This is a genomic window from Streptomyces tibetensis, from assembly GCF_040647715.1.
GTDB lineage: Bacteria > Actinomycetota > Actinomycetes > Streptomycetales > Streptomycetaceae > Streptomyces > Streptomyces tibetensis_A.
Window position 1 is genome coordinate 1 of sequence record NZ_JBEZCR010000007.1, and the last position, 55,638, is coordinate 55,638.

A 55,638-nucleotide genomic window follows, 5' to 3' on the forward strand; every position below is an offset into this window, starting at 1 on the left:
CCCGGGTGTTACACCCGGGGGGGACACCCCCACCCCACGACCCTGGGGGGCCCTGCCGACGCGCGTCGGCAGGGCCCCACTGCCATGTCGCCACGCAACCGGGCGCCACAGGATGCCTGCACTCACCGAACTCCAAAATCTGTCTTTGTCAGGGTAGACATTGCTCCTCGTCGCGGTTAACCTTCTTCTCGTAGACATGGTCAGACAGAACCGAGGAAGGACGGAGGAGCAGACGCCATCAGGATCGCCCGGCCGGGACTCCCGGTCCGGGTACCGCAAGACCCCGGATTGGATGGTGGTCCCCGGTCACGCAGCCGCGATCCCCGCACCCCTCCCGCAGCCGGGCCGGGTAGCGGAAACAGAAGGTCGGCACCGCATAAGGGCCGACAGATGGTGTTGAATTTCCTTCGGGGCCCTGGTGCCGTACGGCACCAGGGCCCCTCGACGCGTTGTACTACGAGGTGACATGGCAGCAGATACCCCGCTCAGCGACCGGCTGGACGACGACGACTACCCCGCCTACACCATGGGCCGGGCCGCCGAGATGCTCGGCACCACCCCGGGTTTCCTCCGGGCCATCGGTGAGGCCCGTCTCATCACTCCGCTGCGCTCGGAGGGCGGGCACCGCCGCTACTCCCGCTATCAGCTGCGGATCGCCGCGCGCGCCCGTGAGCTCGTCGACCGGGGTACGCCGATCGAGGCCGCCTGCCGCATCGTCATCCTCGAGGACCAGCTCGAGGAGGCCCAGCGCATCAACGCCGAGTACCGCCGTGCGGCACAGCAGGCGTCCGGCGGTTCCGAAGCCGGCCCGAGCTGATCACCCGGAGTCCCTGGCGGGACCCTCAGCCGTTCCTTGCACCCCAGGTCGACGACCTGGGGTTTGTTGTGGCACCGCCCGCTGCCGGAGCCCGTACGGGCCGGGATCGCGCCCGCGGTGCGCCCGTTCCCCTCATCAGGTCAACCGTCCCGGACCCTTGACTCGCCACGCGGGAGTGGCGATTCTCGTCGCACACTTTGCGAGGTCATGACAAGAGGGCCTCGCTGATCCGCCGACCGAGGGACGTGGGCTGTGACCGGTTCCGGACGCCCGTACCGCCGACGCAAGAACGTCACCGTGGTGTCGCTCCTCCTGCTCGTGCTGTCGATCGCGATCGGCCCCACCCCGAGTGCGGCGGCCGGCAACGACTGGTGGGAGCCGACCGCACGGCCCGCCCCGGACTCCCGGATCAACGTCACGGGAGAGCCCTTCACCGGCACGAACGCCAAGGGCGAGGTGCGCGGGTTCGTCGACGCGCACGACCACATCCTCGCCAACGAGGCCTTCGGCGGCCGTCTGATCTGCGGCAAGGCCTTCTCCGAGCAGGGCGTGGCCGACGCGCTCAAGGACTGTCCCGAGCACTACCCCGACGGCTCGCTCGCGATCTTCGACTTCATCACCAACGGCGGCGACGGCAAGCACGACCCGAACGGCTGGCCCACCTTCAAGGACTGGCCGCGGCACGACTCGCTGACCCACCAGCAGAACTACTACGCCTGGGTCGAGCGGGCCTGGCGCGGCGGCCAGCGGGTGCTGGTCAACGACCTCGTCACCAACGGCGTGATCTGCTCGGTGTACTTCTTCAAGGACCGCCCCTGCGACGAGATGACCTCCATCCGGCTGCAGGCCAGACTCACCTATGACATGCAGGCCTTCGTCGACCGGATGTACGGCGGGCCCGGCAAGGGCTGGTTCCGGGTCGTCACCGACAGTGCGCAGGCCCGCAAGGTCATCGAGCAGGGCAAACTCGCGGTCGTCATGGGCGTCGAGACCTCCGAGCCCTTCGGCTGCAAGCAGGTCCTGGACATCGCGCAGTGCAGCAGGGCGGACATCGACAAGGGACTCGACGAGCTCCATTCGCTCGGCGTGCGCAGCATGTTCCTGTGCCACAAGTTCGACAACGCCCTGTGCGGCGTGCGGTTCGACTCGGGCTCGCTCGGAACGGCCATCAACGTCGGGCAGTTCCTGTCGACGGGCACCTACTGGAAGACCGAGACGTGCAGGGGCCCGCAGCACGACAACCCCATCGGCAACGCGGCGGCGCCCGCGGCCGAGAAGGAACTCCCGGCGGGCGAGGAGGTCCCCACCTACAGTGCCGACGCGCAGTGCAACGTACGCGGGCTCACCGACCTCGGCGAATACGCCGTGCGCGGCATGATGAAGCGCGGCATGATGCTGGAGATCGACCACATGAGCGTCAAGGCCACCGGCCGAGTGCTCGACATCTTCGAGTCCGAGTCCTACCCCGGCGTGCTCTCCTCGCACAGCTGGATGGACATGGACTGGACCGAGCGGGTCTACGGCCTGGGCGGCTTCATCGCCCAGTACATGCACGGCTCCGAGGGCTTCGTCGCGGAGGCCAGGCGCACGGAGGCCCTGCGCGACAAGTACGGCGTGGGCTACGGCTACGGCACCGACATGAACGGCGTCGGCGGCTGGCCGGGACCGCGCGGGGCGGACGCGCCGAACAAGGTCACCTACCCGTTCAAGAGCGTCGACGGCGGTTCGGTCATCGACCGGCAGACCACCGGCGAGCGCACCTGGGACCTGAACACCGACGGCGCCGCCCACTACGGCCTCGTACCGGACTGGATCGAGGACATCCGGCGGGTCGGCGGCCAGGACACGGTCGACGACCTGTTCCGGGGCGCGGAGTCCTACCTCGGCACCTGGGCGGCCGCCGAGAAGCACGAACCAGGCGCCAACCTCGCGTCGGGTGCGGCCACTTCGGCCAGTTCCTCGGAGTGGAGCCTGTTCACGAGCTACCAGCCGCACCGGGCCGTCGACGGCGACCGCGGCACCCGGTGGGCGAGCGACTGGAGCGACGACCAGTGGTACCAGGTCGACCTCGGCTCCCCGCGGACCGTCGGGCGGGTCACCCTCGACTGGGAGCGCGCGTACGCGAAGTCGTACCGGATCGAGCTGTCGACCGACGGGGTGACCTGGCGGACCGCCTGGTCCACGACCGCCGGTGACGGCGGCCTGGACACCGCGCGGTTCGACGGCACCCCGGCCCGCTACGTCCGCGTCCACGGCCTGCAGCGCGGCACCGGCTGGGGCTACTCCCTCCGCGAGGTCGGCGTACACAGCGACTGACGGCCACGAGAGGGGCTCCATGGCACGGTTGCCGTCCGCCGAGCGGCGGCGACAGCTCACCGAAGCGGCGATCAGGGCGATGGCCCGGGACGGCGTCCCCAGGACGACGACCCGGTCCATCGCCGCCGAGGCGGGCGTCTCGCTGAGCGTCTTCCACTATTGCTTCGACTCCAAGCAGCAGCTGATCGAGTCCGTCATCACCACCATCACCGGGCACTACGTGACGGTGGTGAAGGAGGCCATCCGGCCCAGGGCCACCCTGGAGGAGACCGTCCGGGCCGGATTCCAGGCGTACTTCGACCACGTCCGCGCCCATCCCGACGAGCACATGCTCACCTACGAGCTCACGCAGTACGCCCTGCGCCAGCCCGGTTTCGAACACCTGGCACGCCGTCAGTACGAGCTGTACGCCGAGGCGTACACCGAACTCATCGACCAGGTGCGCGCGTCCATGGGGCTGCGCCTGCGGGTGCCCGGGCCCGTTCTGGCCCGCTACCTGGCCGCCATGACCGACGGCCTGACGCTCAACTTCCTTGTCCTGGGCGACGACTCGGCCTGGACGGGCATCCTCGACACGGTCACCGCGCACGTCGCCGGGCTGGCGTACGGGAACTGACGGGAGTCTCTCCCGTAATTGGTTGTCATGGAAGCGCCACAGAGGGGCATTCGAACAAAACAAGTCGAAACAGTGAGGAGAGTGCGGCCCGTTCGGTCCGCGCCATCGACAACTGGGAGTTTTCCATGGCGAGTTATGGCGGTTCCTCTGCCGCGTCCTCCGGTTCGCGTACCAACGGCCTGGCGATCGCGAGCCTGTGCTGCGGCATCATCGGCCTGTTCTTCCTGAACATCATCCTCGGCCCGCTGGCCATCGTCTTCGGTGCCGTCGCCCGTCGGCAGGCGTCGGTCAAGAACGGTGCCGGCATGGCGAAGGCCGGCATCATCCTCGGCGTCGTCGACGTGGTCCTGTGGCTCATTCTGCTGGCCGTGGCCAGCAGCAACGGCGGCTTCAGCTGGTACGTGGGCGGCTGACGGCCGTCCGGACCGACGCGGGGCGTGCGGCCCACTGACCCGGCGGCCGAGGGCCGCCGGGTCAGTGGGCCGCGGTGGCCTTCTTGCGGGCGCGGTACGCCGCTGCCTTGATCTTGTTGCCGCAGGAGTCCATACCGCACCACTGCCGTCGCATGCCCCGCGAGCGGTCGATGTAGGTCCGCGTGCACTCCGGATTTCCGCACTCCTTGAGCAGGGGCACGTCCGGGCCGCTCAGAAGCTCGACCGCGTGCCGCGCCACCAGGGAGAGGGCCTCGTCCGGTGTCCCCTGCGTCCAGCGTCCCGACGGGGTGAGCTGGGGCACGGCGGGCGGCGTACGGGCCGCGTTGTTCACGACGGTCAGCGCCGCCCCGTCGTACTCCTCCCCGAGCCGGCGGGCGGTGACCAGCCGGTACACCGCTTCCCGTACGGCCCTGGCCCGCTCGACGTCGGCCTCCCGGCCGGGCGAGACCGCGTCGACCAGGCCGGATTCCACGTACCACGCGGTCAGGCGGTCCGGCGTCACGAGCATCTCGAAGCGCGCCGAACGGCGCGCTCGGAGTGTGGCGGCGAAGTCGAGTGCCGGGTTCCCGCAGAGGAAGACGTGGCCGAGATTCACGTCACCATACTGACCGGTGACCCATGGTGCGGCAAGCCTCGGAGGCGGGTACCTCCTGAGGCACCTTGTGGCCGATCCGGGCGGCGTGCGGTGCTCGTGAGGGCCGCCGTGAACCCGTCGCACCGCTTGGAACGGTGACCGACCGGAGAGCGGTCATGCCCCCGGCTCAGCGCGCGTCGGTCAGCGGCCGGTCCCACTCCAGCTGCCGGATCAGGTCCTCGTCGCCGGGGCGGGGCACCGGTGCGGGCGGGCGGGTGTGGGTGCCACGGGAGATGTGGCCGCTGACGGTGATGTTGTGTTCCACACGGGGGCGGCGGAGGGTCTCGTAGGTGGTGAGGGCGGTGTCGCGGTCCGGCGCGTCGCGCAGGCACTTGGCCAGGACGACGGCGTCCTCCAGGGCCATGGAGGCCCCTTGGCCGGTGGCCGGGGACGCCGCGTGGGCGGCGTCGCCGATGAGCAGGCAGCGGGCGGAGCGCCAGCGCATCCCCCCGGGCAGCTCCGTGGCGTTGGTGACCAGCAGGTCCCCGGCCGTGGCCGCGACGATCCCGGCGGCCGGGGAGGCGTCCTCGCGCAGCAGCGTCAGAAGGAGGTCGCGGTGGCGGGCCGGTGTGCCGGTCGCGAACTCCTCGGGGGACAGCGGGTCGCCGGCGACGCGGGCGAACCAGAACGTCTCGCCCGCGGGCGAGGCCGTGTGGCCGAAGGCGACGTTCCTGCCGCGGACGAAGCTGATGAGGCCGTCCGCCGCGAGGCGGGGCGCGTCGGTGGTGCGGCCGTAGAAGACCTGTTCCCCCGCGTACCGGGGACGGGCGGTGGGCGCGATCGCGCGCCGCACGGTGGAGTTCAGGCCGTCGGCGCCGATGAGCAGGTCGCCGGTGGCGGCGGTGCCGTCGGCGAAGTGCGCGGTGACGGAGTCCGGGCCTTCGTGGACGGAGACGAGGCGGGCGCCGTGCCGGACCGGGATGCCTCTGCGGGCCGCCTCGGTCTGCAGCGCGACGTTGAGGTCGCCGCGCCGCAGGCACCGGTACCGCAGGAGCGGGTCCTCCGCTTCGCCGAGTGGTCTTGCCGCCCGCTCGGTGCCCGAGGCGTCGAGCATCCGCATCCCGGTCAGCGGGAAGCCGAGCGCGGTGACCGCCGCCGCGGCGTCGATCTGCGCGAGGGCGCGCATGCCGTTGCTCGCCAGGGTGAGGAACGCGCCGATGTCCTCGGCCGCGTCGGGATGCGCCTCGAACACCATGACCTCGAACCCGGCCTTGTGCAGCGCGAGCGCCGCCGCGGTACCGGCCGCCCCACCGCCGATGACGAGTAAGCGCCCCACGTCCGATCCCCCCTCGGTTGCCGGATCCGGCGTCAGGAATCGTACGGTCCGTCGCCCGCCGCCGGGTCGGAACGGGCGCGGCCGGGAACCAGGCGGCGGTAGGCGGCGCGGGCGTGGAGGAGACGGGCCAGACCCGTGCCGATGAGGGCGGCGGTCAACAGACAGGCCAGCCAGGTGGTGTCACGGTGGCCCGCCCAGGTGAGGACGCCCGCGGGCGGTATGGCGAAGCCGTTGAGGAACAGCCAGCACAGCACGGCCGTGCCGGGAGCGGCGGTGAAGCGTGCGCACAGGCCGAGCAGGGCGGCCAGCACGGACAGTGCGGGCAGGGCCAGTTCGGGCCGGTCCGGACCCACCGCGGTGTTGAGGAGCGCCACCAGCACCAGGGCGCCGCCCCCGGCCCCGGCCCAGACCAGCGGTGTGTCCACGGGCTGGGGTACGGGCCGGGCTCCGGTGCCCAGGGGCTTCCACTCGATCATGCCGGCGCTTCCTTCCGGTCCTCCTGGACGGAATTATCCCCCGGCAGCCGCACCCGGCCCCCGGGGTGCTCGTCAGGGTGGGCGACAAGGCCTGCTGGGGAGAACAGCAAATCCGGACAGCCGCTGCCGGCTCCAGGGCGGGTCGCCGCAGCCGGCTTGAGCGTCCGGACACCTGCTCCCGGGCTCAAGGGCGGGCGGCCGCCGTCGCCTTGGGCGTCTCTGCGACCGGTTCGGCGGTCGGTGTCCGGTGGGCCGGGCGGCGGGTGACGCGCCGGGCGAGGGGCTCGGTCCAGCGGGCGGCGAGCGGGCCGAGGACGACCAGGATCAGGACGTAGGCGGTGGCCAGGGGGCCGATGCGGGGTTCGGCGCCGACGGCGAGTCCGGCGATGACGATGGAGAACTCGCCGCGGGCGACCAGCGTCCCGCCCGCGCGCCAGCGGCCCCGGGGCGAGATCCCGGCGCGGCGGGCGGCCCACCAGCCGGTGGCGATCTTCGTCAGGGTGGTGACGGCGGCCAGGGCGAGCGCGGGCAGCAGCACGGGCGGGATGGCGGCGGGGTCGGTGTGCAGCCCGAAGAAGACGAAGAACACCGCGGCGAACAGGTCCCGCAAGGGGGTGAGGAGGTTGCTGGCGCCCTCGGCGACCTCGCCGGACAGGGCGATGCCCACCAGGAACGCGCCGACGGCGGCGGAGACGTGCAGCTGCTGGGCGAGCCCGGCGACGAGGAGCGTCAGACCGAGGACGGCCAGCAGCAGCATCTCGGCGCTGTCCGAGGACACGGCCCGGCTGACCAGGCGGCCGTGGCGCAGTGCCACGTAGAGGACGGCGCCCACCGTGCCCAGCGAGATCAGCAGCGTGACCGCGCCGCCCGCGAGGCCCACCCCGGCCAGCAGGGCGGTGAGGATCGGCAGATAGACCGCCATGGCCAGGTCCTCCAGGACCAGCACACCGAGGACGACCGGTGTCTCGCGGTTGCCGAGCCGGCGCAGGTCGCCCAGTACCTTGGCGATGACGCCGGACGAGGAGATCCAGGTGACACCGGCCAGGGCGACGGCGGCCACCGGCCCCCAGCCGAGCAGGAACGCCATCACGGCCCCGGGCACGGCGTTGAGGACGAAGTCGACGGCCCCGGAGGGGTATTGGGTCTTCAGCGTGGTGACGAGCTCGGAGGCGCTGTACTCCAGGCCCAGCAGGAGCAGCAGGAGTATGACGCCTATCTCGGCGCCGGTGGCGACGAACTCCTCGCTGGCCCGCAGCGGCAGGATGCCGCCCTGGCCGAAGGCGAGCCCGGCCAGCAGGTACAGGGGTATCGGCGAGAAGCCCACCCGTCCGGCGAGGCGTCCCAGGAGCCCCAGGGCGAGGATGATCGCCCCGAGTTCGATGAGCATGGCGGTGGTGTCGTGCACGGGCGTCTGACCTCCGTTGATCGGGTCTGCGGCGTCTGTGCCAGGGCGTGAGCGCCCGGGGGTACGGCTCGGTGGGCGGGGAGGGAGAGCGTGACCTCGCGCCGGACGACAGGGCCCGGGCCAGGCGGTGTGCGGTGCCGGCGGTCCGCTCCCCTTCGGCCGTCAGCGGCCGGGGGTACGTGTGCCGTGCCATGTCACGCCGCGAGGTCGGGCGTCGGAGTCAGGCACCACGCGCGGACGTCACGCGTGGACGTCACGCATCACGCGAAGGGAAAAACCGCTATGCGGCGCGGGCGGTATCAGGGACGCCGTCACGGGCGGCGTTGTGGACGCGGACGGGCACCACTCGTCCCATGTCACGCCCCCCCTCACGCCGGCCCGGAGACCGGGCGGCCACTGTGTCGTCGTACCGAGCCGGCCGGACGGCTGTGCGCGGCCACGCTCAACCGAGCGTAATGACTCGGTAAAGAATCCTAGCGCACGCCAACGCCACGTGATCGCGCAGCAGTTCTGGAGGTGACGACCGGCAATCCGATGACGGGGTCGCCGCCCCTCAGGCCCCGCCGCCCCTCAGGCCCCGCGCCCCTCACGCCCGCGGGCCCTCACGCCCCGCGGCCCGCCGCACGGCCCGGGGTGACGCGCCGAGTTCCTTGCGGCAGGTCTTGTTGAAGGCCTGGAGGTCGGGGATGCCGACCGTCGCCGCGACGGCCGGGATCGCCAGCGTCGACGAGACGAGCAGGTGACGGGCGCGCTCCATGCGGCGGCGCCGCACGTAACCGACCACCGTGTGTCCGGTGTCCTCGCGGAACAGCCGGGTCAGGTGCGTGTGCGACACCCCCGCGGCCCGGGCGATCCCGGGGACGCTCAGTGGCTCGGCCAGGTGCTCCTCGATATGGGCCATGGCCGCCCGCAGCGCCGGGTGCCGGGCCTCGAAGGGCGATGCGGTGGCCTCGGCCAGACCCGTCGCACGCCACAGCACCGTCCACAGCTCGGCGGAGGCCCGGGCCGGGGACTGGGCGCTCGCCGCGATCGTCTGGCGCAGCAGTGCGCGCAGCACCGCCGCTTCCGCGCCGGCGTCCTGCATCGCCGGAAGCCTGCGCCGCTCCGCCTCGCCCGGCAGCCGGAAGTGGGCGTACAGGTGCTCGCAGCGCGGGGCGTCGTAGTGGAAGTGCACCTCCGTGCCGGGCGGTACGAGGCTGAGGTGGCCGGGGCGGATCGGGTGCCGGGCGTCGTGGAACTCCAGGGTGCCGGAGTAGCCGTAGAGGTGGAGCTGCCACAGGTGCGGGAGGCGGAAGACCTCGTGCGGGCCGGCCGATCCGTGCACGCCCACGCCCGCGTGCACGACGTCGGGCGGCAGGTCGAGGGGCAGTTCCACGAAGGTCGGCATGGTGGAAAATTACCAGTGGTTGTCGATTACGCCCCACGACGGCAGGTGCTCGCGCTTCTACGGTTGCGTCATGTCAACCACCAAACAGCTGCTGAGCTCCGTCGAGGTGGCGCGGTTCACGGCCCACGGTTTCCTGCGCCTCGACGGCGTCGTGCCCCAGGCGATGAACGAGGAGGCGCTCGGGCTCTTCGCCTCCTGGACGCTGCCCGCCGTGCCGTACGGCACTCCGGTGCCGGCGGCGTTTCCCGAGGGTTCCTTCACCCGCCGGCTCCTCTCACTGCCGGCGGTGGCAGGTGCGCTGGAAAGCCTGGTCGGGCCGGATCCGGAGATCGACCACCACTTCGTCCACACGCGCATGCCCCGGGAGGGCAGTGCCCAGGCGCTGCACGCCGACGCCCTCATCGACGTGCGGCCCGACGCGTTCGACGTGCAACTCATGTACTACCCGCAGGAGGTGACCGCGGCCATGGGCGGCACGCTCGTCGTCCCGGGCAGCCATCTGCGCCGCATCAACGAGTCCGACACCGGCCGCTACCAGAACCTGCGCGGCCAGACCCGGCTGACCTGCCCGGCCGGAACCGTGCTCCTGCTGCACCACGGCATCTGGCACGGCGGGCGGCGCAACGACAGTGACACCGTCCGTCACATGTACAAGATCCGCTTCAACCCGACGGTGCCGCAGGTGCGGCTGTGGGACACGCGGGACCTGGACTCCCCGGGCGTGCGCGAGGAGTTGGGGCGTTTCTTCCCCTGGTACGAGCAGGCCACCGGGCGGCTGGAGATCCACAACAGGGTCCTGCTGTGGCGCTCCCTGTCCGCCGACCCCGGCTTCGACATCGAGCACTGGGCCACCCGCATTGCCAACCGGCCCGGCGCGACCGCCGCACCCACCGCGACCGCCGAGCCCGCCGCACCCGCCGCACCCGCCGCACAGAGGAGCACCGCATGACCACCACCCGGCAGCAGGTCCTCGTCCTCTACCTCGACAACTCCGCCCTGGACTCCCGGGTCGTCGGCTGGGCCCGCTACGACGGCACGGGCTCGACCCGCCCGACGACCGGCGACAGTGACGAACCCCCGTACGAGACGGGGGTCGGCGCGCTGGAGGACGGCTGGCGGCTGTTCCAGGCGTCCCCGCTCCTGCCGCCGTACCCGGGTGCGGAGCACGCCACCTCGTTCCTCAAGCACGAGTTCTTCTTCGAGAAGCTCGTGTCTCGGTGAGGCCGGCCGCCGGAGCGTGCTTCGGCGGTGGCCTTCAAAGGGGAGTGATCCGAGCGCGGCGGGCGGTGTCGTCGAGGGGGCGGGTGCAGTTACCGCTTCTGTGCCCGGTAGCGCTTCAACAGCGCGGTGATCCGCGTCTGGTCCGCCCGGCCGTTCAGCTCGGTCAGGAGGTCGTCCGGGCACAGCTCGTAGAGGTCGCCCCACCAGCGGCGCCCGCGGTTGTCCCAGATGCGGTAGCCGCCGGGTACGCCCCTGGCCACGTAGCGTCTCCTGCTCATCGCATTGACCGTACGCGGCCCCGGGCCGGGCGGGCCAGGCTGTTTCGCGGCCGGGCATGACGAAACCCCGGGTGCGGACCCGGGGTCGGTTCGTCCCTGAGTGCGGGTGCTCAGACGAAGGCGCTCTGGCCCGTGATCGACTTGCCGACGATCAGGGTGTTCATCTCGCGGGTGCCCTCGAAGGAGTAGATCGCCTCGGCGTCGGCGAAGAACCGGGCGATGTCGTGCTCCAGCAGGATGCCGTTGCCGCCGAAGATCTCCCGGCTCCAGGCCACGACCTCGCGCATCCGGGAGGTGACGAACGCCTTGGCCAGGGAGGAGTGTTCGTCGCGGAAGATGCCCGCGTCCTGCAGCCGGGCGAGCTGCACCATCATGCCCCAGGAGGCGGTGATGTTGCCGAGGCTCTTGACCAGCAGGTCCTGCACCAGCTGGAAACCGCCGATCGGGCGGCCGAACTGCTTGCGTTCCCGGGCGTAGTCCAGGGCCAGTTCGTAGGCGCCGATCATGACACCGAGCCCCTGCCAGGCCACCCCGGCCCGGGTCGCGCGCAGGATCTCGGCGACGTCCCGGAAGGAGTTGATGTTCTGGAGGCGGTTGGCCTCCGGGACGCGGACGTCGGTCAGGGTGATCTCGGCGTTCTCCACGATCCGGAAGGCGATCTTGCCCTCGATCTTCACGGGGTCGAAGCCGGGCGTGCCCTTCTCGACGACGAAGCCCTTGACGTGGTTGTCGTCGAGGTCGCGCGCCCACACCACCACGTAGTCGGCGAAGGTGGCGTTGCCGATCCACTTCTTGGCGCCGTTCAGGACCCAGGTGTCGCCCTCGCGCCGGGCGGTGGTGCGCATGCCGCCCGCGACGTCGGACCCGCCGAGCGGCTCGGTCATGGCGAACGCGCCGATCTTGTCCATCGCGGCCATCGCCGGGAGCCAGCGGTCGCGCTGCTCCTGGTCGCCGCCGGAGTAGATCGAGTACATCGCCAGGCCGTTGTGGACCCCGAAGAAGGTGGAGACCGAGGCGTCGGTGCGGGCCATCTCCATGGCCATCGTGCCGCTGAGCAGGTTGCTGACGGCGGGACGGTGCTCGCCGTAGCCCTCGTAGGGGAGGCCGGAGAGGCCGCTGTTCCGGAACAGGCCGATGAGCTCCGTCGGGAACCGATCCCTGCCCCAGTTCTCGTTCACCAGCGGCTTGACCTCGTCGCGCATGAGGGCGCGGGTCTTGAGGAGCAGCTTGCGCTCGTCGTCCGGCAGCAGGGACTCGTAGTGGTAGAAGTCGGCGGTCAGCTGCTCCTCGAGCGGTTCCATGGTGGTGGTCATCTCAGTTCTCCTCCTTGTCCGCGCTGTCCAGGGCTGCCAGGACAGCGAGTTGCCTGCGGTCGCGCGTCTCGGCGAGTTCCGAGTACGTGGAGGAGCCGTAGGCCTTTTCGACGGCTTCGATGAGCCGTTCCCGTGCTTCCTCTTGGTCCTTGTTCTGTTCCGCGTTCTGTTCCTCGGTCCTCGGCGGGGTGCCGAGTTCCGCTCCCGTCCGCGGCATCGACTTGCCGATGTGCTCGACCAGGTGCCGGTAGCCGCCGGGTCCGCCGCCCAGGTGCGCGCCGAGGAACGGGCCGACCGTGGCCCAGCGCAGGCCCAGCGAGTTGATCACGACCGTGTCGAGGTCCTCGGGCGTCACGACACCCTCCTGGACGAGGTACGCGGCCTCGCGGCTGAGGGCGTTCTGCAGGCGGTTGCCGACGAAGCCGGGGATCTCCTTGCGCTCGACGACCGGGGTGCGGCCGACCGAGGTGTAGAAGTCCACCGCGTCCTGCACGGCGTCCTCGCCGGTGCGTATCCCGGGGACGACCTCGACGAGCGGGACCAGGTGCGGCGGGTTGAAGGGGTGGCCGATCAGGACCCGTGCGGCGTCCTCGTCGGACAGCTCCCCGGTGAAGGCGGTCGACGGGATCGCCGAGGAGGAGCTGAGCAGCAGGGCGTGCGCGGGTGCCTCACGGGCGAGGGTCGCGAACAGGTCCTTCTTGAACTCGGCCCGCTCGGGGCCGTTCTCCTGGACGACGTCCGCGTCCCGGACGGCCTCGGTGACGTCGGCGACGAGGTGCACGCGGTCGGCGACGCCGGTGACGTCCAGGCCGCGGGCGGCCAGATGCGGGGCGTACGAGGCCAGGGCCTCGTCCACGGCCTCGGCGAGGTCGGGGCGCGGGTCGGTCACCCGGACGGTCAGGCCGTGCGCGGCGAACAGTGTCGCCCAGGACAGTCCGATGGTTCCGGCGCCGATCACCGCGGCGGTGCGGAAGGCGCGGGTCATGACGCGGCTCCCTTCAGGTAGTCGTGGACCGGCTCGACGCCGTTCAGCGTCAGGTCGGTGAGGATGTGGCTCGCGGAGACGACCTCGAGGACCGGCAGGTCGGCCAGCGGGGCGAGCACGTGCTGGAACAGCTGCAGCCGGGCCGGGCCGGTCCAGGCGCCCTTGACGGTGACGTCGGTGATGCGGGTGCGGACGAGTTCCTGCACGCGCGGCAGCCCGTCGTAGCCGGGGACCGTCTTGAGCATGAAGGTCGGCACGGTGATCTGTGCCTCGGCCTCGGCCAGGTCCAGTTCGTGGTGCTTGTAGCCCATGGTCGCGGTGGCGACCCGCAGGCTGCCGTGGTCGAGGGTGCCGACGAGCGCGCCGGAGTCGACGAAGAGCGCCGGGGAGCCGATCACCTTGGGGTAGGCGGCGACCTCGCGGCCGGAGGCGGTCGCCGGGAAATTGTCGAGGTGCATCGTGTGCAGGTACTCGCCCTGCTCGCCCTCGAAGCTGACGGGGATCGCCTGGCCGGCCTCGGTGTAGGGGCCGTATCCGCTGACGTCGCCCATCTTCATGACCTCGAACCGGACCAGCGGCTCGTCGATCCGCAGGGGTTCGGGGACGACGGCCCGCAGGGCGTCGGGGTCGGTGCGGTAGACGACGTTGAGGTACTCGCGGTCGGTGAACCGCGGCACCATCGGCGCGTACGCCGGGCCGGCGAGGGGGGTGGTGACGTGCTGTCGTACGTCTGCGGCCTTCATGTCGGGCTCACCGCCCGGTCCACTGCGCGGGGCGGCGCTCGGCGAAGGCGGTCATGCCTTCGCGCACGTCGTCCGAGGCCATCAGGGTCTTCATCTGGGTGCGCTGGAAGGCGAAGGCCTCCTCGTCGGACGCTCCGTCGGCGGCGCGCACGACGCGCTTGACGGCCCTGAGGGCGAGCGGGGCGTTCTCCGCGACCTGTTCGGCCAGTCGGAGTGCCTCGGCGACGGCCTGCCCCTTCGCGGTGACCCGGTTGGCCAGGCCCAGTTCGCCGGCCCGGCGGCCGTCGACGGGCTCGCCGGTCAGCAGGAACTCCATCGCGAGGTGGTGCGGGATGCGCTGGGGCAGCCGGATCACGCCGCCGCCCGCGGCGATCAGGCCGCGCTTGACCTCGGGCAGGCCGAACCGGGCGTCCTCGGCGGCGACGATCAGGTCGCAGGCCAGGGCCAGTTCGAAGCCGCCGCCCATGGCGAAGCCCTCCACGGCGGCGATGAGGGGCTTGTCCGGCCGGGATTCGGTCAGGCCGCCGAATCCGCGGCCCTCGATCTCGGGCGACTCGCCGCGCAGGGCGGCCTTGAGGTCCATGCCGGCGCTGAACGTGCCGCCCTCGCCGGTCAGGACGCCGACCCGCAGGGCGGGGTCGGCCTCCAGCTCGTCGAGTGCGGCGGCCAGCGCGGTGGCGGTCGCCGCGTTCACGGCGTTGCGGGCCTCGGGACGGTCGAGGGTGATCAGCAGGGTGGAGCCGATGCGTTCGGTGCGCACGACGGGAGGTGTGGGGGTGCTCATGACTGTCCTCCTGTGGTGATCAGCGGGTGGTGGCGTCGAGTTCGGCGAGGACGTCCTCGGTGTCCTGGCCCGCGACCGGTGCCAGGCGGCGGATCGAGCCGGGGGTGGCGGAGAAGCGCAGCGGGATGCCGATGGTGCGGACCGTGCCCTCGGTCGGGTGCTCTACGGTGTCGAGCAGGTGGCCGTCACGGACGTAGGGGTCGTCGTGGGCGCAGTCGAGCTCCAGGACCGGGGCCATCGGGATGCTGTGCTTGGCGCACACCTCCGCCCACTCCTCGGTGGTGAGCGCCGGGGCGCAGGTCTGCAGGAGCGCGGCCAGGTCCTCGTGGTCGGCGCTGTCGATGGCCTCGCCGTTCACGCGCGGGTCCTCGGCGAGGTCCGGGCGCCCGGCGGCGGTGAAGAAGTCCCGGTAGTTGTGCGGGTTGTACGGCATGACGCAGGCCAGGCCGTCCTTGGTGCGCACGGCCTTGTGGCCCTTCAGCATCGACAGGGCGAAGCCGGTGGGGCCGGACTCGGGCACGTGGGTGTGGCCCGCGAGGTGCTCGACCATGTTGAACGCGATCAGGGTGTCGGTCATCGGGATCTCGATGAGCTGGCCCTGGCCGGTGTTGTTCCGGTGCAGCAGGGCGGCCAGCACGCTGTAGGCGATGGTCAGCGAGGAGACCTTGTCGCCTATGATGGTCGGCAGGTAGACGGGCTCGCCGAGCGCCCGGTCGGCGATGTCGACGAGGCCGGAGGCGGCCTGGACGGTCTCGTCGTAGGCGGCGTTTCCGGCGCGGTCCGAGTCACTGCGGAAGCCCTGGGCGTGCGCGTAGACGAGGCCGGGGTTGCGGGCGGCGATGTCCTCGTAGGACAGGCCCAGCCGGTGCAGGGCGCCCGGGCGCATGTTGGTGATCAGTACGTCCGCGGTGTCGATCAGCCGCAGTGCGCGCTCGCGGTCGGTGTCGTCCTTGAGGTTGAGGGCGACGCTGCGCTTGTTGCGGTTGACGTTGAGGTTCAGCGGGGTCATGCCCGGGGTCGTGCGGTAGTGACCGTTGCGGACGGTGTCGGACGGCGACTCGATCTTGATCACGTCGGCGCCCAGGTCGCCGAGGATCTGAGCGGCGTAGGGGCCCATCACCACGGTCGAGAGGTCGATCACGCGGACGCCCTGCAGCGGGCCGGAGACGGTGTCGGTGATGTCCGTCATCGCTTTTCCTTCACTCCTCTGTTCGCCATGTGTGTGTATCTGACAACTAAGTTAGCGTGAGACAGGCGGAGAAGGGAAATGAATGGAGTGACCGAATAGAGAAAAGCGGTATGACCGCTGTGGTCATACCGCTTTTTGCGGAGCCGTTCGGTGGTTACGAGTGGAGCGGCTCGGCGAACACCTGCTGAGCCGCCGCCACGACTTCCTCCAGGTCACCGCCGTTCGCCCGGTCCTTGCGCCAGATCAGACCGGTCTCCAGACGAGGCTGGAAATCGGTGAAGGGGAGGACGGTGACATTGTCGAGACGGTAATTCTGGACCGGACTTCTGGAATCCAGCATGGAAATGGAGAACGCCAGACCGCTGGAAACTATTTCGGAAACTCCCTCGAATGTGGCGCTGCCCAGTTCGACGCGTTTCCTGATGCCGAGTTCGGCGAGCTGCTGGTCGAGACCTCGGAAGTAGGCGTTGGTCACGGCCGTCGGGGATCCCGCGTAGGCGAGCTCGGCCAGTTCCGCGAGGGCGACGGACTCGCGGCCCGCGAACCGGTCCCGGGGCACGACCGCGCCGAGCCGCTCCGACATCACCGGCAGCTGTTCCAGCGCGGGGTCGGCACCGATCGGGAGCCTGGCCAGGCTCAACGCCAGTCTGCCGTCGCACACCGCCTCGACGAGCCGGTCGGTACCGCCGGGCCAGCGCTTGATCTCGAACCGTTCGCCGACCCGCTCGGCGAAGGCGCCCATCCGTTCCCGCAGGTCGGGATGGATGCCGGTGGGCACGCCGAGCAGCAGGGTGGTGCGCTGCGGCCGGGCCGTCTCGTCCAGCCGCCATTTGATGGAGTCGACCTGTTCCAGCACTGAGCGGGCGATCGGCAGCAGCGCGTTGCCGGCCGCGGTGAGCCGTACGTGATGGGTGTCCCGGTCGAACAGCCGGTGGCCGACCTCGTTCTCGAGGTCCTTGATGCGCCGGCTCAACGGGGAGGCTGCCATGTGCAGTTTGCGGGCGGCGGTGGAGAAGTTGAGTTCTTGGGCGACGGCGAGGAAATAGCGCAGGTGCAGGAGCTCCACGGGATCAAGCCTAGCCGCAGTGTTCCTGCCCTCTCGCTGCGGCCGGAGACGCCAGGCAGCCGGAGACGGCAGGCTTCTTCGATCGTGACGAAGGGGCCGGCACCTGTGCGCCAGGCGCCTCCGTCGGCGGGCCCCGGACGACCACCGTCGTGTGCCGGCGGTACCGGCGTACTTTCGGGCCTGAGACAGAACCGGTGCGAGAAGACCTCCTGAGACTGCCGAGCGAGTGAATACGAGCCTCTCCGCACAGCGATCGCCGGCGCACCGGGAAGGCATGCCGCACACCCGACGAGCGATGGGCGGCGAACAGTCATGCCGAAGTTCCTCATTCAGGCCGGTTACACCACCGAGGGCACCAAGGGCCTGCTCGCAGATGGGGGCAGTGGGCGACGGGCCGCCGTGGAGCAGGTCGTCAGCGGGCTCGGGGGGCGGGTCGAGGCGATGTACTTCGCCTTCGGGGACGACGACGTCGTGATGATCGTCGACTTCCCCGACAGCGTCTCCATGGCCACCGTCAGCCTCACCGTCAAGGCCAGCGGGACCGTCCGCACCCGGGCGACGCCGCTGCTCACCGTCGAAGAGATCGACGAGGCCGTGCACCGGGAGGTCACCTTCCGGCCCGCGGGAGCGTGAGGGGGAGCCAGGTACACGCCCGCGACGAGGCCGTCGAGACCCGTCACACCGTCTCGGGCACCCGGCGGTGGCCGGAGAGGACGACGAGCCCGCCGACGACGGCCAGGCCCATCAGGGCGGTGCCGAAGAGGGTCGCGCCGGTCGGCAGCCCCACCACGTCCATGAGGTACCCCGTGGACACCGGAAGCAGCCCGGCCGGGACGTAACCACCCACGTTCAGTGCGGCGTTGGCCTCGGCGAGGCGCTGCGCCGGAACGGTGGAGTTGAGCAGGGACAGACCGCCGAGCTGGCCCATGCCCTGGCCGGCCCCGGCGAGCAGGGCGGAGGCGGCGAGCAGCACGACCGAGGAGGCCTGCACGGCGGCGATCAGCGCGGCCATGCTGAGGGTGGTGCTGATCGCACCGGCGGTCAGGATGGTGCGCCGGGGCAGCTTCTGTACGGCGAACTGGACGCCGGTCGCGGCGAGGAACATGGCGAACGCCATGGCTCCGGCGACGATCCGGCTGGTGGTGCCGAGCAGTTCGGTCAGCAGGGTGGGGCCCAGCGACAGCACGAAGGACGTGGCGGTGATGCCGGGGGCGAACACCGCGATGCCGAGGGCGAGGTGGATGCCGTTGCCGTTCGGGACGCCGGGCACGCGCACCCAGGCGCCCTTGCCGCGGGCGGCGGGACGGCGTACCGGCATGCGCAGCACCGCGAGGACGGCCGTGATCAGCAGGACCGCCTCGACGACGAAGACGGTGGCGGTGGGGGCCGGCAGCGTCTCGGACAGCAGGCCGGCGAGCAGCGGGCCGAGGCCGGCGCCGAAGACCATCGCGCAGGAGGCGAGCAGCGCGGCCAGCCGCTTGCGCTCCGGGCCCGCCACGTCCGTCACGGCGGCCATGCCGGCGGAGACGACCGCGCCGACGGCGATGCCGGTGAACAGCCGGGCGACGATCAGTGCGGCGACCGTCGTGGCGGTCGCGAAGATCGCGCAGGCGGCCAGGGCGAGCGCGAGGGCGGGCAGCAGCACGGACTTGCGTCCCAGCCGGTCGGAGACGACGCCCGACACGAGCAGCGAGCCGAGCAGTCCGACGATGTAGAACGCGAAGACGACGGTCAGGGTGCCCTTGGAGAACCCGATGTCGCGCTGCCACAGCACGTACAGCGGGGTCGCCGCGTTGGACAGCACGAAGACGGCGGTGACCGGCCAGGCCGCGAGCCACACCCACCAGGTGGGCGTGCGGGCCGTGGGCGGCTCCGGTGGTGCGTGCGTGGGCGGCTCCGGTGGTGCGGCCTGCTGTTCGTCCACCGTCTGTTCCGTCACCGCAATTTCCTCGACCGCCAGTTCCTCAACCGTCCGTTCGTCCACCGTCTCGGCGGACAGGTTCCGGCTCTGCGACATGGGTGCTCCTCCGGCGAGCTAAGTACGAGTCCATTCGAACTTAGCATGCAGTACGATTGAACTCGTACATAGGATTTCGGTGACAGGGAGCTGCCCATGTCCGCGACGGTTCGACAGGCGCCGGTCGTCAAGGTGGTGCCGGAGCCGGAGAACCTGCCGGAACCGCTGCCCGAGCCGGCGGTCGGGGAGCTGCGGCTGGAGACCGTGCTGGGCGCGTTGAGCGACCCGCTGCGACTGCGGATCGTGCGCAAACTCCTGCTCGAGTCGGAGGCGTTCGACCACTCCTGCGGCTGGTTCGGCCTCGACCGCCCCAAGTCCTCCCTCACGCACCACTTCAAGGCACTGCGCGAGGCCGGCGTCACCCGCCAGCGCCAGTACGGCCTGGAACGCCGCAGCCACGTCCGGGTGGAGGACCTGAACGCCCGTTTCCCGGGACTCGTGGACCTGGTCGCCGCGTGGACGCCGCCGGACGCACCCTGAACGGGATTCGGCCTTCCGGCGTGTGAGGCCACCGCCCCCGTTACGGTTTCGGGAGTCGGGCCGCACGCGGGGGGAGGCGTACGCCGCCATGGGCATACGGAGGCAATGGCGCGGGTGGTGGGAGCGGGGCAGGGCCCTCGCGACGGCCCATCCGCTGCTGGTCGACATCGGCCTCGCGCTCCTGGTGCAGGCAGCCATGACCATGCCGTTCCTCGTGCCGCGCGCGCCCGGGCTGCCGCCGGCGACCTGGGGCGCCTACGGGCTGAGCACCCTCACCGTCGTCCCCCTGGTCTGGCGGCGGCGCGCTCCCGTCGCCGTGCTGTTCGCGGTGCTGGCCACGAGTGCCCTGTACCGGTTCACCCTGGACGGGCCCGGGCAGCCGCTGCCGTACACCGGACTCGTCGTCGCCTACACGATCGCCGCGCTGTCCTCGGCACGCAGACGGCTCGTCGCCGGGGCCGTGCTGCTGGTCGCCGTGCCGGTGGGGGTGTGGCTCAACACCCGGTCGGCCCGTGAACTGACCTTCTCCCTCTTCGTGTTCGCCGCCGCCTATGTGTTCGGACGGCTGACCGACGCCCGGCAGCGGGCGCACCGCGTCGAGGCCGAACAGGCCGCCGCCCGCGAACGGGCCAGGATCGCCAGGGAGATGCACGACATCCTCTCCCACGCCGTGAGCCTGATGATCGTGCAGGCCGAGGCCGGACCGGTGGCGGTGCGTGCCGCGCCCGAGCGGGCCGTGGCCGCCTTCGACGCCATCTCCGCCACCGGGCGGGACGCCATGGCGCAGTTGCGGAACATGCTGGGCGTGCTGCGGGAAGGCGCCGACGAGCCCGGTGCCGCCGCCCCGCGCGAGCCGCAGCCCGGACTCGCCGCCCTGCCCGGTCTCCTCGACCGGGTGCGCGGGAGCGGGCTCGACGTGACGTACCGGGCCCTCGGGGACGTCCGGCCCGTTCCGGAGGCTGCCGCGGCCACCGTCTTCCGGGTGGTCCAGGAGGCCCTGACCAACACCCTCAAGCATGCGGACGCGCGGACAGTGCAGGTTGAATTGTCGTACGAGGAAGACGAGTTGGGGGTTCTTGTGAGCGATGACGGGAAGGGGCCGCGCGGGGTGTCCCGTCGGGGCGGGCACGGGCTCGCCGGGATGCGGGAGCGGGCGGCGGCGCACGGGGGCAGCGCGGACGCGGGGCCCGGCGCGGACGGGCGGGGGTTCGAGGTGCGGGTGCGGATTCCCGTGCCCCACGCGTCGGGGGCGGGGCGATGACGATCCGTGTCGTCGTCGCCGACGACCAGGAACTCGTGCGCAGCGGCTTCGCGATGATCCTCGACGCGCAGCCGGACATCGAGGTCGTCGCGGAGGCGGGTGACGGGGGTGAGGCCGTCGAGGCGGTGCGTCGGCACGCGCCGGATGTGGTGTTGCTCGACATCAGGATGCCGCGCATGGACGGGATCGAGGCCTGCGGCGCGATCAGTGCCCTGAGCGACTGCCGGACGGTGATGCTGACGACCTTCGACTCCGACGAGTACGTGTACGACGCGCTGCACGCGGGCGCGAGCGGCTTCCTCCTCAAGGACGTCCGCCGCGACGACCTCGTGCACGCCGTGCGGGTCGTCGCCCGGGGCGACTCGCTGCTCGCCCCCTCCGTGGCCCGGCGCCTGGTGGAGCAGTACACCCGGCCCGCCGCCCGGAACCGCCGGCCCGATCCCCGGCTGGACGTCCTGACCGCCCGGGAGCGCGAGACGCTGCTGTTGCTCGCGCGGGGGCTGTCGAACGCCGAGATCGCCGCCGAGCTGGTGGTCAGCGACCACACCGTCAAGACGCACGTCGGCAACGTGCTCGCGAAGCTGGGCCTCAGGGACCGCATCCAGGCCGTGATCTGCGCCTACGAGACCGGCCTCGTCGCCGCCGGGGATCCCCCGCCGGGGGGAGCGGCCCGGGCCGGGTCCTCCCCCGTGCCGGCGAGGAAGTGACGTCCCAGGACCACCGCCGTGGGCGATCCGCGGGACGGCTGCGCTGCGGAACATGAAGGCGTCACACAACGTCCCCCTCTCGCAACGGAGTTCGTCATGAGGACCCGTACCAGTCTGCTGACCGCCGTCGTGCTCGTCGCGGGTATCGCCGCCGGGCCGTCCGTGCTCCCGGCCGCCGCCTCCTCCCCGGCCGCGCGAGCCGCCACGGAGCAGTCACCGAACACCGCCCTCGAAACCGCCATCGCGGGACTGCCCACCGCCGACGCCACGGCCGCCCTCGTGCGGGTCGGGGGCAAGGAGGGTGTGTGGCGGGGAAGTTCGGGTGTGCACGATCTGCGGACCGGACGGCCCGCGGATCCCGCCGCCCGCTTCCGCGCCGGGTCCGTGACCAAGGTCTTCACCGCCGCCGTCGCCCTGCAACTGGCCGAAGAGGGCCGCCTGGACCTGGACCGCAGGGCCCGCTCCTACCTCCCGGAACTGATCCCGGCGTCGTACGCGGGCGTCACCGTCCGGCAGCTGCTGAACCACACGCACGGCATCCCGGCGCCGGACTTCCCCGGCACCACCGTCGAGGAGTGGTACGCGAACCGTTTCCAGGTGCACGCCCCCGAGGACATGGTCCGCTCGGCGACGTCCAAGAAGCCCGAGTTCGGGCCGGGCGAGCGGCAGCACTACCTCAACATCGGGTACACGATCGCCGGTCTGCTCATCGAGCGCGTCACCCACGACTCCTACGAGCACCAGGTCGCCCGGCGGGTGCTCGGGCCGCTGGGACTGCGGGACACGTATGTGCCGGGGACGAACCCGCGCATCACCGGGCCGCACAACCACGGCTACCAGACCATGCGGCTCGACGACGGCACGACCGGGCTCCGGGACGTCTCCGTGTGGGGGTCGACGGACGGCTGGGCGGCCGGGGACATCGTCTCGACCACCGCCGACCTGGAGCGGTTCACGCAAGCCCTGTTCCGGGGGCGGATCGTGCGCGGGCCGCTGCTGGAGGAGATGTTCACCCTGCCGAAGGTGACCGACTTCCGGACCGGGGAGCCGGCCGCCTACGCCGTCGGCCTGTCCATGAAGGTGCTCGGCGGGCGCGAGGTCTGGGGCAAGACCGGCGGGCGCTGGGGGTACAACGCCGCCATCGCCTCCACCCGCGACGGCTCCCGCACCCTCGTCTACAGCGTCAACTCCACCGACGCGAAGGGGCAGGGGGTGGGCCGGACCGCCGAGAAGATCATGGTCGCGGCCTACGGCAGGCCGTAGGCGCGCCCCGGCGAGGCTCACGCTGCCCGTGCGAGGCCCGTCCGGTACGCGAGGCTCACGCCGGTGGCGTCGCCCGCACGAGCCCCGTCTGGTACGCGATGACGACCAGCTGCGCGCGGTCCCTGGCGTGCAGCTTGGTCATCGCCCGGTGGATGTGCGTGCGGACGGTCAGCGGGCTGAGGGTGAGGTCCTCGGCGATCTCCGTGTTGGACCTGCCCTCCGCGGCCAGGGCCATCACCTCGCGTTCGCGGACGGTGAGCTCGGCGAGGCGCTCCGGTGGTGCCAGGTGGGTGCCGGGTGCGGGGGCCATGAGGAAGCGGGTGATGAGGGAGCGGGTGGCGGCGGGCGACAGGAGGGCCTCGCCGGAGGCCACCGTGCGCACGCCGTCCAGCAGGGTGTCGGCGGTGACGTCCTTGCCGAGGAAACCGCTGGCTCCGGCGCGCAGGGCCTGGGCGACGTAGTCCTCGGTCTCGAACGTGGTGAGGATCAGGACACGGGTGGCGGACAGCTCCGGGTCGGCGCACAGCTCGGACGTGGCGGTGAGGCCGTCGGTGCCGGGCATGCGGATGTCCATGAGGACGACGTCGGGATGGAGCCTGCGGGCCAGGCCGACCGCCTCGGCACCGTCGGAGGCCTCGCCGACCACCTCCATGTCCGCGCAGGAGTCGATGAGGATGCGGAAGGTGGCCCGCAGCAGGGCCTGGTCGTCGGCGAGCAGCACCCTGATGCTCATGCGGTGGTTCCTTCGGCGAGCTCGAGGGATGGTTGCAGGGGCAGCGCGGTGGTGACCTCGAAGCCGCCCTGGGGGCGGGGGCCCGCGCACAGCTCGCCGCCGATGGACAGGGCACGCTCGCGCATGCCCATGACGCCGAAGCCGCGGCCCCGGGCGACCGCCGGCTCGCTGGGGCCGTCGTTGGTGACGGTGATCAGCAACCGGGAGCCGGTGTAGGCGAGGAGCACGTGGGCGGCCTCGGCCGTGGCGTGCTTGGTGACGTTGGTGAGGGCCTCCTGCACGATCCGGTACGCGGTGAGGTCGACGCCGGGCGACAGCGGCTGCGGTTCCCCTTCGGTGGTGACGGTGACATCCAGGCCCGCCGACTCGCACGCCGAGACCAGCTCGGGCAGGCGGGACAGGCCCGGGGACGGGTCCAGTCCGAAGGAGCCGGGGGCGTCGTCGTCGCGCAGCAGACCGAGCGTGGCCTTCAGTTCCCGCAGCGCGGAGGACGTGGTGCCGGTCAGGTCGGTGAGGATCTTCCGGCTCTCCTCGGGGTTGGTGAGGGTGAGGTGTGCGGCCGTACCCGCCTGGGCGTTGGCCAGGGCCATGTGGTGGGCCACCACGTCGTGGAGCTCCCGGGCGATGCGCACCCGCTCCTCGGTGACCCGCAGACGGGCCTCTTCCTCCCTGGTGCGTTCGGCGTGTTCGGCCCGGGCCTGCACCGACCGGAGGTAGGCGCGCCGCAGCTGCGTCATCTTGCCGGCGGCGAGCGGCAGCATCAGCCAGAAGATCGGGCCGATCGTCCTGAGCAGCATCGAGACGTGGTTCATGGTGCCGGAGAACACCGCCGCGAGCGTCACCGCGAGCAGGGCGGCGAGGCCGTGGAGGCGCGTGGACCTGCGGTCGGTGAGCGCGGCCAGCCAGTAGAGAGCCGCCATGACCGGCGCCAGCAGCAGGGGCGTGACCAGGTAGCCGAGCCCGACCGCGGCCACCGTGCAGGTCCCGGTCACGACGACGGCGGTGCGCGGGTGGGTGCGGTGCTTGAGCAGGACGAGGCAGGCCACGCCGAGAAGGGCGGTGACGGTCTTGTCGTGGTCCGGCGGTTCGGCACCGGGCATGGTGAGCGTTCCGCCGAGGGCGGTACAGCCCATCAGGGCCAGGACCATCGCCAGGTCGACGAGGAAGACGTGGCGTGCCGAGAATTCCTCGAGGCGATCCTGGTAGCGCCGCTCCAGGCTGATGTTCATCGGGCTCTCCGGTCGGTGGGGCTGGGACCATCGTGGTCGAGGCCGGGCGGGACCGCGCGAGGGGCCGCCCGTGTCCTTCGCCACGGACGGCCCCGGGGTGTGGCCGCCTCAGGTGCGGGCCGGCTCCAGGTCGCGGGCGGGGTCCGCGGCCTGTTGCGGCTCCGGCCGGCTGAGGGCCTCGCCCTCCACGTCGACCCGGGGCAGCGCCCGGTCCAGCCACTTCGGCAGCCACCAGGCCTTGTCGCCGAGCAGGGCGAGGACGGCCGGCACGATCGCCATCCGCACGACGAAGGCGTCGAGGAGGACGGCGGAGGCCAGTCCGAAACCGATCATCTTGATCATGGAGTCGCTCTCGCCGACGAACCCGGCGAACACCGCGATCATGATCAGGGCGGCGGCCACGACCACCCGGGCACTGTGCCGGAAACCGGACGTGACCGCCTGGGCGGGCGACTCGCCGTGGACGTGGGCCTCCCGCATCCGGGAGACGAGGAACACCTCGTAGTCCATCGCGAGGCCGAAGACGATGCCCACCAGGAAGATCGGCATCAGGCTCATGATCGGGCCGGTCTGCTCCACGCCGAGGAGCTCCGCGCCGTGGCCCTGCTGGAAGACCACCACGACCGCGCCGAGGGAGGCCAGCACCGACAGCAGGAAGCCGAGGGCCGCCTTGAGCGGGACGAGCAGGGACCGGAAGACCACCAGCAGCAGCACGATCGCCAGGCCGACCACGACGACCAGGTACGGGATCAGCGCGGCCTGGACCTTCCCGGCGATGTCGATGTTCATCGCGGTGGTGCCGGTGACCTCGTAGGTGGCGCCGGTGCCGGACTCGATGCCGGGTCGCTCGTCGCGGATGGTGGTGACCAGGTCCTCGGTCTTCTCGTCGGTCGGCGCGGTGGCGGGCACGGCCGAGAAGACCGCGGTGTCGCCGGCGGCGTTGAAGCGGGCCGGGGAGACGGACACGACGCCCTTCGTGCCGCCGATGTCCTTGGCGATCGTGCCGGCGGCGGCCTTCGGGTCGGCGGTGCCCTTGGCGTCCACGACGATGGTCAGCGGTCCGTTGAAGCCCGGCCCGAAGCCCTCGGCGAGCGCGTCGTAGGCCCGGCGCTCGGTGGTGGAGGTGGGCTTGGCCTCGTCCCCGGGCATGCCGAGCTGGAGGTCGGCGGCGGGCAGGGCGAGGGCGCCCAGGCCGACGACGCCGAGGAGCAGGACCGGTATCGGACGGCGCAGCACGAACCGCGCCCAGCGGGTGCCGGCGCCCCCCGTGGTGCTCTCCTCGATCCGGCCGCTCCTGCGGGCCCGCCGGCTGAGCACGGCGTTCGGCCAGAAGCCGAGGAGCGCGGGGACGAGCGTGAGGGCGACCAGGACGGCGACGACGACCGCGCCCGCGGCGGCCAGCCCCATCTTGGTGAGCATCGGGATGCCGACCACGGCGAGCCCGGACAGCGCGATCACGACGGTGAGCCCCGCGAACACGACGGCGGAACCGGCCGTGCCGACGGCCAGCGCCGTCGCCTCCTGCGGCGTGCGGCCCTTGGCGCGCTCCTCCCGGTAGCGGGAGACGACGAACAGGGCGTAGTCGATGCCGACGGCGAGGCCCAGCATCATCGCCAGGGTGCCGGTGGTCGTGGACAGGCCGAGGGCGCTGGACAGGGCGAGGATCGTGGCCATGCTGACGCCGACGCCGACGACGGCCGTCAGCAGGGGCAGCCCGGCGGCGGCCAGCGAGCCGAAGGTGATCAGCAGGACGACGGCGGCGATCGCGACGCCGATCACCTCGGCGGCCCCGCCCGGCCCGGCCTCGGCGGCCAGCGCGGTGCCGCCCGCCTCGACGGTCAGGCCGGAGTCCCGGGCCTGGTCGAGGGTCCGCTCCAGGTGGTCGCGGCCGGCGTCGGTGAGGTCGTTGGCGCCGACCTTGTACGTGACCGTCGCGAAGGCCGTCCTGCCGTCCTCGCTGACCGTCCTCGCCCGGAACGGGTCGACGGCGCTCGCGACCTGCGGGCCGTCACCGAGTTCGGCGACGGTCTTCTCGACGGCCTTCCTGTTCCCGGCGGCGGTGACCTTCTCGCCGCTCGGCGCGATGAAGACGACCCTGGCCGTCGCGCTGTCGGCCGTGGCCCCGGGGAAGCGCTGCTCCATCAGGTCGAACGCCTTCTGGGACTCGATGCCGGGCATCGAGAACTCCTCGTCGACGGCCCCCGGCGCCTTGAGGGAGCCCAGCCCGACGGCGGCCAGGACGGCCGCCCAGACCAGGGCGACGTACCAGCGCCGCCGGAAGGCCAGACGGCCCACTCGATACAGGAAAGTTGCCACGGCAGGAGGTCTCCACATCTGGTGTCGGACGTCCACCGAGCCTCTCCGTGAAGGGGCCGTCCCGTCGTCGTGCGGCTGCCGACAATCTCCGGTACTCGCCACGCAGTACCTGGGGGCGGCCGGGTCCACCCCGGGTACGAGATTCCCGGGCCTTCCGATCCGGCCTGTGCTACCTTGGCTGGCGTTGCAGTTTTGGTTCCCAGAGACTTCGAGTGCTCTTTCGACCTTTTGTCGACACGAGCACTCTTTTTTGTTTCCGAGGATTCTCGGATCTCCTTAGGGTGATCATTTCGGCGACTACGGGTCCGCAAGGTGCGGGCCCTGAGTACTGCCCTCAAGGGAGATTCATATGGCTACCGGCACCGTGAAGTGGTTCAACTCGGAAAAGGGCTTCGGCTTCATCGAGCAGGAGGGTGGCGGCCCGGACGTCTTCGCCCACTACTCGAACATCGCCACCTCTGGCTTCCGTGAGCTCCAGGAAGGCCAGAAGGTCACCTTCGACGTCACGCAGGGCCAGAAGGGCCCGCAGGCCGAGAACATCGTTCCCGCCTGACGCGTACGCGCATGCCCTGACCGGGGCCCGCACCCTCGCGGTGCGGGCCTCGGCTCGTTTTGTTCTAATTCGGCTCAACTCTTGCGAATCCCGCGGCACTTCGGTGCCGTCGCGCATTCCTCGACGCGTGCCGCATCGAGGAAGGTTCCCCATGGACCGTACGGCTCGCAGGAACAACGGCTCCCCCCACTCCCGCGGCAACGGGTCCCGGTCCCGTAAGCCGGGTGGCCAAGGCGCCGCGTCCCGTCCGTCCGGCGGCGGCCGCGGCGGGCGCCGCCCCGCCCCCGGCCGGGAGTTCGCACCGCCCGCCACCATCACCCCGGCGCTGCCCGCCGTCGAGGCGTTCGACGAGCTCGACCTGCCCGAGCGGCTGCTCGGCGCGCTGCGCGCCGAGGGGCTGAGCGCGCCGTTCCCGATCCAGGCGGCGACCCTGCCGAACTCGCTGGCCGGCCGGGACGTGCTCGGCCGGGGCCGCACCGGCTCGGGCAAGACGCTCGCCTTCGGGCTCGCCCTGCTGGCCCGCGTCGACGGGCGTCGGGCCGAGGCCCGCCAGCCGCTCGCCCTGGTCCTCGTGCCGACCCGCGAGCTGGCCCAGCAGGTCACCGACGCCCTCACCCCCTTCGCCCGCGCGCTGCGGCTACGGCTCACCACGGTGGTCGGCGGCCTGCCGATCGGCCGGCAGGCGAACGCGCTGCGCAACGGCGCCGAGGTCGTCGTCGCGACCCCCGGACGCCTCAAGGACCTCATAGACCGAGGTGACTGCCGTCTGGACCACGTCGACATCACCGTCCTCGACGAGGCCGACCAGATGACCGACATGGGCTTCATGCCGCAGGTCACCGCCCTGCTCGACCAGGTCCGCCCGGGCGGGCAGCGCATGCTGTTCTCGGCCACCCTGGACCGCAACGTCGACCGGCTGGTCCGCACCTACCTGCACGACCCCGTGGTGCACTCCGTCGACCCCTCCGCGGGCGCCGTCACCACCATGGAGCACCACCTGCTCCACGTGGAGGACGACGACAAGCACGCCACGACCACCCGGATCGCCGCCCGCGACGGGCGCGTGATCATGTTCCTGGACACCAAGCACGCCGCCGACCGGCTGGCGAAGAAGCTGCTGGCCGTGGGCGTGCGCGCGATGGCGCTGCACGGCGGGAAGTCCCAGTCACAGCGGACCAGGACCCTGGCCCGCTTCAAGGACGGCCAGGTCTCGGTCCTGGTGGCGACCAACGTCGCCGCCCGCGGCATCCACGTCGACAACCTGGACCTCGTCGTCAACGTGGACCCGCCGGGCGACCACAAGGACTACCTGCACCGCGGCGGCCGTACGGCCCGCGCGGGCGAGTCCGGCACCGTCGTCACGCTGGTCCTGCCCCACCAGCGGCGTGAGATGACCCGGCTGATGGCCGACGCCGGGATCACCCCGCAGATCACCCGGGTCCGCTCGGACGAGGCCGAGCTGAGCCGCATCACCGGGGCGCAGGAACCCTCGGGCGTGCCCGTGGTCCTCGCCCCGCCGGCCACCGAGAAGCCCGCCGCGCGCACGGGCTCCGCGCCGAACGGACGACGGAACAGGCCGTCCCGGGGCCGCCGCCGCTGACCCCGGTCGCCAGGTCCGGCGTTCACGGGGCGGACGGCGGAACAGCACGACGCCCCCGCCCGCCGTCGCACCGGGGCGACGGCGGTCGGGGGCGTCTCGGCGTGACGCGCGGCAGAGTTCAGCCGCTCGTCACGTCCGTCACCTTCCACCGCTGGTTGGATCCGGAGTTCGGCTGCCAGACGCCCACGGAGGCGCCGTCGTTCGTGGACTGGCCGCCGACATCCGGGAGTTGGCCGGTCGCCACGTTCACGAGCGTCCAGGAACCGTCGCCGGTCGAGGACGCGATCCACTGCGCGGCGTCGTCGCGGCGGCCCTCGTCGGGTTCGGCGACCAGGGCGCCGTCACGGACGGCCAGGCGCTTGTCGGACGACGTCTCCGTCAGCACGTACCGCTTGCGGTTGTCCTTGCCGCGGACCTGCTCGACCCGCCACTGCTGACCGCTCGGGTCGGTCGCGTTCGCGCCCTTGATGACCAGGCCCGTGCCGTTGCCGGCGATCGTGAGGTCCTTGCCGCTCTGGACGCCGGTGAGCCGGTACGTGTGGCCCCTGCGCAGCTCGGCGGCGTCCTTCGCGACCCCGGAGACGCCCTTGACGAGGAAGGACGTCACCGACTGCGCGGGCACGGTGAGGGTGGCCTGCTTGCCGGTGACCCGGACGGCCTTCTGCTTGTCCAGCTTGCCGTCGGCGCTGGTCACCACCGGGGTGACCGTGGCGCGGGAGGAGACCCGGCCGAACTTCGACAGGTCGAGCGTGACCTCGCGGGCCTCGGTGGCGCTGTTGACGTGGACGACGGTCGCCGCGTCGCCCGTGCGGGAGACCGCCGCGGTGCTCGACGTGTCGTCGGTCTTGATCAGCCGGTCGCCGGGCTTGATGAAGTGCGTGAAGTTGCGGGCCGTGTCGAACTTCGTGTTCGTGTAGATCGGGCAGGACTTCAGGGTGTCCTTCGAGGTGCAGCTGAACGGGAGCTGGATCTCGCCCCAGTTGCCGCCCTTGGCGGACTCGCCGCCCGGCTTCATGTTGTCGTAGTCCTCGACGGGCTGCCAGAACACCCAGGCCTTGGGCTCCAGTTCCCGCAGGTCGTCCACCATGCGCTGGGCCAGGCCCAGGCCGGGCCGCATGTCCGTGAAGCTCTGGCCGTCGCCCCAGTCGCCCTCGACCTCGCTCATCCACAGCGGCTTGTCGGCGGCCTTGGCCAGGTCGCGGACGGTGGTGCGCTGGCCGGTGCCGTAGGTGTGGACGTTCATCTGGCCGACGAGGTCGCGGACCTCCTGCGGGTAGGAGTTCCAGTTCGTCGCGAACGTGCCCGGGTTCGTCTCGTCCATCGCGGATATCTCCGCGTCGGACCGGGACTTCTTCAGGACCGGCGCCAGGGCGCGGATCACCTGCTGCTGCATCTCGGGGCCGATGTGGGCGCCCTCCTGGCGGCCGCCGGTCGGCTCGCCGTCCGGGCCCAGCTTGGTGCCCCAGTAGTTGGTGTTCGGCTCGTTGAACGGGTCCAGGGTGTCGACCTTGATGCCGTGCGCCTTCTCGAGTCGCTCGGTCGCGCCGACCAGGTACTTGGCGAAGTCGTCGACCGACCCCGGCTTCAGCTGGTCCTTGCCGGCGTCGAAGTTGCCGGAGACGTAGCCGCTCTCGGTCATGAACCAGGGCGGGGAGTTGCTGAAGGTCTCCCAGTGGGTGATGTCCTTCTTGATGCGGTCGACCCACCAGCGCTGCGTTTTGTCCGCGTTCTTGTTCCAGTCGGCCGGGTCGTCCGCGTCCCACCAGTCGACGTCCTCGCGGGTGGTGCCCGCCGGGGCCTTCCACCAGCCCTCGACCGCGCCGCCGGCCCGCAGGTAGTCCTTGACGTCCGGGGCGTTGCCGCCGCCGATGTTGTAGCGGGCGATGTTCAGGTTGAGGCCCTCGTCGCCGAAGAGCAGCTGGTAGAGCTTCTCGCGGATCGCGGGCGGGTAGTCGCCGGTGGCGTTGGCGAACCAGACCAGGCTGGTGCCCCAGCCCTCGAACTTCTCCCCCGCGTAGGAGGGGTCGGGCCGGACGGTGACGCCGGCGGCCGTGGCCCGGGCGGGTTCGGCGTGCGCGGCGGGCAGGGTCGTCGTGGCCAGGAGGGTTCCGGTCGCCACGGCGGTGACGCCGATGGCCCCGAGGAGCCTTCTCTTACGGGTGCGGTGTGCCATCTCGAGTACTCCAGCTCTTCTGCGTGCCGCGTCCCGGCGGGCGCAGAGATCGGGGCCTGCGTGGTGCGACCGGTACGGGTTCGGTTCCTTTGCGCACGATATGGACCAGGCAATGTTTACGTAAACATGCACTGGCGGGATGTCTACACTGTCCGAATCTCAGGGGTCAAGGACTCGTTCCGGACCGAAGTCCGCGCCCGGTGCGCTGTGAGGGAAGCGAGGGGGCAGGTGGGCACGGTGAACGGCGAGAGCGAGCCGGGCGGCACGAGCCGTACGAGAAGACGTGCGGCACGCCCCCGCCAGGGCGCCTCCATGGCCGACGTCGCCCAGCTCGCCGGAGTCTCCTCCCAGACGGTCTCCCGGGTCTCGAACGGCTTCCCGGGCGTCACCGAGGACACCCGCGCGCAGGTCCTGGCCGCCATGCGGGAGCTCGGCTACCGGCCCAACAGTGCGGCGAGGGCGCTGCGCCGGGGCGAGTTCCGCACGCTCGGCGTGATCACCTTCTCCCTCTCGACCATGGGCAACATCCGCACCCTGGAGGCCATCGCCACCTCCGCCGCCGAGCACGGCTACGCCGTCACCCTGCTGCCCGTGGCCGTTCCCACCCAGGACGAGGTGAACGGCGCCTTCTCCCGGCTGGGCGAGCTCGCCGTGGACGCCGTCATCGTCATCATGGAGATCCATCTGCTCGACGCGGCGACGGTGTCCCTGCCGCCGGGTGTGCAGGTCGTGGTGGCCGACTCCGACGCCGGTGACCGCTACACCGTCGTCGACACCGACCAGGCGGGCGGCGCCCGGGACGCCGTACGGCACCTGCTGGACCTCGGCCACGACACGGTGTGGCACCTGGCCGGACCGGAGGGCTCCTTCGCCGCACAGCGCCGCGCCAACGCCTGGCGCGACACCCTGACAGCAGCGGGCCGGGTGACGCCGCCCCTGGTGCGCGGCGACTGGTCGGCCGAATCCGGCTACCGGGCGGGGCTGAGGCTGGCCGACGAGGCGGACTGCACGGCGGTGTTCACGGCCAACGACCAGATGGCCCTGGGTCTGCTCCGCGCCCTGCACGAACGCGGCCGCCGCGTCCCCGACGACGTCAGCGTCATCGGCTTCGACGACATCCCCGAGTCCGCGTCCTTCCTCCCGCCCCTGACCACGATCCACCAGGACTTCGCGGAGGTGGGACGGCTGTGCGTGGAGGGGGTGCTCAGCAAGATGCGGGAGGGCGGGGCGGAACACGGGACGACGTTGGTGCCGACGCGGTTGGTGCGGCGGGAGAGTACGGGAGCGCGGCGGCGGTAGGGCCGCGGCCGCGCTCGCCGGACGCCGCCCAGCTCGGGACTCAGCCGGCCGGAGGGGTGAACTCGGGCTGGTCCAGGACGCGCAGCCAGCTGCCGTCGGCCTGGCGCCGGACCACCTGCGCGCGGGCACCCGCCCCGTCCCCGGGTGGGGTCGACGTCAGTGCGATGTCGCCGCTGACCAGGGTGGGCAGCGGTGCCTCCGGCTCGAAGCGAGGACGCTCCGCCAGCACCTTCTCCCACAGTGCGCGGATCGCCTGCCGCCCCACCGTCCGTTCGCCGGGCGGGTAGGCCAGTACCGCGTCCTCTTCGTAGAGCGCGGCGACTCCGGCCGCGTCACCGGCGTTGGAGCGTTCGACGAACAGGCGGGTGATGTCCTCGGGGCGCCTGGCCTTCTCGTACTCCGGCACGGGTCCTCCTGGTGTCGGGATGCCTCGGTGCCTCCAGCCTCTTCGGGCAGCGATCAGAAGTCCAACAGATGGATCCGATGAGAACTAGAATTCACAGTCATGGAACTGAGGCAGCTGGAGTACTTCGTCGCGGTCGCCGAGGAACGGAATTTCACGCGGGCCGCCGAGCGGGTGCACATCAGCCAGTCCGGAGTCAGCGCCCAGATCCGCCAGTTGGAACGTGAGCTGGGGGCCGAGCTGTTCGACCGGTCGGCGCGCACGGCGACACTGACCGCCGCCGGGAAGGCAGCACTCGACCACGCCCGTGCGGCGCTCGCCGCGGCCACGGCGGTCGGGCAGGCGGTGGATGAGGTGACCGGCCTGATCCGGGGCCGGCTCATGGTCGGAATGGTCATCGGCTGCACCGTCACACCCCTGTTCGAGGCGCTCTCCGCGTTCCACCGCGCGCATCCGGGGGTGGAGATCTCCCTGCTGGAGGACAACTCCGACCGGCTTGTGGAGGCGGTGCGCGCCGGCACGATCGACCTGGCACTCATCGGAACGGCGACTGCCGCCCCCGACGGGCTGGAGGCGCTGACGATCATCAGCGAGCGGCTCGTCGTGGTGGTACCGCAGGATCACGCCCTGGCGTCACGGCGGCGGATCGCGCTGCGGGACGTCGCCGCCCATCCGATCGTGTGCATGCCGCCGGGCACGGGCCTGCGCACCGTCTTCGACGGGGCCTGCGCGGCGCAGAGCCTCCGGCCCGGCATCGCTCTGCAGGCCGGAGCGGCGGACGCCGTCGCGGACCTCGCGGCGCGTGGGCTGGGCGTCGGCGTGCTCAGCGAGTCGATGGCCGCGGCACACCGGGACCGGCTCGCGGTCCGCACCATCGACGACGTGGACACACCGGCACTGCTCGCCCTGGTCTGGCGGAGCGGTCAGAGCCCGGGGGTGCGGGAATTGCTGGCGCACTGCAGACGTGCCTTCGGCAAGACGGGCAGCAACCGGCCCCGGCCCGCGGACGGCGGACGGGACTGCCGCGGGCTCCGTTAGCGTGGACCGGTGATCATGCTGCTGCAATGGGACGGCCTCACCGACCGCGCGCGGTTCAATCAGTGGTACCTGGACCAGCGGGACGCGTTCTCGGACATGGCGCGGGACGCCGACTGGGAGCGGCTCTTCGAGGCGCTGGGGGAGTGGCCGGAGTGGGTCAATCTGCCCCGGCCCGGGAACCGCAGCGGCTTCTCCCCGCTGCATCAAGCCGCCTGGCACGGGGCGGACTTCGCCGTGGTGTCCCGGCTGATCGGGCACGGCGCCTGGCGCACCCAGCGCACCCGGGACGGCCGCCGCCCCGTCGACATCGCCCGGGAGCGGGGGCACACACACCTGGTGGAGCTCCTCGAACCGGTCACGGTACGGCCCCTGCCCTCACCGGCGGACGCCCTGGAGCACCACTTCCACACCCTGATGCGGGAGACGACCGGCCGGTGCTTCGAGGAGATCGAGCATCTGCTGCCACCGCTCGCTCCCCTCACGGAGGGGCCCACGGTGAGGGTCGTGTTCACGGTGGTCGGCATGATGGGCGGCTTCCGGTACCACCACGAGGGGGACTACGTGCACGTGCACGCCAGTTCACGGATGGACGCCGACGACGGGGACCACTACAAAGTGACACCTGAGGGCTGTTCGAAGATCCGGTAACGGGCGTACCGCCCAAGTGGTGTTCGGCAAGCGGGCTTTCGCTCACGTGAGCCCGTACCAGAGGTAGGGAGACATCCGGCATGCCCGAGCTCTACCCCGCCGGTATCGAGCCGTACGCGCACGGCATGCTCGACGTCGGTGACGGCAACCGCGTGTACTGGGAGGTCTGCGGGAACCCCGTGGGCAGACCCGCTGTCGTGCTGCACGGCGGGCCGGGGTCCGGGGCGGGGCCGTTCTGGCGCCGGCTGTTCGACCCGGCCGCGTACCGGATCGTGCTCCTCGACCAGCGCGGGTGCGGGCGCAGTACGCCCGACGCCGCCGATCCGCGGACCTCGCTCGCCGCCAACACCACACACCACCTGATCGCCGACATCGAGCAGCTGCGCGGGCACCTCGGCATCGAGGAGTGGCTCGTCGTCGGCGGCTCCTGGGGCGTGACCCTCGCACTGGCCTACGCCGAGCGGCACCCCGGGCCCGTGTCCGGGCTGGTCCTCTTCAGCGTCACCAACACCACGCACCGGGAGGTGGAGTGGGTCACCCGGGACATGGGGCGGATCTTCCCCGAGGAGTGGGCCCGCTTCCGGGACGCCGTACCGGAAGCGGAGCGCGAGGGGAATCTGGCCGATGCCTACGCCCGGATGCTCGCCGACCCCGACCAGGCCGTGCGGGAGCGGGCCGCGCGGGAGTGGTGCCGGTGGGAGGACGTGCACGTCTCCACCGTGCCCGGGCACCGGCCCGACCCCCGCTACGACGACCCGCGCTTCCGCATGCGCTTCGCCCGCCTCGTCACGCACTACTGGCGGCACGCCGTGTTCCTGGAGGACGGGGCGCTGCTGCGCGACGCCGGGAAACTGGCCGGCATCCCCGGCGTCATGGTCCACGGCCGGATGGACATCAGCGGTCCCGTGGACGTGGCGTGGCGGCTGGCCCAGGTGTGGCCCGACGCCGAGCTCGTCCTGATCGGCGACGAGGGACACGGCCTGTCGGGAACCTCCACCACGGCGGCCGTCGTGGCGGCAACGGACCGGTTCCGGGACGCCTGAGCCGGCTCGTGGCGGTCACGGACCGCTTCCCGGAAGGCCGTAGCCGACTCGTGGCGGTCACGGACCGGCTCCGGGACGCCTGAACTCACCCCGGCGGCGTGACGGATCCCTCACGGATGCCTCGCGCGCGGCACTGGCCCCACCGCCCCGCCCCACCCGAGGCTGGGCACCATGAACGATCACGCTGCCGAGGCCGACGACGTCCGCCGCTTCTGGGGGCGGCTCGGGCTCCCCGGCCTCGTCGACGTGCACACGCACTTCATGCCCGAGCGGGTCCTGCACAAGGTCTGGGAGTACTTCGACTCCCTCGGACCGCTCACCGGCGGGCTGGAGTGGCCGATCACCTACCGGGAGGCGGAGGCCGAACGGGCCGAGATCCTGCGGGGGTTCGGGGTACGTGCCTTCACCGCGATGCTCTATCCGCACAAGCCCGGCATGGCCGGCTGGCTGAACGGCTGGGCGGCCGACTTCGCGCGCCGCACCCCCGACTGCCTGCACACCGCCACCCTCTTCCCCGAGCCGGGTGTCGAGGCGTACGTCCGGGAAGCCGTCGAAGCGGGCGCGCGGGTCTTCAAGGCGCATGTGCAGGTGGGGGCGTACGACCCGGCCGACGACCTCCTCCGACCGGCCTGGGGGGTGCTGGCCGAGGCCGGGATCCCCGTGGTGATCCACTGCGGTTCCGGGCCGGCGCCCGGCAAGCACACCGGCCCCGGGCCGATCGCGCGGGTGCTGGCGGAGCACCCGCGGCTGAGGCTGATCGTCGCGCACATGGGGATGCCCGAGTACGAGGACTTCCTCGACCTCGCCGAGCGGTACGGGGAGGTGCGGCTGGACACGACGATGGCGTTCACCGACTTCGCCGAGCGGCTCGCGCCGTTCCCGCCCCGGGCTCTGCCCCGGCTGGCGGACGCCGGCGACCGCATTCTGCTCGGCTCCGACTTCCCCAGCATCCCCTACCCGTACCTGGACCAGCTCCACGCCCTGGAGCGACTGGGCCTCGGGGACGAGTGGCTGCGGGCGGTGTGCCACGACAACGCGGCGGAGCTCTTCGGGCTGTGAGCCCCGGAAGGCGTCGACCGGCGGTCCGCGGCACTCCACGGGCTCCGGGGTCTTGACCCGCCTTCACGGCTGCGCGTACAACTGCACACGCCACCGGTGGTAAACGGTTACTACCTCATTACTGCACGGGAAGGTCCCTCACGATGAGAGCTTCGGGAGAACGGGAAGAGCCGTCCGCGGGGCCGGCGTCGCGCCGGGTGGTACTGAAGGGCGCCGCGCTCGCCGCCGGGCTGGCCGCGACGGGTCTCGCCGCCGCCCGTCCCGGGTACGCCGCCGCGGATCCCGTGCATGCCGCCACGGGCCCCGCGGACCCCGGTGGTCGGCCGGGCCGCCAGGAGCAGGTGACCGCCCGCATGGGCGGAACCTCCCTCACCCTGTCGCTGGTCGACGGAGCGCTGCACTGGTCCGTCCGGCGTGACGGCCGGAAGGTGCTCGGCGCCTCGGCCCTCGGCCTCAGGCTCGCCGACGGCACCGTCCTCGGTGGTGACGTGCGGGTGACCGGGGGCCGGCAGCGCACCCGCCGCACCACCTGGACCCCGGTCCACGGCCGCAACGCGACCGTCACCGACCACTACCAGGAGCGGTGCTGGAGCCTGCGGGACCGGGCCACCGGCATCCGATTCGACGTGCAGGCCCGCGCCTACCGGACCGGCGTCGCCCTGCGCTACGCCCTCCTCGACCAGGGCACCGCCACCATCGCCGACGAGCTGACGACGTTCGTCCTCCCCGACGGCAGCACCGTCTACAGCGCCCGCGACGAGGACGCCTACGTGCCGGTGAAGCCGGGCTCCATACCGGTCACGGGCACCGCGTCGACGGACAACGGGCCCCTCACCGACCTCCCTCTGACCGCCACGCTCCCGGGCGGCCTCATCGCCTGTGTCTGCGAGTCGGCACGGGTCGGCTACCCGCGTCTGATGCTCGGTTCGGTCCCCGGCGAGCCGAACACCCTCTCCGCCTTCCTCATGAAGCACACCGCCCGCGGCACCGGCCCGGTGGAGACCACCACGACCGTCTCCACGCCCTTCACCACCCCCTGGCGCGTGGTGGTCGTCGGCACCACCCACGCCGAACTCGTCGACAACGCCGAGCTGGTCCTCAACCTGGCCCCGCCGAACGCCCTTTCCGACACCTCCTGGATCAAGCCCGGCAAGGTCTTCCGCTGCGAACTCAGCACCGCGGCCGGCCTCCAGGGCGTCGACTTCGCCGTGGCCCGGGGCCTGGAGTACATCGAGTACGACGCCGGCTGGTACGGCCCGGAGTTCAGCACCCCCGACGCCACCCGGTCCATCGCCGCCATCGACCTGCCTTCGGTCATCTCGTACGCCACGAGCAAGAGCATCGGCGTCTTCCTCTACGTCAACCGACTCGCGCTGACCGACGCCGATTCCCTGTTCGCGCTCTACAAGAGCTGGGGCGTGCGGGGCATCAAGCTCGGCTTCATCAACGACGGCACGCGGACGATGACCGACCAGATCATCGACTGGGCGCGGACGGCCGCGAAGTACGAGCTGCTGATCGACATGCACGACGACGTCCGGCCGTTCGGGTACGAGCGGACCTACCCCAACTGGATCAGCCTGGAGGGCGTGCGCGGCAACGAGCAGTTCCCGACCGCCACGCACAACGTGACGCTGCCGTTCGCCCGCAACATCGGCGGCCCGATGGACTACACGATCTGCTACGGCCAGTCCCGCGACAAGACGACCGACGCCCATCAGATGGCGATGGCAGCGGTGTACTACCAGCCCCTCAACTTCCTTTTCTGGTACGACAAGCCGTCCAAGTACAACAACCCGGCGAACTGGCCCGGCCTGCCCTGGTTCAACGCCGTGCCGGTGACCTGGGACGAGAGCCGGACGCTGGCCGGTGCGATCGGCGAGTACGTCGCGGTGGCCCGGCGCAACGGCTCCACCTGGTACCTGGGCGCGATGACGAACGAATCGTCCCGCACCCTGTCCCTCCCCCTCTCCTTCCTCGGCACCGGCACCTGGACGGCGACCGTCTACGCCGACGGCACCCCGGGCACGAGCCCGTACCGGACACCGGTCGTGGTGAGCACCAGGACCGTCACCCGCGACGACACGCTCGACGTGGCGATGGCCCCGGCCGGCGGCCAGGCCGTCGTCCTGAAGCCGGGCTGACCCCCCGGCCGGGGTGGGGGCGTCCCCAGGGCACCGGTCCACCGAACGGTGGACGGCAGGTTCAACCGAGTGCCTCTGTCCGGCGGGTCCCCTGCTCAGCAACGCTTTTGGGCATGAATTCGACAACTGTGCGCGTGGCGCGCTGGAGTGCGCGACATCCCTGGCGGGCGATCATCGGCTGGCTGGTGTTCGTCGTGCTGTGCCTGGCCGCCGGCAGTGCCATCGGCGTGAACAGCGCGAAGACGGCGGACTACCGGGTCGGTGAGGCCGGCCGGGCCGAGGCCCTCGCGGCCGAGGCGCACCTGGAACGCCGGTCCGCCGAGCAGGTGCTGATCTCCTCCCGTACGGGCGGTGACCTGGACGAGGGCGCCGCCCGGACCGCCGCGAAGGACCTCACCGACCGCATGCGGCGACTGCCCGAAGTGGCGGACGTGGCAGCCCCGTTGCTGTCCGGGGACCACCGGACCCTGATGGTCGAGGTGACGCTCGAGGGCGAGGAGCGGGACGCCAAGGACAAGGTCGACGCGCTGCTGGCGCAGACCACGGCGGTGCAGAAGGCACACCCGGGGCTGCTGCTGGAGGAGACCGGAAGTCCGTCCGTCAGCAAGGGCGTCGACCAGCAGCGCAGTGACGATCTGGCGCTGTCCGAGGCGATCACCCTGCCCGTCACCCTCCTCACCCTGCTGCTGGTGTTCGGGTCGGTGACCATGGCCCTGGTGCCCCTGCTGCTGGCGCTGTCGTCGATCGCTGCGGCAGTCGGCCTGTCGATGGTCGTCTCGCACATCTCGCCCGACGCCGGGGTCGGCACCAACGTCATCCTGATGATCGGCCTCGCGGTCGGCGTCGACTACACGCTCTTCTACCTCAAGCGCGAGCGGGAGGAACGGGCCCGCTCCGGCGGACGGCTGCCCTCCGAGGCGCTGGTGGAGCTGGCCGCGGCGACCTCGGGGCGGGCGGTGGTGGTCTCCGGGTTCGCGGTGGTCGCCTCCACGGCGACGCTGTACCTGGCCTCCGACGTGATCTTCTCCTCCCTGGCGACCGGCACCATCGTGGTCGTGCTGGTCGCGGTGGCCAGCTCGCTGACCGTCCTGCCCGCGCTGCTGGTGAAGCTGGGGCGGCGCGCGGAGCGGCGGGCGCTGCGGCGGGCGGAACGCGGAAAGCCCGTCGGCAGGGTGCGGGGCGGGGGTGGCGGCGGCCGGATGTGGGACGCGCTGCTTCGGCCCGCGGCCCGGCGTCCCCTGGCGACCCTGTGCGTCTCGCTCCTCGCTCTGCTGGCCCTCGTCGTCCCGCTGACCGGGCTGAAGATCACCGAGATGAGCCGGGACACCCACTCCCGCGACATTCCGGCGATGCAGGTGTACGACCGGCTCAACGAGACGTTCCCCGAGCGGCGGGTGACCCATCAGGTCGTGGTGCGGGCCGACGCCTCGCGGTCGGCGGAGGTGACCGCCGCCCTGCGGGAGGTGGTCCGGCGCGCGGCGGCCGACCCGCTGTTCACCGGGGCCTCGCGGATCCGGACCTCGGCCGACGACCGCACCAGCACCCTCGAACTGAAGGTGCCGTACCTCGGCAACTCCAAGGAGGCGTACGACTCCCTCGACCGGCTCCGGGACGGCTTCCTGCCCGCCACCGTCGGCCGGATCCCCGGCGCCGAGTACGGCGTGAGCGGGGACGTCGCCCGCTACACCGACTATCCCGCCCACCAGAACGGCAAACTGCCGCTGGTGCTGGGCGCGTTGCTGCTGGTGACGTTCGCCATGACCGTGTACGCCTTCCGCTCGGTGGTCCTCGGGCTGCTCGGCGTCGCCCTGAACCTGCTGTCCGCGGCGGCGGCGCTCGGGCTGCTCGTGCTGGTCTTCCAGGGGACCTGGGCCGAGGGCCTGCTGGGCTTCGAGTCCACCGGGTCGATCGGGTCGCGCGTGCCGCTGTTCCTCTTCGTGATCCTCTTCGGCCTGTCGATGGACTACCAGGTGTTCGTGGTGAGCCGGATCCGCGAGGCGGCGCTCGCCGGGGTGCCCACGCGGCAGGCGGTACTGGACGGGATCCGGTCCTCGGCGAGCGTGGTGACCAGCGCCGCGGTGGTGATGACGACCGTGTTCGCCGCCTTCGTGTTCCTGCACATCATCGAGATGAAGCAGATCGGCTTCGTGCTGGCGGCGGCCGTGCTCATCGACGCGTTCGTGGTGCGCGTCATGGTGCTGCCGGCGGCGATGCTGCTGCTGGGCGAGTCGAGCTGGTGGCCCTCGCGGGCGACGCGCCGGGCGTTCACCGGCCCGGAGAAAAGCCCCTCCTCGCGTCCGGCGGTCGACGTACGTTGATCGGTATGACCGCTCTCGCCGGGTCCGCCTCCGACGCCTTCTGGACCACCACGCTGCGCCGCTGGAACGCGGTGTGCTGGCTGCTGTTCGCCGTGATGGCCGTCGGCCTGGCCGCCATCGACCGGCCCGGCGGGAGCAAGTACGCGGCGTTGGCGCTGCTGGGCGCGGTGGTGGTGTCCTACGCGGTGCTGTACCGCTTCCCCACCAATCCCGTGGTCCGGCCGGAGGTGTACTTGTCGGTGCTCGTGGGGGCGCTGGGCGGGCTGGCGTATCTGCGCGGCAACTACGCGGCACTGTTCATGGTGACGCTGCCGCACTACTGGATGTTCGGGCGGACACCGAGGGTCTCGATGGTGTTCCTGGGGCTCGCCTCGGCCGCGACCCTCGCCGGGAGCGTGCTGCGGGACGACGGCTGGACGGTGGAGTTCTTCACCGTGACGCTCGTGTCCACACTGCTCGTCGTCGCTGTGGGGGCGCTGATCGGGCTGTGGGCGCACTCCGTGGTCGCGCAGAGCACCGAACGGGCCCGGCTGATCGCGGAACTGAAGCAGATGCAGGCCGAATTGACCGTGGCGCACCAGCGCCAGGGTGCTGCGGACGAGCGGGAGCGGATGGCGCGGGACATCCACGACACCCTCGCGCAGGGCTTCGCCTCGATCATCGTGCTCGCCGAGGCCGCCCGGTCGGGGCTCGACTCGGATCCGGTCCGGAGCGCCCAGCAGTTGCGGTCGATCGAGTCGACCGCGCGGGAGAACCTCGCCGAGGCGCGGGAACTGGTCGGCTCGGCCGGGCGTCCGGACCAGGCCGCGGCCGGTTCGGTGGCCCGGACCCTCCGCCGCACCCTGGACCGCTTCGCCGAGGACACCGGTCTCACCGTCGACGCCGAACTGGAGGACCTGGAGTGCGACCAGCAGACCCGGATCGCACTGCTGCGCTGCACCCAGGAGTCCCTGGCCAACGTCCGCAAGCACGCCCGTGCCTCCACGGTCGGTGTGGTCCTGGCCCGGCAGCCGTACGGGGTGGAGCTCGAAATCACCGACGACGGGGCGGGGTTCCTGGTGGAGGAGTCGTCGGGATTCGGTCTGGACGGCATGCGCAAGCGACTGGCGGAACTGGGCGGGAGGCTGACGGTGACGAGTTCGGTGGGGGACGGGACACGGGTGCTGGCGCTGATACCACCGGGGGGCACGGCATGACGGACCGGCCGCTGCGCATCGTCGTCGTGGACGACCACACCGTCATGCGCGCCGGAGTGGTGGCCCTCCTCGCCGGAACCGGCATCGAGATCGTCGGCGAGGCGGGCGACGGCCACGCGGCCCTCGACCTCGTCGAGCGCCACGCCCCCGACGTCGCCCTCGTCGACCTGCGGATGCCCGTACTGGACGGCGTGGCCACGACCACCGAGATCGTGGCGCGTTTTCCCGGCACCCGGGTGCTGATCCTGACCACGTACGACACGGACGCGGAGATCGAGCACGCGGTGGAGGCCGGGGCGATCGGCTACCTGCTGAAGGACACCACCCGTGAGCAACTGGCCGACGCCGTCCACGCGGCGGCCCGCGGGGAGACCGTGCTGGCGCCCCGGGTCGCCGAGCGCCTGGTCGCCCGGATGCGCCGGCCCGCCAGGGTCCCCCTCACCTCCCGCGAGTCGGACGTCCTGAACGCGGTCGCGGACGGACTCACCAACGCCGAGATCGGCCGCCGCCTCGTCATCGCGGAGGCCACGGTGAAGACGCACCTGCTGCGTCTGTTCGCCAAGCTCGACGTCAACGACCGGACGAGGGCGGTGGTGGTGGCGATGGAACGGGGTCTGCTGCACAGGCCGTAGGACGTTCAGGAGCCGATGTCCACCACGCGGGCCCACTCGGGGGGTGAGTCCGGGACGTACTCGGGGTTGGATTCGTCGTAGGTGTGGCTTCCGTACTCGCGCGGGAAGAGGCCGATCACCGTGCGGCACGGGGGCCGGGTGTCCGGCCAGGGGGTCTGGCCGTCGGTGAGGACCACGACGACGTCGGGGGACGGGCGGGTGCGCAGCGCGCGGGTGAAGCCGGCCCGCAGGTCCGTGCCGCCGCCGCCCGTGAGCGGGATGCCCTCCGCACGGCACAGACGGCGGGCGACCCCGGCCGAGGCGTCGCAGGACACCACCGTGACCAGGTCGCGGCGGCCGCCGACGGCCCGGGCGATCGCGGCGACCTCCACGAGCGCGCTGCCCAGTTCGGCGTCGCTGACCGAGCCGGACGTGTCGATGACGACGCACACGCGGGGCGGGCGGCGGCGCAGGCTCGGCAGGACCGTGCCGGGCAGGGCGGTGGAGCGCCGGGCGGGGCGGCCGTAGGTGTAGTCCTCGCCCGCGCCGGGCCCGGTCGTCGCCGAGCGGACCGCCGCGCCCAGCAGCTCCCGCCACGGTTGCGGTGGCTGGAAGGCCTCCTCCGCCCAGCGCCGCCAGCCGTGCGGGGCCTTGCCCGGGCGGCCGGTGATGCCCTGTGCGACCCGGAAGCGGACCGCGTCCCGCTCGTGTTCGCTCAGGCCGTGCGCCCCGCCCGGGCCCAGTTCCCACTCCCGGTCCAGACCGTCGGCGCCGCTGCCGCAGTCCAGCCAGGCCAGGTCCTGTGACCGCGGGCCGAGGGTGAACTGACGCAGGTACTCCTCCATCAACTCGCCCTCGGCCAGGCCGAGATCGCCCGGCTCGACGACGTCCTCGGGGCGGGCCAGGCCGTCGCCGTAGACGTCGTCGTTGATCTCGAAGTCCGCGGCGATGTTCATCCGCAGCCGGTCCCCCGGGCCGTGCAGACCTCGCTCCCTGGCGACCCGGTCGCTGCGCCCGTGGTGGTCGCGCAGCAGGTGCGACACCTCGTGCACCCACACGCCCGCCAGCTCCTCGACGGGCGTACGGTCCACGAACCCCGGCGACACGTAGCACCGCCAGTACCGGTCGACGCCCATGGTGGGCACCCGCCGCGACGCCACGACGTGCAGGGCGAAGAGGGCGGTCGCGAGGTAGGGACGAACGCGGGCGGCGTGCAGCCGGGCCGTGAACAACTTGTCCCGGTCGAGGGTTGCGGGCCCGCTCGCCTTCACCGGCCCGCCTTCGCCGCCGCGGCGACCGCTGCCGTGGTGCGGTCCGCTCTGCGGGACAGGGACACCACTCCGGCCAGGCGCTCGATCGACGCCGGGACGTCCCAGTCGTCGCGGCGCAGTGCGGCGAGGGTGGTCGCGGGGACGACCACCACGTCCGGGGGGCCGGTCTCCAGTGCCTTGACCAGGAGGGCCCAGGCGGCGTCCCAGCGGGCCCGCTCCGGGCGGTTGCGTACCGCCGCCACGACACCGTCCAGCGCGGCCTGCCGCAGATCCCCGCGTTCGGGCAGCACCGCACCGGCCGGGTCGGCCAGCAGCGTCTCGGGGTCCGGGAGGTCCATCCGGTCCAGGCTCGCCAGCAGTTCGAGCCCGGGCCCGTCCCCGACCGTGCCCCTGACCAGCAGGGAGAGGACGTCCCGGGAGGAGCCGGCCGCGGTCGCGAAGGCGATCAGATGCAGCGTCATCTCCCAGCTGCGCGGGGACGGCCAGGGCCCGCCCCGGCGCACCTCACCGCTGGGCAGCCGGTGCGCGAGGGCGGGGCGGGCGGCCAGCAGCCCGCACACCGCGCGACGGGCGAACTCCACGGCCTCCGGCAGCTTCCCGGGGTCGAGCCGGGGCAGGGTCGCCCGCGGCCAGGTCCCGCCGAGGCCGCGGACGACGACGTCCGTGTCGTGCGTCCACTGCAGGTGGACGAAGCGGTTGGCGAGCGGCGGGCTCAGTTCCCAGCCCTCGGCGGCCGAGGAGCGCGGGTTGGCGGCGGCCACGATCCGCACGCCCGGTGGCAGCCGCAGCGCCCCGATCCGCCGCTCCAGCACGAGCCGGAGCAGGGCGGCCTGCACGGCGGGCGGCGCGGTGGACAGTTCGTCGAGGAACAGCAGCCCCCGCCCGGCCCGCACGAGGCGTACGGCCCAGTCCGGCGGGGCCAACGGCACGCCCTGCTCGGCCGGATCGTCGCCGACGATCGGCAGACCTGAGAAGTCCGACGGCTCGTGCACGCTGGCGATGACCGTGGTCAGCGGCAGGTCCAGGGCCGTGGCGAGCTGGGTCAGGGCCGCGGTCTTGCCGATGCCCGGCTCGCCCCACAGCAGCACGGGCAGGTCGGCGGCCACGGCCAGGGTGAGGGCCTCCAGTTGGGTGTCGGGGCGGGGTTCGGTCGTGGTGTGGCGCAGCAGGGCCAGCAGGTCGCCGGCCACGTCGAGCTGGTCGGCGGTGTCGGGCAGGGACGGGGTGTGAGTGCGCATGTGTGATCACCAGTTGCCGGTGGTGAGCCGTCTCGGTGGTACGAAGAAGGTTCGGGGGGCACAGCGGTCGGCCCCGGTCGGGCCGGGCCGCGTCACATGTGGCGGGGGTGCGGGCCGTCGCCGCGGGAGCGGCGGCGGTCCCAGGGACGCAGGCTGCCGGGCGAGGGGCCCTCCAGTCCCGCGCGGAACAGCCCGTGGGCGATGCGCCGCCGCGCGGCCGTCTCCAGCACGTCCCGCAGCGGGCCGTCCCGCAGCACCGCCTCGGGGCCGAGCAGGCTCTCGACCGCGGCGAGCGCCCCGGCGATGTCGCCGTGGTGGAGGCGTTCGCGGACGCCGGGAAGGCAGTCGGGCCGGCGGTGGGCGTCGTCGACGGCCCGCAGACAGGGCAGCGGCGGTCCGCCGAAGGCGGCGAGCAGTTCCTCCCGCCGCACCTCGGCCGGATCGTGGTCGAGGGCGGCCAGGACGCCGTCCACCAGACCGATCCGGTGCCGGGCGCCCCGGCACTGCACCACCCGTGGATCAGCGGCCCGCCCGGGCGCCCGGGAGGTTCCGGCCCGCTCCGCCCCCAACGCCGAGGCGACCAGCGGATGCAGGCGCCCTGCGTCGATCGCCCCGGCTCTCAGCAGCTCGAGGTCGGGCAGCACCCAAGTCGCCGCGTCGGGCAGCACGGGCAGCGAGGGGTCCGGGGCGCGCGCGTACGACAGGGCGGTGGGCTCACCGTCGTCGGACAGGTCGAGGACGACGCGGTGCCGTGCCCCGAGCCGCACGCCGACCCTGCCGCCGGACCGGCCCTCTGCCCGCAGCAGGATCGCCGCCTCGGCCGCCCACCGGTCGACAGCGCACCGCTTCCCATCGGGCAAGGGCAGCCCTGCGGGCAGCGGCCCGGCAAGCAAGGGCTCTTCAGGCGGCAGCCTGTCCGGCCCCAGCCCGGCAAGCAAGGGCCCGTAAGGCGGCAGTCCGTCAGGCGGCGGTCCGGCGGTTTCCGGGCCGGGGCCGCCCCCACCGGAGCGCGCCCGCAGCTCACCGGCGCGGCGCGCGTCCCACAGGTGACGGTGCAGGTCGAGCCGGAAGCGCCGGCTGGGCCGGGGGTGCGGATGCCGCCGGTCGGTCCCGTGCCGGCGGGAGGCGTCCCACAGGGCGAGGCTGATCCGCTGCCCGGCGTCCGCCCAGGCGGGAGGCGTGCGCGCCACGAGGTGCAGCGCTTCCGCGCCCGTGCCGTAGCGGGCCAGGGTGAGGGTCAGGCCCGGCCGCAGCAGCCCGTCGGGGGCGATCCTGGGCATGTGCCAGCGCAGCAGGTCGGGGGCGAGGTGGCGGAGGTCGGCTCGGAGCAGTGCGGCGAACTCCCGGCCGTGGCGCCGCGCGAGGAGACGGGGCCGGAGGTCGACATCGATGTTCGCTGCGGCGCAGGCACCGGCCCAGTCACCGGCACGGCGACGCGCTGTCGCGGTCTCGATCATGGAGGGCGGCACGGCGAACTCGCGCACGCGCGGCCAGAAGGAAAGCGGCCGGGAGGAAGGCGGCCGGACGGAAGGCGGGAGGTCTCCGTTCGCGAGGTCGGTGAGCATCAGCACTCACCTTGCGCGGACGGGTCCCCCAATCTGTTCAGGCAGTGAGTCGTCATCGCGTCGGATGCTAGCGGCCCCGACTCCCTTGCGCAGCCGAATATTTCGGAGCCGCCTCGCCGACTTTGCCATCTCTTTGCAACCCGCCGGGCCGCCGTCTCGTCTCTCCGCACGATCTGTCACCAGCCCGCCGACCGTCGGGCGGACGACGAAGGAGTGCGATTCCATGCGCCGAACTGTCCTCAGTGCCCTGGCCCTCGCGGGCACCGCCGTACTGCTGGGCTCGGGGCCCGCGTTCGCGGACGGGGCGACGACCCCTAGTCCGGTCCCGTCGGCCGCCTCGCCCACCACCCGGCCGGCGGAGAGCGCCGAACCGACCAGGGCGCCCGAGCCGACCCGGGCGCCCGCCGACGGGCAGGTCTCCGTCCGGCCGAGCGGCGCGCCCGACACCGGTGTGACGGCGTCCCAGGACTCGGGGACGGGCGGCACGGCGATCGGCGCGGGCGCCGCTGCGGTGCTGGCCCTGGGCGGCGGCACCGTCTTCGTCGTGCGCCGCCGCCGGGCGACCGAGGCGTGAGGCCGCTCTCCAGGCGCGCGTTCGCGGCCGGGGCGCTGGCGTCCCTGCTGACGGCGTGCGCGGGCCAGGAAACCACCGGCCAGGAAACCACCGGCCACGGAACCACCGGTCAAGGAACCACCGGTCAAGGAACCACCGGTCACGGAACCACCGGTCACGGAACCGCGGGTCACGGAACCGTCGGCGTCGACACCGCCGGCCACGGAACCGCCGGCGGCGACCCCACCGCGCGTCGGCCGAGGGCGTCCGCTCGGCCGGTCCCCGCCAACCGGGCACGCCCCCTGGCCCGTTCGGTCCCGGTCCGGCTCCTCGTCCCGGTCATCGGCGTGGACACCCCGGTCATCCGCCTGGGTCTGTCGGCCGACGGCACGGTGCAGGTGCCGCCGGTCACGGACCACGACCGGGCGGGCTGGTACCGGCACTCGCCCACCCCCGGCGAGAGGGGCCCGTCGGTGCTCCTCGGCCATGTCACGGTCGGCCCGTACGGTGACGGCGTCTTCCGGCACCTCGCCCGGCTGCACCGGGGCGACCGGATCGAGGCGCGCCTGGAGAACGGCACGACGGCACAGTTCGCCGTCACGGCCGTACGGACCGTCCCGAAAACCGACTTCCCGGCGGACGACGTCTACGGGAACGTGGGCCGCCCCGAGCTGCGGCTGATCACCTGCGGCGGGGCGCGGACCGGCGACGGCTACGCGGACAACGTGATCGTGTTCGCGGCGCTGAGCGGCGCGAACTCCCCCACCCCTGGAGAGCGTTGAAACGGACCAGCGAGAAGGCGGCGTCCGAGCTGTTCGCCGCCCTCTACCCGCGCCTCGCCGGCTGGTGCCGCCGGCTCGTCGACGACGACGGAACGGCCCACGAGATCGCCTCGGAGGCGTTCACCCGGCTCTGGGCCCGCTGGACGTCCGTGGCGGAACCTCGCGGGTTCCTCTACGTCACCGCGGCCAATCTGGTCCGGGACCACTGGCGCAAGCTGGAGCGTGAGCGCCGGGCCCTGCACCGCGTCACCTCGGAGGCCGCCGTACGCCCGCCCGACGAGCAGACCGACCCGTCCGTGCGGCTGCTCGTGCAGTCGCTGCCGGAACGACTGCGTGTCCCGATCCTCCTCCACTACTACGCTGACATGCCGATCCGGGAGGTGTCCGCACTGACCGGGCGCAAGGAAGGCACCGTCAAGGCCGATCTGCACGCGGCCCGGGAACTGCTCCGCGTCCACCTGAGGAGAAGCCTTGACCACACGCCTTGACGGCGATCCGGGTGAGCCGGAGTACGCCCCCGACGACCCGCTCGCCGTGATCCTGCGCCCCTCCTCCCCCGACTACCTGTGGGCTCCCGCCGGCCAGTACGAGGCGATCCGCCGCCGAGCGACCCGTCGCCGCCTGCTGCGCGGCGCGGCCGGGGCGGGCCTGTGCTGCGTGGCGGCGGCCCTCATCGCGCTCCCCCTGCGCCACACCGCGCCCGAGCACCCAACGACCCCGACGATCCCGATGGCCCCGCCCACCACGAGGCCGTCGCCGACCATCGACTCGGCGCCTCCCACCCCCGTGCCGTCCCCGTCCGCTTCCCGCTCCCGGACCTCGTCCCCTGCCACCCGTGCCCCCCGCACGACCGGTCCGCGCACGACCAGCCCCGGCACCCCCGCCCCCGAGGAGGCGACCGGCCGGGTGGAACCGTCCCGCCGCGCCCCGTCGGCCACCCCCACCTCGATACGCCCCGTCCCGTCGGCGGCCCGCCCGAGCACGGACCGGGAGACGGTGTCGGACAGCCGCTGACGGCACCGGCAGAACCCGGGTCAGTCGCCCAGCCGCTGCCGCCGCATCCGCTCCCCCACCTCGCCCGCCTCCGTCTCCCACCAGGGCCGGACCAGGTCGGCAGGCCCCTCCCTGGTGGCGGTGGGCACGAGTTCGCTGTCGAGACGCCGGTCCAGTACGGCCGTCCGGGCGCGCTCGGCCCGCATCCACTGTGCGAGGACCGCCAGCAGGAAGGGGACCGCGACCAGTTCGGCGATGCCCAGCATGGCGCCACCGCCGAGTTGCTGGTCGTGGAGCACGTCGGGGGACCAGGGCGGCGCGTGGTGCAGGTACCAGGCACCCGCGATCAGGGTGCCGTGCGTCATGACCGCCAGTCCCGGCACCGCGTCGACGACCCCGTCCAGGAAGACCAGGGCCGCCCGGACGGGGTGGGTGCACCACGCGGGCAGGGCCTGTTCGCGGGAGAGCACCGGCAGGACGAACAGGCAGCCGGCCACGAGCAGATGGAGGTACATCAGCTCGTGCAGCCAGCCCACGCGCAGCGCGGTGGCGAAGTACGGAGTGAAGTAGAGGGTCAGTTCGGTGGCGAGCACCAGTGCCGTGCTGACGAGGGGGAACGTCAGCAGCCCGACCAGCCGCCCGGTCAGCACCCGCCGCAGCCGGTTCGCCCCGCCCTCCGGCAGCGCCTCCACCGCGAGCCGCAGCGGGTCGCCCAGGGCGAGACCCAGCGGCGCGAGCAGGTCGAGTCCGACGTTCTGCACGGCGGCCGGCCAGAACAGTTCACGGTCGTAGACGGCCAGGCCGGACATCGTGGCCACGACGATCGTGCCCAGACCGAGCAGCACGAACGCTACGAGCCGCGTGTGCGGCCAGGCCCCGCCCCGCCCGCGCACCCGGACGACGCCCCAGCCGTAGAGCCCGCCCAGCACGGCGACGAGCAGCAGGGCGGGCACGTCCGGCTGCCACGATCCCAGCAGCCGTCCGGTGGTCGCTTCCGGCAGGTACACAGCCGACAGTTCACTCACGAGCGGACGATAGCCGCCGAAGTTCAGGGGGTCGGCGGCAGGGTGGGCGAGCGCGCGCGGAGCCCGTCATGACGTGCGCCGGCCGCGGGTAGCCTGGCCGTATGGCACTCGCGCACAACGCTCTGCCGCACTGCTTCCTCTGACACCGCGGTGTGGACGGCGACGTGAATCGATCACGTCGCCGTCCTCGGTGTGCCCGCCCCCTGCCGCCGGTCCACGGTGGCCGGCCGGCGGGCGCCGACGCCCCACCGTCCGCCGCCCGCACGCGATGCGCCGCCCTGCCGCGGCCACCGCGTTCCGAGGAGCATCCCTTGCCTTCCGAACGTCTCCTGTCCGTCCTGACCTGCCCGCTGTGCCCCGCCGCCCTCGAACACGCCGCCGGTGCCCTGCGGTGCGCGGGCCGGCACACCTTCGACATCGCCCGCCACGGATACGTCAGCCTGCTGACCGGCCACCGGCGGGCCCCGAGCGCCGACTCGCCCGACATGGTCCGCAGCCGCGCCGCGTTCCTGGGCGCCGGGCACTACGGCCCGCTCGCCCACACCCTCGCTCGCCTCGCCTCGGAACTGGCCCCGCCCGGCGCCACCGTGCTGGACGCCGGGGCGGGCACCGGCCACTACCTCGCCGCGGTGCTGGACGCCCTCCCCGGGGCGCTGGGCGTGGGGCTGGACAGCTCCGTGCCCGCCCTGCGCGCGGCGGCCCGCGCGCACGCCCGTGCCGAGGCCGCCCGCTGGGACGTGTGGCAGCCGTGGCCGGTCCGCACCGGCGGCGCCGACCTCGTACTCAACGTCTTCGCTCCCCGCAACGGGCCCGAGTTCCACCGCGTCCTCGGCCCGGACGGCGCGCTGCTCGTCGTCACACCCACCGGCCGTCACCTGCGTGAACTGCGCGAGCCGGTCGGGCTGCTGGCGGTCGATCCGAGGAAGGAGGAGCGCCTGCGCCGATCCCTGGACGCCCACTTCCGGCTCGATCGCACCGAGCCGCTGGAGTACGCCATGAGGCTCACGGCCGAGGACGTCACCGCCCTGGTGGGCATGAGTCCGACGGCGCATCACCTCACCGCCGGCGAACTGGGTCACCGTATCGACCGGTTGGGGGCGCCGGTGCCGGTGACGGCCTCGTTCGCCGTGTCGGTGTTCCGGCCGCTGCGGGCCCCTCAGTAGCCCTTGGCGGCGATGTGCTCCTGCTGGGCCGTCGTGAGCGTGTGGACCATGAGGGCCGCCGCCCCGGCCGCGGCCACGATCACCGCGTCGGCGGCCAGCAGGGGCAGAACGCCGTCGTAGGCACGGGCGATGATCTCGTCCGTGTCGTCGGCGTAGACGATCCCCACGCCGCCGGCCAGACCGAGCAGCCACAGCCCCCACCACCAGTTCACGACGGCCGGCAGCCGCCGCTCGGGGAAGACCGAGCGGTGGACGTCCGCGACGAGGCCCCGCGGTACCCACAGGTTCATGAGGGGCACGATCCAGCCCACCCAGAGCCAGATGTAGACGTAGCGCGGGGCCGTGCCCGAGACGACCTTGGCGTTGTCCCGCACCCGGTCCAGCCAGAACAGGAACACGATCGCGCAGACGGCCGTGACGGCGCCGCCCACGGAGGTGACCAGGTGGTAGGAGTCCTCCAGGGTGTTCAGCGGACGGTGCACACCGCCGCCCTGGTCGGGCGGGCCGGACGCAGGCTCGCCCGCGACGGCGAGCCGGATCTCCCACACCGCCCGGGCCACCCAGGCGACCGAGGCGAGGGCGAGGGCGACGACGGCGCAACGGGCCGCTCCCCGGACGGGGCGCAGGCCGGGCGGCGGGGCGGCAGGGGTGAACTTCTGTTCGATCACCCGGTCATCCTGCCGTACGCAACTCCACGGCCCGGCCCTGCCCGTCGAACCGCACCTCCAGGACGTGGTCGACGGCGTCCCGGTCGAGGGGGCCGAAGACGTGCGGGAAGAGGACGTCACCGGAGACGCCGGGCGGCGGGGTGGGGGCCGCCGCCTCCCACTCGACCCTGGCGGTGAGCCGCGCCTCGTCGAGGGCGAGCACCAGCAGGGGCCCGGGCGCGTCCCGGTAGAAGGCGTTGACGACGGCCAGCGTGGTCGCCTCGTCCGGGGAGCAGTGCACGAAGCCCTCCTCGGCGAGGGAGGCCGGCGCGTACGTCCCGCCGGTGCCGCTGGTCCAGACGGTGCGCGGTACGACGTGATAGATCATGGCCAAGTTATAGACGGCCCCGGTGGCCTCGGGAGCCCCAGGGCGGCCACGGTGCGCCGGTCGCCTCGGCGATCAGGGCGTCCGAAGAAGCGGGGGCCTGCTCCCCGTCACAGCGGACCGGAGCCCCGCCCCCGCACGCCGATCAGAGCTGGAACTCCGCCGGGGACACCCCCAGCGTCGCGCAGGCCTCGCGCAGGACCATCTGCTCGGCCTGGGAGAAGTCGCCGTCGGAACCGGCGATGATGATGCCGGTCTGGATCACGGCCCTGGCCTCGGTGGGCTTCTTGGCGGCCTTGGCGATCTCCTGCATCACCTCCGACTTGCCGAGCATGAAGTTGGCGGTGAGCTGGTCCACGTGCTTGTTGAACCGCTGCCGCAGCTGCTCCGGCGGGAAGTTCTGCAGCACGTCGTTGCTGAGGATCATGGACTCGACCTGCTGGCGCTCGGCCGGGTCCACATGCCCGTCGGCCGCCGCGACCAGGGCGCACATCGCCATGCTCGCGTCCCGGTACGCGCCGCTCTTCAACTCGTTCTTCAGCGAACCGAGCTGCGTCTTCAGCAGGCCGACCAGCTGGGCCTTGCCCCCACCGCCGGACCTCGTCCCGCCGCCGTGCGCGCCGCCGTGCGCGCCGGTCGTCGCGCCCCGCGCGCCCTGACCCTGCTGGAAAGCCTTGGCCTGGTCCTTGAGCCGGTCCCACACTGCCATTGACGTCACCTCGGTACTAGTCGGCATCAGCTGGCGCACCTGCTCACGCGCGCACACCCCTCCAACGCCCGGCGCACAGGCAAAGGTTCCGCAAAACGAAAGACGACGGCCCGCACCCGGTGACCGGGTGCGGGCCGTCGCGGTGACACGGCGTCAGGCGTCGTAGCGGTGTCTTGGTGTCAGGCGCCGTAGCGGTGCATTGGTGTCAGGCGCCGTCGCCGTGAGAGCAGCTTCAGACGCCGTCTCGTGAGCGCGGCTTCAGGCGCGGGGCGAGGCGGAAGGCCGCGAAGCCCACCGCGGCCAGGGCCGCGGCCGCCGCGAGGAGGAAGCCCGTGCCGCCCACGCCGGTGGAGGCGAGGCTGCCGCCGTCGAGGTCGGTGGACGTGCCGCCGCCCGTGGTCGAGGTACCGTCGCCGCCGGTCGTGCCGGAGGTGGCGGTGCTGCTCGACGGGCCCGGCTCGGCGGAGGGGCTCGGGTCGGCCGTGGGGCTGGGGGACGGGGAGCCGGACTCGTCGCCGGGGCCGGGCTCCGGTGGGCCGTCACCGGGGACGACCTCGACCGCGAACTGCGTCATGGCGTCACCCACCGACGCGGCCACGGTGTACGTGCCCGTGCCCTCACCGGCGGTCAGCGCAGGGGCCGTCGCGACGCCCGAGTCGTCGGTCTTCACGCGCACGACCCGGTCCTCGCCCTCGAAGCGGGGCGCGTCCTCGCCGGTGTCCTCGACGCGGAACTCCACCTCGGTGCCGGCCGGGACGGTCGCACCCGACTTGACCACCCGGGCGAGCAGCGCGTCGGCGAAGTCCTGTCCCTGCTCGGCCTTCTGCTCGTCGCCGCCGGCGCGGCCCACGGTGTACGGGGACGCCTTGACCCGCACGGTGAGGGTCGCCGACGCGCCCAGCGTCTTCGCCCGGACGGTGAACGAGCCCTCCTTGCGGCTGCCCAGGCCGATCCACGGGGTCTGCGCACGGCCCCGGGCGTCGGTCGCCACGACGGTCTCGTCGCCGTCCGGGCCGCCGGTGAGGTAGAAGAACGGCTTCAGACCGTCGGGGTCCTCGACGGTGAAGGTCACCGAGGTGTCGGCGACCGGCTTGCCGTCCTTGTCCCGGGCCACCACGGCCAGCGGCTCGACGTCGGTGCCCGGGTTGGTCGTGGCGTCGGTGCCGGACACCTGGATCAGCCGGTCCGTGGCGGGGGACTGCCGCCACTGCAGGACGATCCGGCCGGGGCCGCCGGGGGCGTTGGCGCCGCCCTCGGCCACACCCGAGTTGACCGGGTCACCGGAGGGAGCCCAGAACGGGTCGGTCTTCTCCGGCGCCTTGTTGCCCTTGCCGACGACGAGCCGGGCGTCGTCCACCCGGGCCGGCTCGGCGTAGCTGGAGCCGCCGCCACCGCTGCCGGTCGTACCCGTGGGCGAGTCGGTCTCGGCGCCCGTGCCACCACCGCCGCCCGCGTAACCGGCACCGCCCCCGCCACCGCCGTACCTGCCCGAGCCGCCGGCGCCGCCCGCACCACCCTTGGCGTGGTCGGCGCCCGCCACACCGTTGCCGGTGCCCGCGCCGCCCTTGCCGCCGGTGGCGCCCTTGCCGCCGCGACCGGCCTCGGAGGCGTCCTGGCCGGACTCACCGCCGGCGACACCCCCTTGGCCGTGGCCTCTGTTCTCGCCTCCACCGCCGCCACCGCCACCTGCGATGACCAGTGGCGAACCGGAGCTCGTGCGGATGGCACTGCTGTTGCCACCGCGCGCGGCACCGGAGGCGACACCGGAGGCGCCCGCCTCGCCGCCGAGAGCGTCACCGGAGCGCGGCCCGGCGACGGCGAGGCTCAGCACCTCGCCGGGCGTCACCTTCAGGGTGCCGGCGACGAAACCGCCCGCACCGCCGGTCGTCATGGAGTTGCCGCCGCCGCCCTCCCCCCAGACTCGTACGTCCAGGCCCGTCACGCCGGAGGGCACCTTGAAGTCCTGCTTCGCGTCCGTCGGGACGAAGAGGCGGCAGCCGGAGAAGCCCTCCGTCGGCGTGCACGCCTTCCCGGCGGGCGCCGGGCTGCCCACGGCCGTGGCGGCCGACGCGCCCGCCAGGGCGGTGCCGGCGGCCAGCGCCGCGAAGGTCAGGGCCGCGGCGCCGAGCCGGAAACCGGCGCGGCGCGGCACGGCGGGACCGTGATGCATCAAGAGAACTCCCCCACTCGTCACCAGCTCCCCCCATGGAGCCGTGCGCTGCTCGATCAGAATCGAACAGGACTGGTGGGACAGCTGATCAAACCCGAGTCTCCCG

Annotated in this window: 53 protein-coding genes; 27 read left to right on the top strand and 26 right to left on the bottom strand. The window is 72.4% G+C overall.

Going from position 1 to position 55,638, the window contains the following annotated elements; all coding sequences use genetic code 11:
* Window positions 1–466: 466 nt before the first annotated feature.
* From AB0B29_RS19395 to AB0B29_RS19410, 4 genes are all read left to right on the top strand, one after another.
* Complete coding sequence (locus tag AB0B29_RS19395) at window positions 467–817, top strand: helix-turn-helix domain-containing protein (protein ID WP_362241058.1); 351 nt, start codon at window positions 467–469, stop codon at window positions 815–817.
* Between the two features lie 252 nt (window positions 818–1,069).
* Window positions 1,070–3,133 carry a discoidin domain-containing protein gene (locus tag AB0B29_RS19400; RefSeq protein WP_362241061.1) on the top strand — a complete coding sequence of 688 codons (2,064 nt, stop codon included), beginning with the start codon at window positions 1,070–1,072 and terminating at the stop codon, window positions 3,131–3,133.
* A gap of 19 nt (window positions 3,134–3,152) precedes the next feature.
* The gene (locus tag AB0B29_RS19405; RefSeq protein WP_362241063.1) at window positions 3,153–3,749 is read left to right on the top strand and encodes a TetR/AcrR family transcriptional regulator; all 597 of its coding nucleotides are present in this window, start codon (window positions 3,153–3,155) and stop codon (window positions 3,747–3,749) included.
* Between the two features lie 125 nt (window positions 3,750–3,874).
* Window positions 3,875–4,162 carry a DUF4190 domain-containing protein gene (locus tag AB0B29_RS19410; RefSeq protein WP_362241066.1) on the top strand — a complete coding sequence of 96 codons (288 nt, stop codon included), beginning with the start codon at window positions 3,875–3,877 and terminating at the stop codon, window positions 4,160–4,162.
* A 61-nt stretch (window positions 4,163–4,223) separates the two neighbouring features.
* On the opposite strand, the gene AB0B29_RS19415 is transcribed toward AB0B29_RS19410, so the two are convergent.
* The 5 genes from AB0B29_RS19415 to AB0B29_RS19435 form a co-directional block, all read right to left on the bottom strand.
* Window positions 4,224–4,778 (bottom strand): CGNR zinc finger domain-containing protein, encoded by a 555-nt coding sequence (locus AB0B29_RS19415; protein WP_362241069.1) that lies wholly within the window; start codon window positions 4,776–4,778, stop codon window positions 4,224–4,226.
* A 166-nt stretch (window positions 4,779–4,944) separates the two neighbouring features.
* The gene (locus tag AB0B29_RS19420; protein WP_362241071.1) at window positions 4,945–6,093 is read right to left on the bottom strand and encodes an FAD-dependent oxidoreductase; all 1,149 of its coding nucleotides are present in this window, start codon (window positions 6,091–6,093) and stop codon (window positions 4,945–4,947) included.
* Window positions 6,094–6,125: 32 nt separating this feature from the next.
* Entirely contained in the window at window positions 6,126–6,569 is a 444-nt protein-coding gene (locus tag AB0B29_RS19425) for a hypothetical protein (RefSeq protein ID WP_362241074.1), read from the bottom strand.
* Window positions 6,570–6,753: 184 nt separating this feature from the next.
* Window positions 6,754–7,974, bottom strand: a complete 1,221-nt coding sequence (locus tag AB0B29_RS19430; protein WP_362241076.1) for a cation:proton antiporter — start codon at window positions 7,972–7,974, stop codon at window positions 6,754–6,756.
* A 586-nt stretch (window positions 7,975–8,560) separates the two neighbouring features.
* Window positions 8,561–9,361 (bottom strand): AraC family transcriptional regulator, encoded by an 801-nt coding sequence (locus AB0B29_RS19435; RefSeq protein ID WP_362241079.1) that lies wholly within the window; start codon window positions 9,359–9,361, stop codon window positions 8,561–8,563.
* Window positions 9,362–9,431: 70 nt separating this feature from the next.
* Between AB0B29_RS19435 and AB0B29_RS19440 the strand changes: the two genes are divergently transcribed.
* Both AB0B29_RS19440 and AB0B29_RS19445 read left to right on the top strand, forming a co-directional pair.
* Window positions 9,432–10,310, top strand: a complete 879-nt coding sequence (locus AB0B29_RS19440) for a phytanoyl-CoA dioxygenase family protein (RefSeq protein WP_362241082.1) — start codon at window positions 9,432–9,434, stop codon at window positions 10,308–10,310.
* A complete protein-coding gene (locus AB0B29_RS19445) occupies window positions 10,307–10,582 on the top strand; it encodes a hypothetical protein (RefSeq protein WP_362241085.1) in 276 nt (91 codons plus the stop codon). Before AB0B29_RS19440 ends, AB0B29_RS19445 begins: the two co-directional genes overlap by 4 nt.
* 89 nt (window positions 10,583–10,671) lie before the next feature.
* On the opposite strand, the gene AB0B29_RS19450 is transcribed toward AB0B29_RS19445, so the two are convergent.
* The 7 genes from AB0B29_RS19450 to AB0B29_RS19480 all read right to left on the bottom strand — a co-directional run bounded on the left by AB0B29_RS19450 (window position 10,672) and on the right by AB0B29_RS19480 (window position 16,940).
* Window positions 10,672–10,860 carry a hypothetical protein gene (locus AB0B29_RS19450; protein ID WP_362241088.1) on the bottom strand — a complete coding sequence of 63 codons (189 nt, stop codon included), beginning with the start codon at window positions 10,858–10,860 and terminating at the stop codon, window positions 10,672–10,674.
* 110 nt (window positions 10,861–10,970) lie between these two features.
* Entirely contained in the window at window positions 10,971–12,173 is a 1,203-nt protein-coding gene (locus AB0B29_RS19455; protein ID WP_362241091.1) for an acyl-CoA dehydrogenase family protein, read from the bottom strand.
* Window position 12,174: 1 nt separating this feature from the next.
* Entirely contained in the window at window positions 12,175–13,158 is a 984-nt protein-coding gene (locus AB0B29_RS19460; RefSeq protein ID WP_362241093.1) for a 3-hydroxyacyl-CoA dehydrogenase NAD-binding domain-containing protein, read from the bottom strand.
* The gene (locus AB0B29_RS19465) at window positions 13,155–13,901 is read right to left on the bottom strand and encodes an acetoacetate decarboxylase (protein WP_362241096.1); all 747 of its coding nucleotides are present in this window, start codon (window positions 13,899–13,901) and stop codon (window positions 13,155–13,157) included. Before AB0B29_RS19465 ends, AB0B29_RS19460 begins: the two co-directional genes overlap by 4 nt.
* A gap of 7 nt (window positions 13,902–13,908) precedes the next feature.
* Window positions 13,909–14,685: a crotonase/enoyl-CoA hydratase family protein gene (locus tag AB0B29_RS19470; protein WP_362241099.1), complete on the bottom strand. Its 777-nt coding sequence runs from the start codon at window positions 14,683–14,685 to the stop codon at window positions 13,909–13,911.
* Window positions 14,686–14,704: 19 nt separating this feature from the next.
* A complete protein-coding gene (locus AB0B29_RS19475; RefSeq protein WP_362241101.1) occupies window positions 14,705–15,874 on the bottom strand; it encodes a CaiB/BaiF CoA transferase family protein in 1,170 nt (389 codons plus the stop codon).
* 154 nt (window positions 15,875–16,028) lie between these two features.
* Window positions 16,029–16,940 (bottom strand): LysR family transcriptional regulator, encoded by a 912-nt coding sequence (locus tag AB0B29_RS19480; RefSeq protein WP_362241104.1) that lies wholly within the window; start codon window positions 16,938–16,940, stop codon window positions 16,029–16,031.
* 312 nt (window positions 16,941–17,252) lie between these two features.
* Here AB0B29_RS19480 and AB0B29_RS19485 point away from each other — a divergent pair, with 312 nt between their 5' ends.
* Window positions 17,253–17,573 carry a GYD domain-containing protein gene (locus tag AB0B29_RS19485; RefSeq protein ID WP_362241107.1) on the top strand — a complete coding sequence of 107 codons (321 nt, stop codon included), beginning with the start codon at window positions 17,253–17,255 and terminating at the stop codon, window positions 17,571–17,573.
* 43 nt (window positions 17,574–17,616) lie between these two features.
* On the opposite strand, the gene AB0B29_RS19490 is transcribed toward AB0B29_RS19485, so the two are convergent.
* Window positions 17,617–18,957, bottom strand: coding sequence for an MFS transporter (locus AB0B29_RS19490; protein ID WP_362241110.1), 1,341 nt, complete (start codon window positions 18,955–18,957; stop codon window positions 17,617–17,619).
* Between the two features lie 96 nt (window positions 18,958–19,053).
* Here AB0B29_RS19490 and AB0B29_RS19495 point away from each other — a divergent pair, with 96 nt between their 5' ends.
* The 4 genes from AB0B29_RS19495 (at window position 19,054) to AB0B29_RS19510 (ending at window position 22,668) form a co-directional block, all read left to right on the top strand.
* Complete coding sequence (locus AB0B29_RS19495) at window positions 19,054–19,437, top strand: ArsR/SmtB family transcription factor (protein ID WP_362241112.1); 384 nt, start codon at window positions 19,054–19,056, stop codon at window positions 19,435–19,437.
* Between the two features lie 88 nt (window positions 19,438–19,525).
* Window positions 19,526–20,698 carry a sensor histidine kinase gene (locus tag AB0B29_RS19500; protein WP_362241114.1) on the top strand — a complete coding sequence of 391 codons (1,173 nt, stop codon included), beginning with the start codon at window positions 19,526–19,528 and terminating at the stop codon, window positions 20,696–20,698.
* Window positions 20,695–21,405: a response regulator transcription factor gene (locus AB0B29_RS19505; RefSeq protein WP_362241117.1), complete on the top strand. Its 711-nt coding sequence runs from the start codon at window positions 20,695–20,697 to the stop codon at window positions 21,403–21,405. Before AB0B29_RS19500 ends, AB0B29_RS19505 begins: the two co-directional genes overlap by 4 nt.
* Window positions 21,406–21,501: 96 nt before the next feature.
* The gene (locus tag AB0B29_RS19510; protein ID WP_362241120.1) at window positions 21,502–22,668 is read left to right on the top strand and encodes a serine hydrolase domain-containing protein; all 1,167 of its coding nucleotides are present in this window, start codon (window positions 21,502–21,504) and stop codon (window positions 22,666–22,668) included.
* Between the two features lie 55 nt (window positions 22,669–22,723).
* Here AB0B29_RS19510 and AB0B29_RS19515 read toward each other — a convergent pair whose 3' ends face one another.
* From AB0B29_RS19515 to AB0B29_RS19525, 3 genes are all read right to left on the bottom strand, one after another.
* A complete protein-coding gene (locus tag AB0B29_RS19515) occupies window positions 22,724–23,401 on the bottom strand; it encodes a response regulator transcription factor (RefSeq protein WP_362241123.1) in 678 nt (225 codons plus the stop codon).
* Window positions 23,398–24,630 (bottom strand): sensor histidine kinase, encoded by a 1,233-nt coding sequence (locus tag AB0B29_RS19520; protein ID WP_362241126.1) that lies wholly within the window; start codon window positions 24,628–24,630, stop codon window positions 23,398–23,400. The genes AB0B29_RS19515 and AB0B29_RS19520 overlap by 4 nt, the downstream gene beginning before the upstream one ends.
* Before the next feature lie 108 nt (window positions 24,631–24,738).
* Window positions 24,739–26,946, bottom strand: coding sequence for an MMPL family transporter (locus AB0B29_RS19525; protein WP_362241129.1), 2,208 nt, complete (start codon window positions 26,944–26,946; stop codon window positions 24,739–24,741).
* A gap of 349 nt (window positions 26,947–27,295) precedes the next feature.
* Between AB0B29_RS19525 and AB0B29_RS19530 the strand changes: the two genes are divergently transcribed.
* Window positions 27,296–27,499 carry a cold-shock protein gene (locus AB0B29_RS19530; RefSeq protein ID WP_003991681.1) on the top strand — a complete coding sequence of 68 codons (204 nt, stop codon included), beginning with the start codon at window positions 27,296–27,298 and terminating at the stop codon, window positions 27,497–27,499.
* Between the two features lie 151 nt (window positions 27,500–27,650).
* On the top strand, window positions 27,651–29,099 hold the full coding sequence (locus tag AB0B29_RS19535) for a DEAD/DEAH box helicase (protein ID WP_362241131.1): 1,449 nt from the start codon (window positions 27,651–27,653) through the stop codon (window positions 29,097–29,099).
* Between the two features lie 118 nt (window positions 29,100–29,217).
* Here the strand turns inward: AB0B29_RS19535 and AB0B29_RS19540 are convergent, their stop codons facing one another.
* Window positions 29,218–31,272, bottom strand: a complete 2,055-nt coding sequence (locus AB0B29_RS19540) for an RICIN domain-containing protein (protein WP_362241134.1) — start codon at window positions 31,270–31,272, stop codon at window positions 29,218–29,220.
* A gap of 312 nt (window positions 31,273–31,584) precedes the next feature.
* On the opposite strand from AB0B29_RS19540, the gene AB0B29_RS19545 reads away from it, so the two are divergent.
* Window positions 31,585–32,571, top strand: a complete 987-nt coding sequence (locus AB0B29_RS19545; RefSeq protein ID WP_362241987.1) for a LacI family DNA-binding transcriptional regulator — start codon at window positions 31,585–31,587, stop codon at window positions 32,569–32,571.
* A gap of 40 nt (window positions 32,572–32,611) precedes the next feature.
* Here the strand turns inward: AB0B29_RS19545 and AB0B29_RS19550 are convergent, their stop codons facing one another.
* On the bottom strand, window positions 32,612–32,977 hold the full coding sequence (locus AB0B29_RS19550) for a YybH family protein (RefSeq protein ID WP_362241136.1): 366 nt from the start codon (window positions 32,975–32,977) through the stop codon (window positions 32,612–32,614).
* 99 nt (window positions 32,978–33,076) lie between these two features.
* Between AB0B29_RS19550 and AB0B29_RS19555 the strand changes: the two genes are divergently transcribed.
* The 8 genes from AB0B29_RS19555 (at window position 33,077) to AB0B29_RS19590 (ending at window position 43,052) form a co-directional block, all read left to right on the top strand.
* The gene (locus AB0B29_RS19555; RefSeq protein ID WP_362241138.1) at window positions 33,077–34,012 is read left to right on the top strand and encodes a LysR family transcriptional regulator; all 936 of its coding nucleotides are present in this window, start codon (window positions 33,077–33,079) and stop codon (window positions 34,010–34,012) included.
* Between the two features lie 15 nt (window positions 34,013–34,027).
* Window positions 34,028–34,660 carry an ankyrin repeat domain-containing protein gene (locus tag AB0B29_RS19560; protein ID WP_362241990.1) on the top strand — a complete coding sequence of 211 codons (633 nt, stop codon included), beginning with the start codon at window positions 34,028–34,030 and terminating at the stop codon, window positions 34,658–34,660.
* An 80-nt stretch (window positions 34,661–34,740) separates the two neighbouring features.
* Window positions 34,741–35,703 (top strand): prolyl aminopeptidase, encoded by a 963-nt coding sequence (gene pip, locus AB0B29_RS19565; protein ID WP_362241141.1) that lies wholly within the window; start codon window positions 34,741–34,743, stop codon window positions 35,701–35,703.
* 171 nt (window positions 35,704–35,874) lie between these two features.
* On the top strand, window positions 35,875–36,762 hold the full coding sequence (locus AB0B29_RS19570; RefSeq protein WP_362241144.1) for an amidohydrolase family protein: 888 nt from the start codon (window positions 35,875–35,877) through the stop codon (window positions 36,760–36,762).
* A gap of 143 nt (window positions 36,763–36,905) precedes the next feature.
* The gene (locus tag AB0B29_RS19575; RefSeq protein WP_362241147.1) at window positions 36,906–38,906 is read left to right on the top strand and encodes a glycoside hydrolase family 97 protein; all 2,001 of its coding nucleotides are present in this window, start codon (window positions 36,906–36,908) and stop codon (window positions 38,904–38,906) included.
* Window positions 38,907–39,019: 113 nt separating this feature from the next.
* The gene (locus AB0B29_RS19580) at window positions 39,020–41,224 is read left to right on the top strand and encodes an MMPL family transporter (protein ID WP_362241149.1); all 2,205 of its coding nucleotides are present in this window, start codon (window positions 39,020–39,022) and stop codon (window positions 41,222–41,224) included.
* Between the two features lie 5 nt (window positions 41,225–41,229).
* On the top strand, window positions 41,230–42,420 hold the full coding sequence (locus AB0B29_RS19585; protein ID WP_362241152.1) for a sensor histidine kinase: 1,191 nt from the start codon (window positions 41,230–41,232) through the stop codon (window positions 42,418–42,420).
* Window positions 42,417–43,052 (top strand): response regulator transcription factor, encoded by a 636-nt coding sequence (locus AB0B29_RS19590; RefSeq protein ID WP_362241154.1) that lies wholly within the window; start codon window positions 42,417–42,419, stop codon window positions 43,050–43,052. Before AB0B29_RS19585 ends, AB0B29_RS19590 begins: the two co-directional genes overlap by 4 nt.
* 5 nt (window positions 43,053–43,057) lie before the next feature.
* On the opposite strand, the gene AB0B29_RS19595 is transcribed toward AB0B29_RS19590, so the two are convergent.
* The 3 genes from AB0B29_RS19595 to AB0B29_RS19605 all read right to left on the bottom strand — a co-directional run bounded on the left by AB0B29_RS19595 (window position 43,058) and on the right by AB0B29_RS19605 (window position 47,105).
* Window positions 43,058–44,302, bottom strand: a complete 1,245-nt coding sequence (locus AB0B29_RS19595) for a vWA domain-containing protein (RefSeq protein WP_362241157.1) — start codon at window positions 44,300–44,302, stop codon at window positions 43,058–43,060.
* Complete coding sequence (locus AB0B29_RS19600; protein WP_362241160.1) at window positions 44,299–45,540, bottom strand: AAA family ATPase; 1,242 nt, start codon at window positions 45,538–45,540, stop codon at window positions 44,299–44,301. Before AB0B29_RS19600 ends, AB0B29_RS19595 begins: the two co-directional genes overlap by 4 nt.
* Before the next feature lie 92 nt (window positions 45,541–45,632).
* On the bottom strand, window positions 45,633–47,105 hold the full coding sequence (locus AB0B29_RS19605; protein ID WP_362241163.1) for a hypothetical protein: 1,473 nt from the start codon (window positions 47,103–47,105) through the stop codon (window positions 45,633–45,635).
* Window positions 47,106–47,328: 223 nt separating this feature from the next.
* On the opposite strand from AB0B29_RS19605, the gene AB0B29_RS19610 reads away from it, so the two are divergent.
* Genes AB0B29_RS19610 through AB0B29_RS19625 form a run of 4 tightly spaced genes read left to right on the top strand, consistent with a single transcriptional unit; the run spans window position 47,329 to window position 49,454 of the window.
* Window positions 47,329–47,679, top strand: coding sequence for a sortase-dependent protein (locus AB0B29_RS19610; RefSeq protein WP_362241165.1), 351 nt, complete (start codon window positions 47,329–47,331; stop codon window positions 47,677–47,679).
* The gene (locus AB0B29_RS19615) at window positions 47,676–48,440 is read left to right on the top strand and encodes a class F sortase (protein WP_362241168.1); all 765 of its coding nucleotides are present in this window, start codon (window positions 47,676–47,678) and stop codon (window positions 48,438–48,440) included. Before AB0B29_RS19610 ends, AB0B29_RS19615 begins: the two co-directional genes overlap by 4 nt.
* Window positions 48,437–48,928, top strand: a complete 492-nt coding sequence (locus AB0B29_RS19620; protein ID WP_362241171.1) for an RNA polymerase sigma factor — start codon at window positions 48,437–48,439, stop codon at window positions 48,926–48,928. The genes AB0B29_RS19615 and AB0B29_RS19620 overlap by 4 nt, the downstream gene beginning before the upstream one ends.
* Complete coding sequence (locus tag AB0B29_RS19625; RefSeq protein ID WP_362241173.1) at window positions 48,912–49,454, top strand: hypothetical protein; 543 nt, start codon at window positions 48,912–48,914, stop codon at window positions 49,452–49,454. Before AB0B29_RS19620 ends, AB0B29_RS19625 begins: the two co-directional genes overlap by 17 nt.
* Window positions 49,455–49,474: 20 nt before the next feature.
* Here the strand turns inward: AB0B29_RS19625 and AB0B29_RS19630 are convergent, their stop codons facing one another.
* The gene (locus AB0B29_RS19630) at window positions 49,475–50,458 is read right to left on the bottom strand and encodes a cytochrome c oxidase assembly protein (RefSeq protein ID WP_436845864.1); all 984 of its coding nucleotides are present in this window, start codon (window positions 50,456–50,458) and stop codon (window positions 49,475–49,477) included.
* Window positions 50,459–50,769: 311 nt separating this feature from the next.
* Between AB0B29_RS19630 and AB0B29_RS19635 the strand changes: the two genes are divergently transcribed.
* A complete protein-coding gene (locus AB0B29_RS19635; RefSeq protein ID WP_362241176.1) occupies window positions 50,770–51,621 on the top strand; it encodes a putative RNA methyltransferase in 852 nt (283 codons plus the stop codon).
* On the opposite strand, the gene AB0B29_RS19640 is transcribed toward AB0B29_RS19635, so the two are convergent.
* The 4 genes from AB0B29_RS19640 to AB0B29_RS19655 all read right to left on the bottom strand — a co-directional run bounded on the left by AB0B29_RS19640 (window position 51,615) and on the right by AB0B29_RS19655 (window position 55,532).
* On the bottom strand, window positions 51,615–52,289 hold the full coding sequence (locus AB0B29_RS19640) for a DUF4328 domain-containing protein (protein ID WP_362241179.1): 675 nt from the start codon (window positions 52,287–52,289) through the stop codon (window positions 51,615–51,617). The two genes, AB0B29_RS19635 and AB0B29_RS19640, sit on opposite strands and share 7 nt — an antisense overlap.
* A gap of 4 nt (window positions 52,290–52,293) precedes the next feature.
* Window positions 52,294–52,656: a DUF952 domain-containing protein gene (locus AB0B29_RS19645; RefSeq protein WP_362241181.1), complete on the bottom strand. Its 363-nt coding sequence runs from the start codon at window positions 52,654–52,656 to the stop codon at window positions 52,294–52,296.
* A 142-nt stretch (window positions 52,657–52,798) separates the two neighbouring features.
* Entirely contained in the window at window positions 52,799–53,362 is a 564-nt protein-coding gene (locus AB0B29_RS19650) for a tellurite resistance TerB family protein (RefSeq protein WP_362241184.1), read from the bottom strand.
* A gap of 232 nt (window positions 53,363–53,594) precedes the next feature.
* On the bottom strand, window positions 53,595–55,532 hold the full coding sequence (locus AB0B29_RS19655) for a hypothetical protein (RefSeq protein WP_362241186.1): 1,938 nt from the start codon (window positions 55,530–55,532) through the stop codon (window positions 53,595–53,597).
* Window positions 55,533–55,638: the final 106 nt, after the last annotated feature.

Bases quoted from the DNA above. Each gene is read 5' to 3' on its own strand.
- AB0B29_RS19510 (WP_362241120.1), top strand. From the start codon at position 21,502: ATGAGGACCCGTACCAGTCTGCTGACCGCCGTCGTGCTCGTCGCGGGT.
- AB0B29_RS19490 (WP_362241110.1), bottom strand. From the start codon at position 18,957: ATGTCGCAGAGCCGGAACCTGTCCGCCGAGACGGTGGACGAACGGACG.
- AB0B29_RS19655 (WP_362241186.1), bottom strand. From the start codon at position 55,532: ATGCATCACGGTCCCGCCGTGCCGCGCCGCGCCGGTTTCCGGCTCGGC.
- AB0B29_RS19485 (WP_362241107.1), top strand. From the start codon at position 17,253: ATGCCGAAGTTCCTCATTCAGGCCGGTTACACCACCGAGGGCACCAAG.
- AB0B29_RS19590 (WP_362241154.1), top strand. From the start codon at position 42,417: ATGACGGACCGGCCGCTGCGCATCGTCGTCGTGGACGACCACACCGTC.
- AB0B29_RS19515 (WP_362241123.1), bottom strand. From the start codon at position 23,401: ATGAGCATCAGGGTGCTGCTCGCCGACGACCAGGCCCTGCTGCGGGCC.
- AB0B29_RS19460 (WP_362241093.1), bottom strand. From the start codon at position 13,158: ATGACCCGCGCCTTCCGCACCGCCGCGGTGATCGGCGCCGGAACCATC.
- AB0B29_RS19560 (WP_362241990.1), top strand. From the start codon at position 34,028: ATGCTGCTGCAATGGGACGGCCTCACCGACCGCGCGCGGTTCAATCAG.
- AB0B29_RS19575 (WP_362241147.1), top strand. From the start codon at position 36,906: ATGAGAGCTTCGGGAGAACGGGAAGAGCCGTCCGCGGGGCCGGCGTCG.
- AB0B29_RS19465 (WP_362241096.1), bottom strand. From the start codon at position 13,901: ATGAAGGCCGCAGACGTACGACAGCACGTCACCACCCCCCTCGCCGGC.
- AB0B29_RS19520 (WP_362241126.1), bottom strand. From the start codon at position 24,630: ATGAACATCAGCCTGGAGCGGCGCTACCAGGATCGCCTCGAGGAATTC.
- AB0B29_RS19605 (WP_362241163.1), bottom strand. From the start codon at position 47,105: ATGCTCACCGACCTCGCGAACGGAGACCTCCCGCCTTCCGTCCGGCCG.
- AB0B29_RS19410 (WP_362241066.1), top strand. From the start codon at position 3,875: ATGGCGAGTTATGGCGGTTCCTCTGCCGCGTCCTCCGGTTCGCGTACC.
- AB0B29_RS19405 (WP_362241063.1), top strand. From the start codon at position 3,153: ATGGCACGGTTGCCGTCCGCCGAGCGGCGGCGACAGCTCACCGAAGCG.
- AB0B29_RS19395 (WP_362241058.1), top strand. From the start codon at position 467: ATGGCAGCAGATACCCCGCTCAGCGACCGGCTGGACGACGACGACTAC.
- AB0B29_RS19530 (WP_003991681.1), top strand. From the start codon at position 27,296: ATGGCTACCGGCACCGTGAAGTGGTTCAACTCGGAAAAGGGCTTCGGC.
- AB0B29_RS19475 (WP_362241101.1), bottom strand. From the start codon at position 15,874: ATGACGGACATCACCGACACCGTCTCCGGCCCGCTGCAGGGCGTCCGC.
- AB0B29_RS19425 (WP_362241074.1), bottom strand. From the start codon at position 6,569: ATGATCGAGTGGAAGCCCCTGGGCACCGGAGCCCGGCCCGTACCCCAG.
- AB0B29_RS19545 (WP_362241987.1), top strand. From the start codon at position 31,585: ATGGCCGACGTCGCCCAGCTCGCCGGAGTCTCCTCCCAGACGGTCTCC.
- AB0B29_RS19540 (WP_362241134.1), bottom strand. From the start codon at position 31,272: ATGGCACACCGCACCCGTAAGAGAAGGCTCCTCGGGGCCATCGGCGTC.
- AB0B29_RS19450 (WP_362241088.1), bottom strand. From the start codon at position 10,860: ATGAGCAGGAGACGCTACGTGGCCAGGGGCGTACCCGGCGGCTACCGC.
- AB0B29_RS19455 (WP_362241091.1), bottom strand. From the start codon at position 12,173: ATGACCACCACCATGGAACCGCTCGAGGAGCAGCTGACCGCCGACTTC.
- AB0B29_RS19580 (WP_362241149.1), top strand. From the start codon at position 39,020: ATGAATTCGACAACTGTGCGCGTGGCGCGCTGGAGTGCGCGACATCCC.
- AB0B29_RS19435 (WP_362241079.1), bottom strand. From the start codon at position 9,361: ATGCCGACCTTCGTGGAACTGCCCCTCGACCTGCCGCCCGACGTCGTG.
- AB0B29_RS19610 (WP_362241165.1), top strand. From the start codon at position 47,329: ATGCGCCGAACTGTCCTCAGTGCCCTGGCCCTCGCGGGCACCGCCGTA.
- AB0B29_RS19470 (WP_362241099.1), bottom strand. From the start codon at position 14,685: ATGAGCACCCCCACACCTCCCGTCGTGCGCACCGAACGCATCGGCTCC.
- AB0B29_RS19495 (WP_362241112.1), top strand. From the start codon at position 19,054: ATGTCCGCGACGGTTCGACAGGCGCCGGTCGTCAAGGTGGTGCCGGAG.
- AB0B29_RS19585 (WP_362241152.1), top strand. From the start codon at position 41,230: ATGACCGCTCTCGCCGGGTCCGCCTCCGACGCCTTCTGGACCACCACG.
- AB0B29_RS19650 (WP_362241184.1), bottom strand. From the start codon at position 53,362: ATGGCAGTGTGGGACCGGCTCAAGGACCAGGCCAAGGCTTTCCAGCAG.
- pip (WP_362241141.1), top strand. From the start codon at position 34,741: ATGCCCGAGCTCTACCCCGCCGGTATCGAGCCGTACGCGCACGGCATG.
- AB0B29_RS19645 (WP_362241181.1), bottom strand. From the start codon at position 52,656: ATGATCTATCACGTCGTACCGCGCACCGTCTGGACCAGCGGCACCGGC.
- AB0B29_RS19445 (WP_362241085.1), top strand. From the start codon at position 10,307: ATGACCACCACCCGGCAGCAGGTCCTCGTCCTCTACCTCGACAACTCC.
- AB0B29_RS19440 (WP_362241082.1), top strand. From the start codon at position 9,432: ATGTCAACCACCAAACAGCTGCTGAGCTCCGTCGAGGTGGCGCGGTTC.
- AB0B29_RS19505 (WP_362241117.1), top strand. From the start codon at position 20,695: ATGACGATCCGTGTCGTCGTCGCCGACGACCAGGAACTCGTGCGCAGC.
- AB0B29_RS19535 (WP_362241131.1), top strand. From the start codon at position 27,651: ATGGACCGTACGGCTCGCAGGAACAACGGCTCCCCCCACTCCCGCGGC.
- AB0B29_RS19600 (WP_362241160.1), bottom strand. From the start codon at position 45,540: ATGCGCACTCACACCCCGTCCCTGCCCGACACCGCCGACCAGCTCGAC.
- AB0B29_RS19555 (WP_362241138.1), top strand. From the start codon at position 33,077: ATGGAACTGAGGCAGCTGGAGTACTTCGTCGCGGTCGCCGAGGAACGG.
- AB0B29_RS19570 (WP_362241144.1), top strand. From the start codon at position 35,875: ATGAACGATCACGCTGCCGAGGCCGACGACGTCCGCCGCTTCTGGGGG.
- AB0B29_RS19500 (WP_362241114.1), top strand. From the start codon at position 19,526: ATGGGCATACGGAGGCAATGGCGCGGGTGGTGGGAGCGGGGCAGGGCC.